This window comes from Pseudoleptotrichia goodfellowii, from assembly GCF_007990505.1.
GTDB classification, from domain to species: Bacteria; Fusobacteriota; Fusobacteriia; order Fusobacteriales; family Leptotrichiaceae; genus Pseudoleptotrichia; species Pseudoleptotrichia goodfellowii.
The window spans coordinates 634386-692056 of record NZ_AP019822.1 but is presented as its reverse complement, the minus strand read 5'-3'; the positions used below and the strand labels follow the sequence as shown (position 1 = coordinate 692056).

62 protein-coding genes (2 of these 62 cut by a window edge) are annotated in these 57671 nt (G+C 32.7%); 6 read left to right on the top strand and 56 right to left on the bottom strand.

Annotation, left to right across the window (positions count from 1 at the left end; all coding sequences use genetic code 11):
• Together FVE72_RS03520 and mnmA are read right to left on the bottom strand one after the other, a co-directional pair.
• Positions 1–290, bottom strand: partial view of a DUF6176 family protein gene (locus FVE72_RS03520; RefSeq protein ID WP_026737278.1) — the 5' portion only. Its footprint begins 55 nt before the window's first position; 290 of the gene's 345 nt are visible here — the first part of the coding sequence; the start codon lies at positions 288–290; the stop codon falls past the left edge of the window.
• Between the two features lie 15 nt (positions 291–305).
• Complete coding sequence (gene mnmA / locus FVE72_RS03515; protein WP_373920386.1) at positions 306–1439, bottom strand: tRNA 2-thiouridine(34) synthase MnmA; 1134 nt, start codon at positions 1437–1439, stop codon at positions 306–308.
• 89 nt (positions 1440–1528) lie between these two features.
• On the opposite strand from mnmA, the gene FVE72_RS03510 reads away from it, so the two are divergent.
• Entirely contained in the window at positions 1529–2110 is a 582-nt protein-coding gene (locus FVE72_RS03510; RefSeq protein ID WP_006807978.1) for a TetR/AcrR family transcriptional regulator, read from the top strand.
• 85 nt (positions 2111–2195) lie between these two features.
• Here the strand turns inward: FVE72_RS03510 and FVE72_RS03505 are convergent, their stop codons facing one another.
• From FVE72_RS03505 to FVE72_RS03450, 12 genes are all read right to left on the bottom strand, one after another.
• Positions 2196–2504, bottom strand: a complete 309-nt coding sequence (locus tag FVE72_RS03505) for a hypothetical protein (protein ID WP_036056335.1) — start codon at positions 2502–2504, stop codon at positions 2196–2198.
• 5 nt (positions 2505–2509) lie between these two features.
• The gene (locus FVE72_RS03500; protein WP_006807995.1) at positions 2510–2722 is read right to left on the bottom strand and encodes a hypothetical protein; all 213 of its coding nucleotides are present in this window, start codon (positions 2720–2722) and stop codon (positions 2510–2512) included.
• A gap of 79 nt (positions 2723–2801) precedes the next feature.
• Positions 2802–3818 (bottom strand): DHH family phosphoesterase, encoded by a 1017-nt coding sequence (locus FVE72_RS03495; RefSeq protein WP_026737275.1) that lies wholly within the window; start codon positions 3816–3818, stop codon positions 2802–2804.
• A gap of 2 nt (positions 3819–3820) precedes the next feature.
• Positions 3821–4561, bottom strand: a complete 741-nt coding sequence (locus FVE72_RS03490; RefSeq protein WP_026737274.1) for an SPOR domain-containing protein — start codon at positions 4559–4561, stop codon at positions 3821–3823.
• A 45-nt stretch (positions 4562–4606) separates the two neighbouring features.
• Positions 4607–5284, bottom strand: a complete 678-nt coding sequence (locus FVE72_RS03485; RefSeq protein ID WP_006808017.1) for a 5'-methylthioadenosine/adenosylhomocysteine nucleosidase — start codon at positions 5282–5284, stop codon at positions 4607–4609.
• 24 nt (positions 5285–5308) lie between these two features.
• Entirely contained in the window at positions 5309–5764 is a 456-nt protein-coding gene (locus FVE72_RS03480) for an FxLYD domain-containing protein (protein WP_026737273.1), read from the bottom strand.
• 219 nt (positions 5765–5983) lie between these two features.
• The gene (locus FVE72_RS03475) at positions 5984–6235 is read right to left on the bottom strand and encodes a hypothetical protein (RefSeq protein WP_026737272.1); all 252 of its coding nucleotides are present in this window, start codon (positions 6233–6235) and stop codon (positions 5984–5986) included.
• A gap of 62 nt (positions 6236–6297) precedes the next feature.
• Positions 6298–6933, bottom strand: a complete 636-nt coding sequence (locus FVE72_RS03470; protein ID WP_026737271.1) for a DUF3267 domain-containing protein — start codon at positions 6931–6933, stop codon at positions 6298–6300.
• Between the two features lie 38 nt (positions 6934–6971).
• The gene (glmS, locus tag FVE72_RS03465; protein WP_026737270.1) at positions 6972–8801 is read right to left on the bottom strand and encodes a glutamine--fructose-6-phosphate transaminase (isomerizing); all 1830 of its coding nucleotides are present in this window, start codon (positions 8799–8801) and stop codon (positions 6972–6974) included.
• A 468-nt stretch (positions 8802–9269) separates the two neighbouring features.
• On the bottom strand, positions 9270–9779 hold the full coding sequence (locus FVE72_RS03460; RefSeq protein ID WP_006807977.1) for a DUF4865 family protein: 510 nt from the start codon (positions 9777–9779) through the stop codon (positions 9270–9272).
• A 71-nt stretch (positions 9780–9850) separates the two neighbouring features.
• Entirely contained in the window at positions 9851–11491 is a 1641-nt protein-coding gene (locus FVE72_RS03455) for a malolactic enzyme (protein ID WP_006808003.1), read from the bottom strand.
• Positions 11492–11589: 98 nt separating this feature from the next.
• Positions 11590–12540 carry an AEC family transporter gene (locus tag FVE72_RS03450; RefSeq protein WP_006807992.1) on the bottom strand — a complete coding sequence of 317 codons (951 nt, stop codon included), beginning with the start codon at positions 12538–12540 and terminating at the stop codon, positions 11590–11592.
• Between the two features lie 167 nt (positions 12541–12707).
• On the opposite strand from FVE72_RS03450, the gene FVE72_RS03445 reads away from it, so the two are divergent.
• Positions 12708–13199, top strand: a complete 492-nt coding sequence (locus FVE72_RS03445; RefSeq protein ID WP_006808016.1) for a TlpA family protein disulfide reductase — start codon at positions 12708–12710, stop codon at positions 13197–13199.
• 83 nt (positions 13200–13282) lie between these two features.
• Here the strand turns inward: FVE72_RS03445 and ilvC are convergent, their stop codons facing one another.
• From ilvC to FVE72_RS11205, 16 genes are all read right to left on the bottom strand, one after another.
• A complete protein-coding gene (gene ilvC, locus FVE72_RS03440; RefSeq protein WP_006807973.1) occupies positions 13283–14293 on the bottom strand; it encodes a ketol-acid reductoisomerase in 1011 nt (336 codons plus the stop codon).
• A 50-nt stretch (positions 14294–14343) separates the two neighbouring features.
• Complete coding sequence (locus tag FVE72_RS03435; RefSeq protein ID WP_006808026.1) at positions 14344–15147, bottom strand: ABC transporter ATP-binding protein; 804 nt, start codon at positions 15145–15147, stop codon at positions 14344–14346.
• A 19-nt stretch (positions 15148–15166) separates the two neighbouring features.
• The gene (gene leuB / locus FVE72_RS03430) at positions 15167–16225 is read right to left on the bottom strand and encodes a 3-isopropylmalate dehydrogenase (RefSeq protein ID WP_006808005.1); all 1059 of its coding nucleotides are present in this window, start codon (positions 16223–16225) and stop codon (positions 15167–15169) included.
• Between the two features lie 45 nt (positions 16226–16270).
• Positions 16271–17104 carry a class I SAM-dependent methyltransferase gene (locus tag FVE72_RS03425; RefSeq protein WP_006807996.1) on the bottom strand — a complete coding sequence of 278 codons (834 nt, stop codon included), beginning with the start codon at positions 17102–17104 and terminating at the stop codon, positions 16271–16273.
• Positions 17105–17542, bottom strand: coding sequence for a hypothetical protein (locus FVE72_RS03420; protein ID WP_006807981.1), 438 nt, complete (start codon positions 17540–17542; stop codon positions 17105–17107). It abuts the gene before it with no gap.
• Positions 17543–17556: 14 nt separating this feature from the next.
• Positions 17557–17988, bottom strand: a complete 432-nt coding sequence (locus FVE72_RS03415; protein WP_026737268.1) for a hypothetical protein — start codon at positions 17986–17988, stop codon at positions 17557–17559.
• Positions 17989–18016: 28 nt separating this feature from the next.
• Complete coding sequence (gene leuD, locus FVE72_RS03410) at positions 18017–18592, bottom strand: 3-isopropylmalate dehydratase small subunit (protein WP_026737267.1); 576 nt, start codon at positions 18590–18592, stop codon at positions 18017–18019.
• Positions 18592–19992 (bottom strand): 3-isopropylmalate dehydratase large subunit, encoded by a 1401-nt coding sequence (leuC, locus tag FVE72_RS03405; RefSeq protein ID WP_026737266.1) that lies wholly within the window; start codon positions 19990–19992, stop codon positions 18592–18594. The genes leuD and leuC overlap by 1 nt, the downstream gene beginning before the upstream one ends.
• A gap of 69 nt (positions 19993–20061) precedes the next feature.
• Positions 20062–20889 (bottom strand): metallophosphoesterase, encoded by an 828-nt coding sequence (locus FVE72_RS03400; protein WP_036056331.1) that lies wholly within the window; start codon positions 20887–20889, stop codon positions 20062–20064.
• Positions 20890–20927: 38 nt separating this feature from the next.
• A complete protein-coding gene (locus FVE72_RS03395) occupies positions 20928–21767 on the bottom strand; it encodes a metallophosphoesterase (protein WP_026737264.1) in 840 nt (279 codons plus the stop codon).
• A 27-nt stretch (positions 21768–21794) separates the two neighbouring features.
• Entirely contained in the window at positions 21795–23330 is a 1536-nt protein-coding gene (locus tag FVE72_RS03390) for a 2-isopropylmalate synthase (RefSeq protein ID WP_258454739.1), read from the bottom strand.
• Positions 23331–23379: 49 nt separating this feature from the next.
• Positions 23380–23868, bottom strand: a complete 489-nt coding sequence (ilvN, locus tag FVE72_RS03385; protein WP_006808015.1) for an acetolactate synthase small subunit — start codon at positions 23866–23868, stop codon at positions 23380–23382.
• The gene (gene ilvB / locus FVE72_RS03380) at positions 23861–25579 is read right to left on the bottom strand and encodes a biosynthetic-type acetolactate synthase large subunit (RefSeq protein WP_026737263.1); all 1719 of its coding nucleotides are present in this window, start codon (positions 25577–25579) and stop codon (positions 23861–23863) included. Before ilvB ends, ilvN begins: the two co-directional genes overlap by 8 nt.
• Before the next feature lie 116 nt (positions 25580–25695).
• A complete protein-coding gene (gene ilvA, locus FVE72_RS03375; protein WP_026737262.1) occupies positions 25696–26919 on the bottom strand; it encodes a threonine ammonia-lyase in 1224 nt (407 codons plus the stop codon).
• 166 nt (positions 26920–27085) lie between these two features.
• Positions 27086–28750 (bottom strand): dihydroxy-acid dehydratase, encoded by a 1665-nt coding sequence (ilvD, locus tag FVE72_RS03370; protein ID WP_026737261.1) that lies wholly within the window; start codon positions 28748–28750, stop codon positions 27086–27088.
• Between the two features lie 193 nt (positions 28751–28943).
• Positions 28944–29096 carry a hypothetical protein gene (locus FVE72_RS11205; RefSeq protein WP_154669369.1) on the bottom strand — a complete coding sequence of 51 codons (153 nt, stop codon included), beginning with the start codon at positions 29094–29096 and terminating at the stop codon, positions 28944–28946.
• Positions 29097–29301: 205 nt separating this feature from the next.
• Here FVE72_RS11205 and FVE72_RS03365 point away from each other — a divergent pair, with 205 nt between their 5' ends.
• The gene (locus tag FVE72_RS03365) at positions 29302–29571 is read left to right on the top strand and encodes a DUF1294 domain-containing protein (protein ID WP_026737260.1); all 270 of its coding nucleotides are present in this window, start codon (positions 29302–29304) and stop codon (positions 29569–29571) included.
• A 134-nt stretch (positions 29572–29705) separates the two neighbouring features.
• On the opposite strand, the gene FVE72_RS03360 is transcribed toward FVE72_RS03365, so the two are convergent.
• Positions 29706–30347 (bottom strand): OmpA family protein, encoded by a 642-nt coding sequence (locus tag FVE72_RS03360; RefSeq protein WP_026737259.1) that lies wholly within the window; start codon positions 30345–30347, stop codon positions 29706–29708.
• A gap of 147 nt (positions 30348–30494) precedes the next feature.
• Between FVE72_RS03360 and FVE72_RS03355 the strand changes: the two genes are divergently transcribed.
• The gene (locus FVE72_RS03355; protein WP_026737258.1) at positions 30495–31430 is read left to right on the top strand and encodes a tRNA dihydrouridine synthase; all 936 of its coding nucleotides are present in this window, start codon (positions 30495–30497) and stop codon (positions 31428–31430) included.
• A gap of 82 nt (positions 31431–31512) precedes the next feature.
• Here the strand turns inward: FVE72_RS03355 and FVE72_RS03350 are convergent, their stop codons facing one another.
• From FVE72_RS03350 to guaB, 6 genes are all read right to left on the bottom strand, one after another.
• Positions 31513–32478, bottom strand: a complete 966-nt coding sequence (locus FVE72_RS03350) for a HipA domain-containing protein (RefSeq protein WP_026737257.1) — start codon at positions 32476–32478, stop codon at positions 31513–31515.
• Between the two features lie 19 nt (positions 32479–32497).
• On the bottom strand, positions 32498–32746 hold the full coding sequence (locus FVE72_RS03345) for a hypothetical protein (protein ID WP_006807808.1): 249 nt from the start codon (positions 32744–32746) through the stop codon (positions 32498–32500).
• Between the two features lie 188 nt (positions 32747–32934).
• Positions 32935–33981 (bottom strand): 2,3-butanediol dehydrogenase, encoded by a 1047-nt coding sequence (locus FVE72_RS03340; RefSeq protein WP_006807811.1) that lies wholly within the window; start codon positions 33979–33981, stop codon positions 32935–32937.
• A gap of 224 nt (positions 33982–34205) precedes the next feature.
• Complete coding sequence (locus FVE72_RS03335) at positions 34206–34916, bottom strand: B3/B4 domain-containing protein (protein WP_026737255.1); 711 nt, start codon at positions 34914–34916, stop codon at positions 34206–34208.
• Between the two features lie 18 nt (positions 34917–34934).
• Positions 34935–35528, bottom strand: coding sequence for a hypothetical protein (locus FVE72_RS03330; RefSeq protein WP_036056329.1), 594 nt, complete (start codon positions 35526–35528; stop codon positions 34935–34937).
• A gap of 25 nt (positions 35529–35553) precedes the next feature.
• Positions 35554–37023 (bottom strand): IMP dehydrogenase, encoded by a 1470-nt coding sequence (gene guaB / locus FVE72_RS03325; protein WP_026737253.1) that lies wholly within the window; start codon positions 37021–37023, stop codon positions 35554–35556.
• Between the two features lie 259 nt (positions 37024–37282).
• Here guaB and FVE72_RS03320 point away from each other — a divergent pair, with 259 nt between their 5' ends.
• Complete coding sequence (locus tag FVE72_RS03320) at positions 37283–38137, top strand: YitT family protein (protein WP_026737252.1); 855 nt, start codon at positions 37283–37285, stop codon at positions 38135–38137.
• A 21-nt stretch (positions 38138–38158) separates the two neighbouring features.
• On the opposite strand, the gene FVE72_RS03315 is transcribed toward FVE72_RS03320, so the two are convergent.
• The 11 genes from FVE72_RS03315 to FVE72_RS03265 form a co-directional block, all read right to left on the bottom strand.
• Positions 38159–39265 carry a family 20 glycosylhydrolase gene (locus FVE72_RS03315; RefSeq protein ID WP_036056056.1) on the bottom strand — a complete coding sequence of 369 codons (1107 nt, stop codon included), beginning with the start codon at positions 39263–39265 and terminating at the stop codon, positions 38159–38161.
• Between the two features lie 93 nt (positions 39266–39358).
• Complete coding sequence (pepT, locus tag FVE72_RS03310; protein ID WP_026737250.1) at positions 39359–40582, bottom strand: peptidase T; 1224 nt, start codon at positions 40580–40582, stop codon at positions 39359–39361.
• Between the two features lie 17 nt (positions 40583–40599).
• On the bottom strand, positions 40600–42000 hold the full coding sequence (locus FVE72_RS03305; RefSeq protein WP_026737249.1) for a murein hydrolase activator EnvC family protein: 1401 nt from the start codon (positions 41998–42000) through the stop codon (positions 40600–40602).
• Between the two features lie 9 nt (positions 42001–42009).
• Positions 42010–42921: a cell division protein FtsX gene (locus tag FVE72_RS03300; RefSeq protein WP_026737248.1), complete on the bottom strand. Its 912-nt coding sequence runs from the start codon at positions 42919–42921 to the stop codon at positions 42010–42012.
• Between the two features lie 48 nt (positions 42922–42969).
• A complete protein-coding gene (locus FVE72_RS03295; RefSeq protein ID WP_026737247.1) occupies positions 42970–43896 on the bottom strand; it encodes a transketolase family protein in 927 nt (308 codons plus the stop codon).
• A gap of 12 nt (positions 43897–43908) precedes the next feature.
• A complete protein-coding gene (locus FVE72_RS03290) occupies positions 43909–44718 on the bottom strand; it encodes a transketolase (protein WP_026737246.1) in 810 nt (269 codons plus the stop codon).
• 16 nt (positions 44719–44734) lie between these two features.
• Positions 44735–46048 (bottom strand): MFS transporter, encoded by a 1314-nt coding sequence (locus FVE72_RS03285; RefSeq protein ID WP_026737245.1) that lies wholly within the window; start codon positions 46046–46048, stop codon positions 44735–44737.
• 28 nt (positions 46049–46076) lie between these two features.
• Positions 46077–47156, bottom strand: coding sequence for an alpha/beta hydrolase (locus FVE72_RS03280; protein ID WP_026737244.1), 1080 nt, complete (start codon positions 47154–47156; stop codon positions 46077–46079).
• Positions 47157–47179: 23 nt separating this feature from the next.
• Entirely contained in the window at positions 47180–48379 is a 1200-nt protein-coding gene (locus FVE72_RS03275; protein ID WP_026737243.1) for a tRNA(Met) cytidine acetate ligase, read from the bottom strand.
• Between the two features lie 144 nt (positions 48380–48523).
• Entirely contained in the window at positions 48524–48805 is a 282-nt protein-coding gene (locus FVE72_RS03270) for a cupin domain-containing protein (protein ID WP_026737242.1), read from the bottom strand.
• A gap of 114 nt (positions 48806–48919) precedes the next feature.
• On the bottom strand, positions 48920–49666 hold the full coding sequence (locus tag FVE72_RS03265) for a Cof-type HAD-IIB family hydrolase (protein WP_232049470.1): 747 nt from the start codon (positions 49664–49666) through the stop codon (positions 48920–48922).
• A gap of 275 nt (positions 49667–49941) precedes the next feature.
• Between FVE72_RS03265 and FVE72_RS03260 the strand changes: the two genes are divergently transcribed.
• A complete protein-coding gene (locus FVE72_RS03260) occupies positions 49942–50472 on the top strand; it encodes an outer membrane beta-barrel protein (protein WP_026737241.1) in 531 nt (176 codons plus the stop codon).
• 118 nt (positions 50473–50590) lie between these two features.
• Here FVE72_RS03260 and FVE72_RS03255 read toward each other — a convergent pair whose 3' ends face one another.
• The 8 genes from FVE72_RS03255 to FVE72_RS03220 form a co-directional block, all read right to left on the bottom strand.
• On the bottom strand, positions 50591–52516 hold the full coding sequence (locus FVE72_RS03255) for a DUF2207 domain-containing protein (protein ID WP_026737240.1): 1926 nt from the start codon (positions 52514–52516) through the stop codon (positions 50591–50593).
• A 17-nt stretch (positions 52517–52533) separates the two neighbouring features.
• Positions 52534–53703: a DUF2207 family protein gene (locus tag FVE72_RS03250; protein WP_026737239.1), complete on the bottom strand. Its 1170-nt coding sequence runs from the start codon at positions 53701–53703 to the stop codon at positions 52534–52536.
• Between the two features lie 38 nt (positions 53704–53741).
• Complete coding sequence (locus FVE72_RS03245; RefSeq protein ID WP_026737238.1) at positions 53742–54308, bottom strand: LemA family protein; 567 nt, start codon at positions 54306–54308, stop codon at positions 53742–53744.
• A gap of 21 nt (positions 54309–54329) precedes the next feature.
• Positions 54330–54926, bottom strand: coding sequence for a ribosome biogenesis GTP-binding protein YihA/YsxC (gene yihA / locus FVE72_RS03240; protein WP_026737237.1), 597 nt, complete (start codon positions 54924–54926; stop codon positions 54330–54332).
• A 14-nt stretch (positions 54927–54940) separates the two neighbouring features.
• Positions 54941–55735, bottom strand: coding sequence for an LCP family protein (locus FVE72_RS03235; protein ID WP_006808294.1), 795 nt, complete (start codon positions 55733–55735; stop codon positions 54941–54943).
• Between the two features lie 24 nt (positions 55736–55759).
• Complete coding sequence (gene coaE / locus FVE72_RS03230) at positions 55760–56383, bottom strand: dephospho-CoA kinase (protein ID WP_026737236.1); 624 nt, start codon at positions 56381–56383, stop codon at positions 55760–55762.
• Between the two features lie 36 nt (positions 56384–56419).
• On the bottom strand, positions 56420–57199 hold the full coding sequence (locus FVE72_RS03225; RefSeq protein WP_026737235.1) for a tetratricopeptide repeat protein: 780 nt from the start codon (positions 57197–57199) through the stop codon (positions 56420–56422).
• A 63-nt stretch (positions 57200–57262) separates the two neighbouring features.
• On the bottom strand, positions 57263–57671 hold the final stretch of the coding sequence (locus tag FVE72_RS03220; RefSeq protein WP_036056048.1) for a tetratricopeptide repeat protein. 1073 nt of this gene lie beyond the right edge of the window; 409 of the gene's 1482 nt are visible here — the last part of the coding sequence; its start codon lies beyond the right edge, outside the window; its stop codon occupies positions 57263–57265.

Below are 57671 nucleotides of genomic sequence, written 5' to 3'. Positions count from 1 at the left end.
TATACCGGTCTGAACGTCTTATCAATACACTCTTTCCAATATTTCAAATGTTTTTTATCAATCCAGCTTTCAGAATCCTCAACTTCTATTCCACCTTCGCCTTGAATCGAATACCAGTATAAATATTCTTCTCCGTTAAGCACTTCTCTTAATATAGTTTCCACGTACATTTTTTCTCCGTCAAGAGTCAAAAGCACTTCTTTCATATTATCATTTAAAAACTTCATCCACTCGTCTACAGTTTCGCTTTTACCTTCCAACACTTTAACTCTTACCAATTCTACTTTCATAAAATTTTCCTCTCTCTATTTTATTACTTTATCAATTACTCCTCCACCCAGACACTCTTCTCCTTTATAGGCTACAGCAATTTGTCCTAAAGTAATTGCCTTTTGAGGCTCATCAAATATTATCTCGTATTCATCATCGTTCAGTTTATTAATAACAGCTTCGGCATCTTTTTGTCTGTATCTGAATTTTACAGTACATTCCAACGGAAATTGGAGTTTGTCTTTATTTATAAAATTAAAGTCGGTCGCTATAAGCCCTTTGGAATATAACACCGAATTATCTCCCTGAGTAACAATAAGTTCGTTTGCATCCAGATTTTTATCTACTACAAACCATGGCTCTCCTGTTCCTTCTTTAGTGTTTCCTATTCCTATTCCTTTTCTCTGACCTATTGTATAATACATAAGTCCGTTATGTTTTCCTAAAACATTTCCTTTTGTATCAACTATATTTCCTTCTTTTGCAGGAAGATATTTACTCAAAAACTCGTTAAAATCCCGTTCTCCTATAAAACAGATTCCCGTACTGTCTTTTTTCTTAGCTGTTTTCAAATTATACTTTTCCGCAATCTCTCTAATTTGGGGCTTTGTATATTCTCCTATAGGAAACAGCACTTTTTCGAGCTGTTTCTGATTTAACTGACACAAAAAATAAGTCTGATCTTTGTTATCGTCTATACCTCTGAGCATTACGGACTTTATTTCTCCGTCTTTTTCTTCGTGAATTATTCTCGCATAATGCCCTGTCGCAACATAGTCAGCCCCTATTTTCATTGCGTAATCCAAAAACGCTTTAAATTTTATTTCTTTATTACACATTACATCGGGATTCGGTGTTCTGCCTTTTTTATATTCGTCCAGAAAGTAAGTAAATACTTTATCCCAGTATTCTTTCACAAAATTTACCGAATAATAGGGAATCTCAAGCTGTTCAGCTACGGCAATAACATCTTTGTAATCTTCTTCGGACATACATACTCCGTTATCGTCTTTTTCTTCCCAATTTTTCATAAATACTCCGATTACATCGTACCCCTGTTCTTTGAGCAAAATTGCCGCAACAGAAGAATCCACACCTCCCGACATACCGAGTACCACTTTTTTATTTCTCATTTTTTCTCCTTTTTCACATAAACAATTACTAAAAATTACACAAAATTAATTTTCTTATAAAAAGATTGACAACACAATCATTAAATTATAAAATTACTTATCATACAAAATTCAAGAGGACGATAATGAATAAAATAACCGTTAAAAAAAACAATGTCATTGAAAAAAGTGCAAAACTTTTTTATTATAGAGGATATAAAAATACCGGGCTTTCCGATATTTTGACTGAATGTAAAATCCCCAAAGGATCTTTTTATTATTATTTCAAAAATAAAGAAGATCTTCTTATTTATGTTATTAAATATCATACCGACAAACTTATAAAATTTTTTTCCAAAGTCGTTGATGATTTGTCTATTTTTAAATTAAAAACTTTTTTTTATCAATATTTCACTAATATAGAACATAACAAATTTCACGGAGGAAGTCCTTTGGGAAATCTTGCCGTTGAACTTGGAGATATAAACGAAAATGTGAGGAAAGAACTTTTAAGCTCTTATTATCAGATAGAACTCCGTTTTTCATTTTTTCTTTCTTCGTTGAAAAGAGATTATCCCCAGAAATATTCACATATAGAACCTGAAATATATGCAAGAATTCTGATTTCGCTCCTTGAAGGCACTATGCTCAAAATAAAAATCGAAAAAAACAGTAACGCTATTGACGACTTTCTTTCTTTTTTTGATAAAATTTTCAAGCCTTATTAAAATCACGTGCACTTTGTTCGGAGTTGACATAGTCATGCGGAACACGGGTAGCGGGAATATGAGAGTGGCAATGAGCCCTCATAAATTAATAGCTCCCCTGTTCTACCGAAACAATTTTACCGTCTTCTGTTACGAAAACAAGATAAAAATTGTTTTTCCCGTATAATATAATTTTCCAGTTATTATAGCCTCTTTTATAAACTCCGACATTTTCGGAATTTACAGTTTCTCCGAATTTTTTTTCAACTCCCTGAATCCCTATTTGAACTACACCATCTTTTGACAAAACTTCCGATTCGGGAACTGTTCTTTTACCTACTGACGAGCAGCTTATTAAAAAGGCAAAAGTAAATAAAAATACATAATTTTTTATTTTCAATAAATTATTTTTCATATCCATCAGTTATTCACTACCTCAATATCTATATCAAAATGTATCTGTTCCTTATTTTTATCCAAAAAAGTAATCTTTATTCCTTTCAAAACCGCTCTCGGATTTTCAATAAGAACTTTGTTTATATTTTCGTTCATTTCGTCTATTTTTTCAAAATATTTTGCAAAATCTGAATTGTCGAATCCTTTTAGCTGTAAGTAACTAAACATATTAAACATACTTTCTCCTTCAGAATATTATATAATTTCTTCGTTTATTATAACATTTTTAAAATTAATAAACAATCTATATAATTTGCTATTTTTCATATTCTTCAAGTTTTTCAACAATTTTTTCTATAACTTCGGGAAATGACAAATCGGTTTTAAATCCTGCAGCTTTTATATGCCCGCCTCCGTTAAATATTGAAGCTATTTCATTTACATTATACTTGTCATTACATCTCAAGCTTCCCTTTAGAAAACCGTTTTCATCATCTCTGGCAAACAACGAAATTTCCGTGTCTTCTATTTTTAAAAGCAATTCTGATATCCCGTCAGAATCGCCTTTGGACACTTCCATTTCTTTTATTTTATCCTTAGTCAAATAATAATAAATAAATTTATATTTATCGTTCATTTTGTTGTTTTTATACACATCTCCGAAAAGATTTACCTTTTTTCTGCTCAAGCCGAAAATAATATTTGCAACTTTATGATTATCAGCTCCTGCTTTCATCAGCTCGGAACACACGGCAAAAGTATTTTGGGTAACATTGTCATGTCTAAAATTTCCTGTATCGTTTATAATTCCCAAATATAAAAAATCCGCAATTTCTTTAGTGAGTTCAATATTAAATAATTCCAAAAACTGATAAATCAACTCGCATGTAGACGAAACATCTCCCACATAATTCATTTGAGCGTGTTCCGTATTACTTATATGATGATCGATATTTATTGACTTCTTGCAATTTTTCTTTATTTCAATAACATTTCCGTATCTTTCGGCATTTGCACAGTCCAGACTTATAAACAAGTCGGCTCTTTCATTTTCCAAAGAAGATGAATATCTTTCTATCAAAGGACCTTCCTCAAATTTTTCCATATATTTCGGAAGTTCGTCATCCACTATTATTCTGACTTTTTTCATATCCAATGATTTTTTTGCAAATTTTTTATTATATTCATTTATCATCAGCAAAAAAGCCGAAACAGAGCCTAAAGCATCCCCGTCCGGATTAATATGCGTTGTCAAAATTATATTTTCGGCTTTCAATATTTCATTTTTTATTTCTTCGAGAGTAACGTTCCCTCTGTTATTATTTTCCAACATTTCTATTTTCCTGCCGTTCTTACTATATATTTATATGAGCCGCCTAATTTGCTCTTCACTTGGGATTCCATAGCACTTAACGTTTGAGGATTGTCGGTACTTGCCGAAACCACTCTGTACATCGTTCTTCCCGAGCTGCCTTTTATGGCCTGCACCGTAAAATTACCGCCTAATTGAGCCGCAACTTTTTTAGCTGCCGCTTCTGTCTGCAAAGTAGCAACCTGAAGATATCTTCTTCCTGCTGTTTTTTGTGCTGCTGCTTCTTTTGCTTTTTTTTCGGCCTCTGCTTTTTCCTGTGCTTTTTTTGCCGCTTCTACTTCTTTTTTCTTTTGCTCCGACAGTTCTTTCTGTATTTTTTGAGCTTCCAACTCTTTATTTTTCTGTTCTGCAGCTTTTTTATCAGCTTCAGACTTTGCAGCTGCCTCTTTTTCAGCATCTGTTTTCTGTTCTTCAACTTTATTTTCAGTATTTTGAACCTGATTATTCTGAGCAGTATCCGTATTTATCGCCTGAATATTATTTGTCTGAGTATTCTCGGCAGCTTTTTGCTCTTCTTCGGTTTTTTTACCTTTATTTTCCGAATTATGAAAATCATTTTTTCTAATATCAAAAGTCTTTGCAACTTCATCCGTTTTTTTATTCTTTTCTTTCATAAACTTTCCTGCCATTTGAAAAGCGTATACTGCAAAGGCTACTATTACTATTAATCTTAATATCTTAAAAAAATTTAAACGAAAACGCATATTTTTTATTATGACCGTTTTTTAATAGACGGTCATTTCCTCCTTTTACTTCAATATTTCTTTTAATATCTCTTTGGAATTATTTGCAGCCAGTTCCACAAAAACGTCATATTCCATGCCCGATTCATCGGTTAAAGAATCGGAAATCGATCTTAAGATAAGAAAATCGGTATTTAATCTGTAACATACCTGTGCTACTGCTGCACTTTCCATGTCTACGCATAAAGCTTCAAATTTTTCTCCGAGCCTTTTCTTTTCATCTTTTTTGCTTATAAACTGATCTCCTGTCAAAATTCTTCCGAAAAACAGTTCAAACTTATCATTTTTTATATTTTTAGACTTTTCAAGTAATTTCGGAGCAGATTTGAATTTCCATTCATCCATTTGAGGAATCTGCCCTATTTCATAACCAAATTCCGTAGCATCGGCATCATGCTGTATCATTTCAGTCCCGATGACAACATCTCCCACTTTTACTTTTCTGTCAAGAGAACCTGCAACTCCCGAAAAAATTACTTTATCAACATTATATCTCGTTATCAGAATAGTAGCTGTCATTGCAGCATTTACTTTACCTACTCCCGACTGTACAAATACAATATCTTCATCATAGAATTTTCCTTTGAAAAATGTCAGTCCTCCTATTGTTTCCTCACTGATATTTATCATTTCTTTTTTTATAACCTGAGCTTCTTCAGGCACTGCTCCGATAATTCCTGTCATTTTACTCTCCCGATTTATTTAATATTATTCAGCATATACATACGCATCTTTTACTTTACAAGCTTTCACATCTCCGGTATTTAAAACTGCTCTGAATTCCCATTTTTTATTTTTTTCAAGATATTCAATGTTGTCTACAGCATCTCCAACTTTATCTCCTTTTTTATCAAAACACGGAATCTGTATACTTACATTTTCTTTTTTACTTCCGTTATGAGATAAAGTTCCCGTTACAACTGTTGTATTACCGTCATTTTCTACCTTTGCTTTGGAAAATTTATATTTTACTCCTTTTGCTTCTATTTCTCCGTCATTTCCTCCGATAATACCTCCGATTATCTTTCCTGTAGTCTTTATCACCGCTCCTGTAACTGTTCCCGCAGCCTTTACCGTTCCACCTACAACGCTTCCTGCAGCTCCTACTACTCCGCATGAAGATAGAATTAATGCTGTTCCTATTGTTATTATTATTTTTTTCATTTTTATCAAATCCTTTCGTTACTTAAAATTTTTTGTATTATTTTATCATTTTCAATATATACTTTTTATTTTATAATTCTTATTTTAATATTATAATAGAAATATTATTTTAAGTAAATAGGATTTTCTACGATTATACTATTAAATGTTAAAAATTTCAAGAATATACGATATACAAAAAAGAAGCCTTACTAAAAGACTTCTTTATCTTTAAATTTTCTACTTTTTAAATTTGTCTGCCACTTTATCAGCTAAATCTTTCGCCCCGTCTACAGCTTTATCGGCTAAGTCTTTTGCACCTTCCACTGTTTTATGTAAAGCATCTTCCGCTCCTTTTTTGATATTTTGAGCTATTTCATTGTCAGCAAATTCCTTTGTTTTTTCTACTGCTTTATCAGCCAAATCTTTAGCTTCTTCGGCTGTTTTATGCAGAACATCTTCTGTTCCCTTTTTCAAATCGTCAAAATTCATATTCTATCCCTCCTGTTTTTTCATATCGTATTATTATAACATTTTAAATATGAAAATGCTATTTATTTTTTAAAATTATCTTCTTTGTAAAAAGTCTCTGTTCCGTTATTTGTAATCGTTGCTCCATTTGGAACCTTAAATAAAATCAAAATTATATAAAAAATATCCATGTAAGAACCGGCAGCATTAAATACACACAAAAATACAATAAATCCGCTCATCAATCCTGCCATATTCAAAATAAAGGGTAAAACAAACGAAAGAATTACCAATGGTGCCGCAAAAATTATTATTGCCCTGCGTTTTGAAAAACTTTCTTCTGTATATGCAAAGAAATATAATGCTTTCATTCCCCAAAAAGTTTTTTTCGATTTAATAAAATCAGGCATAAATAAAATATGAATAAATTCGTGCAAAATGAAAAACATAATTGTAATTACAAAATATAATACCGATTTTAAAATATCCAACCTAATTTCTATCGCAAAACCTCTATCACTGTAATTTATAATTTCTTTAAAATTCGGAAAAAACATAAAAAAATATTTTATATTTAAAAGTGCCGACAATATACCGATTGGCAGTCCAATCAACATCGCAACCCACAATTTCGGTTCTTTTAATTTTTTCCAGCCGCTATCCAATAATTTTTGAGAATATTCTTTGTTCTCTTTCGGTAATCTTTTTATATATTTCATAATATTTCTCCATTACTTCACATAATATCAGAAATTTTCTACTCCACCGTTACCGATTTAGCAAGATTTCTCGGTTTATCCACATCATTTCCTTTAAGTTTGGACAGGTAATAAGCCAATAACTGATGAATAATTATCGATAAAAATCCTGTATAATCATCTTCCACACCAGGAATATAGAATACTTCATCCGCAACTTCTTCTACAAGCGTGTTTCCTTCTTTGGCAACGGCAATAACATAAGCACCTCTTGCAGTAACTTCTTTTATATTCGACACCGATTTTTCAAATAAATCGGACTGAGTAACATTAATCACTACAGGTGTTCCGTCTTCTATCAAAGCTATCGTTCCATGTTTAAGCTCTCCCGATGCAAAAGCCTCCGAATGAATATACGAAATTTCTTTGGACTTTAACGCTCCTTCAACTGTGATTACATAATCAAGCCCTCTTCCTAAGTAAAACATACTTGTTCTGTCTTTGATTTTATCGGCTGTCGCTTCTATCCTGTCAGAATATTCCAACATTTTTTCAATATTCTTTTTCAATCCGTACAATGATTTTATATCATGTTCATATTCTTCTCTTGATATTTTTCCGAACTTATAAGCCATATCAGTCGCAAGTAAATAAAGAATAACCATTTGTGTCGTATAGGCTTTTGTAGAAGCAACCGCTATTTCAGGCCCTGCCCATGTATAAATCACATGATCGGCTTCCCTTGCTATGGATGATCCTACAACATTTGTTATTGCAACAACTCTCGCACCGTTTCTTTTGGCTTCTTTCAGTGCTTCGAGCGTATCAAGAGTTTCTCCAGACTGACTTAACACAATTACAAGTGTCTTATCATCAATGACAGGATTTCTGTATCTGAATTCCGATGCTATATCCACATCAACTTTAACTCTCGTCTTTTTCTCAATTATATATTTTCCCACAAGTCCTGCATGATATGCAGTTCCGCAGGCGACAATATATATGCTGTTTATCCCATCCAAATATTCTTTTGTAAGTCCTGCATTATCAAAGTTTATGTTGTTATTTTCGTCCACTCTGCTGTTTAAAGTTTCTATTAAAACTTCAGGCTGTTCGTGAATTTCTTTTTCCATGAAAAACTCGTATCCGCCTTTAGACGCCGCTTCCAAATCCCACTCAATATGAGTAATATCTCTTTCTATTTCCTGTCCTTCAGCATTCATAACCTTTACAGAATCCTTTTTTACTTCGACTATTTCATTATTTTCAATCAAATACACGTCTCTCGTATATTTAAGTATTGCAGGTATATCCGAAGCAATAAAATTTTCATTTTCTCCTAAACCTACTATAAGGGGACTTTCTTTCCTTACAGCTATTATTCTGTCAGGCTCCGTAACCGACATTATTCCCAAAGCATATGCCCCTTTAATAATCTTAATCAGTTTTTTCGTAGCTTCGAGCAAATCTCCCTCATACAGTTCATCCAACAAATGAGTTACCACTTCGGTATCTGTTTCTGAATTAAACTTATACCCTTTTTCAATCAATTCTTTTTTCAATTCCAAATAATTTTCAATAATTCCGTTATGAACTACAACCAACGTTTCATCTTTGTTAAAATGTGGATGAGAATTTTCATCAGACGGTTTCCCGTGTGTTGCCCATCTCGTATGTCCTATTGCCATACTACCTTTTAAAGGTGTCTTTTCCAGTACATCGGCAAGATTTTTCAATCTTCCTACTTTTTTTACGATTGAAAATTTTTCATCTCCGGTATTCACTGCAATCCCTGCCGAATCATATCCTCTGTACTCTAATTTTTCCAATCCGTCCAATACAAAATCCTGGGCATTTTGTGTCCCGATATAACCTACTATTCCGCACATATTCTTACTCTCCTTATAATAAAAATTGTGCCGAAAAATAATCACTACGGTAATTTTATTTTTATAATCGCTTATAACTTTTGTATACCGTTAAGGTTGTGATAACCTAAAGAGCATCCGCCGATTTTTTCGATAACTCTTTTCCCTCGTCATCTTTCATTTTGAAAGATCAGGCGCTTTTTTCATTTTTATTTTTCGACTGAGTTATTATAACAAAATTATACGTATTTTTCAACTTAGGACTTTTTTATTCTGATATATGTGCTATTCTTTCTTTACTTTAATTTCTTAACTTATTTTTGTATTCAATAATTTACTATAATAACATCTAAAATTATCGATATTTTTTAAAAAAATTATATAATAAACTTGTAATAAATCTTGAAAAGTTAAGCTTTATAAATTAATAAAAACTTCAAAAAAAGACCGGTATTACCCGATCTTTTTTTACTGCAAACATCAAAAATTTTAAACGGAAATATGAAGTATATCATAAACATTACCATTATTAACATCCGGCTTCTCCTCACAAAAATAAAACTCTGTATATTTCCATTTATCAGGATTATAAATCAGAACTTTTCCTGAATTTTCATTTTTAAAACCGGAAAATTTCGGACGTGATAAATTTTTTGTCGGTTCAATATGATTTTCAAGTTCCAGTAAATACTTTGCTTTGGAAAAATTATCATTTAAAGAAATTTCCAAAGGAATACCGATATTTATATGTTGCCAACCAAAAGAATTTAAAATATTATCATAAAATCCGTCAAAAATAAATTTATTCATTCCTTTACTATCTTTCCAAATATAAAGCGGCGAATATTCTTTTTCACTTTCAGTATCTTTAATCAAATACGCTTTAAACAATAACTCTTCAAATCCGTCAGTTTTAAAACCGTTGTCATTTACTCTTTTTCTAATCACATCCATATCAAAGTTTTCAGGTAATTTTATTTTATACTGCATTGCATTCATAAATATTCTTCCTCCTAAATTTCACTAATAAATCTTAAAACATTTATACTTAACCGAATTTTGCGGCTTATCTAAAAGCTTAAATCGGCATATTCAGGCTTCCATTTCAAATTATCTATCGCCTGTTTTATATCATCAACGGGCTTTCTGTTCTGTTTTTCTTCCAATGCACATTTCCCTACTGCCAATGCCACTGTTTCAGAAAATTCCGTCAATTTGGCTACAGGAGGTAAAACTGCAGCCCCAGGCTTAGAAACATCCACTATTCCTCCTAAAGAGTGAGCCGCTGCCGAAATCATTTTATCCGTTAAAATTTTTGCTCCCGAAGCCAATACTCCCAGTCCAAGTCCCGGATAAATCAAAGCATTATTTGCCTGACCTATTTCATAAGTTGCTCCGTTATATTTTATCGGATCATAAGGTATTCCTGTGGCTATAAGAGCCTTTCCGTCTGTCCATTTGAGCAGATCCTGTGCAGTAGCTTCTGCAAGTTTAGTCGGATTACTTAAAGGAAAAATCATAGGTCTTTCAATGTAAGATGCCATTTCCTCAACAATTTCTTTTGTAAATGTTCCCGGAACTGTAGAAGTTCCTACTAAAATTGTAGGTTTTACTGCTTTTACAGCTGCAGTCAGGTTTGTCAATTCTTTTGAATTGGGAAATTCAGTACGTTTACGTGCAAAAGGTCGCTGTTCAGGAGTTAAATCTTCCATGTCATCAAATAAAAGTCCCTGTCTGTCTACAAGATAAAATCTTTTATATGCTTCTTCTTCTGAAAGTCCGTTTTCTATCATTTCTTCATACACACGTTTTGCAATCCCTGCTCCTGCCGTCCCCGCTCCGAAACACATATATTTCTGATCTGTCAGCTTTTCTCCTGTTATATTTAATGCTCCTAAAATTGCCGCCAATGTAATAATACCTGTTCCCTGAATATCATCATTGAAAGTAGCTATTTTATCTTTATATTTATTCAAAATATTTGCAGCGTTTGAACGACCGAAATCTTCCCAGTGAAGATACAAGTCGGGAAACAGTTTTTCGGCAATCTGAACAAATTTATCTATAAAATCATAATACCTGTCTCCTCTAATTCTTTCATGACGATTTCCAAGATAAAAAGGATCTTTTAATAAAGTTTCACGATTTGTCCCTACATCAAGCACTACAGGAAGAACACTTTCAGGATTTATTCCTGCCGCTGCAGTATAAACCATAAGTTTTCCTATAGAAATATCTACACCGTTTGTTCCCCAGTCTCCTATTCCCAGTATACCTTCAGCATCCGTAACAACTATTAATCTTATATTTCTTCCGTCTGCAGCATTTTTTAAAGTTTCTTCAACATTTTCAGGTTCATTTATAGAAAGAAATGCCGCATTTTGAGGATTTACAAATAATTCACTATACTGTTCGATGCTTTCAGCAATTACCGGATCATATACAATCGGCATAAATTCTACTACATGTTCACTGAAAAGATAGTAAAATAAAGTTCTGTTCGTATTAAAAATTTCCATTAAAAAATGGCGTTTTTCAAGTAACGAACTCTTTTTCTCAAATTGTACATATATCTGTTTCGCCTGTTCATCAATAGTCTGTATATACGGAGGCAGTAATCCGTTTAATCCGAATTTTGCTCTTTCCTCTTTGGAAAAAGCAGTTCCTTTGTTCAAAAAAGGATCATTTAAAATTTCATAAGACTTTTTCATAGCTTTTCTCCTTATAATCATATTGTGTTTCAGTACATAGTACAATATTCTACATTAGAATCAGATATATCTTATCTTATAAATAACTGTTTTTCGGACTATTTCAGGAACATCATCAAAATCGGTATAACCAGTGCAAATAAAATCGTACTTGTAGTTACTACATTTGTAGCATATTTTACATCTCCGTCAGCTTCGTTTGCAAGTATCGGCAATACTGCAAATACCGGTGCAGCCGACTGGATTACATAAGTTTTTGTATCAAGAGGAGTCAAATTTCCTCCCAGACTCATTCCTATCATAAGCAATACAACCATTACAACAGGAGAAAGTACAAATCTTCCCACAAGTGCAAGTATTGTATCCTTATCAAATCTTATATTTCTAAGTCTTGCATCTGCAAGGACTATCCCTATATACATTAATGACAAAGGAGTAACTATATTTCCTATATACTGCATTGTCGAGTTAATCATTTTAGGCATTTTTATATTAAAAGCCAAAAGTAATAATGCTACTATAAATCCTATCAAAGGAGGAGAAAAGATTTTTTTCCAGTTTACACCTTTCTTTTTATTATCTATATCCAGAGTATCATTGGAAACAAAAAATGCTCCGAGAGTCCATATAGAAACGGTATTTGTTATATAATACATCAGATAATAAGGTAAACTCTGCTCTCCAAATAATTCTATATTTAAAGGCATACCGATAAATATAGTGTTGGCATTTACAAAAGCATTTATAAATATTCCTCTTCTTCCGGGTCTTATTTTAAAGATTTTCACCATAAAAACAGCTATTATATAGCCGATAATAAACGATGCAAAAGTATAAATCAGTCTGTCTGACATTGACACAAGTGTTTCCAACGTTAAGTTACGGGAAACTGCTACGTATATAGATGCAGGTAAGGCAATATTTGTTATTACTTTTGAAACATTTTCACTGAAACTGTCGTGAAACCAGTCTTTTTTTCTGAGTATATATCCTATTGCAATCATAAAAATTATAGGAAATATACTTTCCAACGACTTAAAAAAAATCATTTTACTTTTCTCCTTTTACTTTTCTTTTTAAATTTAATAATTTAGTTATTATAGCACTTTTTTCTTTATTTTTTAAGAGAAGAAAAATATTTAAAATTTATAACAATAATTAAAGAAAAATATGCTATACTTATATAAATACAAAAATTATAAAAGGAGCGATTTCAATGAAAAGATTATTAGTTATTTTCTCAATGTTTATGGTATTTTTCTCAGGTTATGCTAAAGAAATCAATATAAATCCCGAGGTAGGAGCTAAGATACCTAATCTCAAATTGGAAAACTTGGACGAAAGAAAAGTAAACAGCAGAAGAATATTTAACAACGGAAAAGAAACTCTGATTGTAATGGCTGCCGAATGGTGCCCGCATTGCCATCAGGAACTGCCGGAAATTCAGAAATTTTACGAAGAAAATAAAGATAAAATAAATGTCATAGTTATATTTACAAATAGAAAAACATCGTTGGAAAACACAAAGCAATATGTAAAAGACAGTAAATTTACTTTTCCTGCATTTTTTGACAGCGATGATTCAATTTTTAAGAGTTTTAAAATAAAAAATGTTCCGACTAACTTTAAAGTTAAAAATTCCGAAATTGAAGAAATTGTTCAAGATATTATGAAATATGATGATTTGAGTGAAATGTTTGAGAGATAATAGAAAAGAGGGTTCAAATTATATTTGAAAATACCCTCTTTTTCAGTTAATATATTACTTTATTTAACCTTCTTTTTAAAAACCTATTTCTTTATCCAACTCATTAAATTTCTCAATTCAGCTCCTACTTTTTCTACTTCATGTTTTGCAAATTCTTCTCTTTTAGCTTTTAGGAACGGTTGCCCTGCTTTAGAGTCAGCAAGGAAGTCATCGGCAAACTTGCCTGACTGAATATCCGCCAAAATACCCTGCATAGCTTTTTTAGTTTCAGGAGTAATAATTTTAGGACCTGTTATGTAATCTCCGTATTCTGCCGTATTTGAAATGGAATTTCTCATTGTAGCAAGACCTCCTTCATAAATCAAGTCTACAATAAGTTTCATTTCGTGCAGACATTCAAAATAAGCATTTACAGGATCATATCCCGCTTCTGTCAACACTTCAAATCCTGTTTTCATTAATTCTACAACTCCTCCGCATAAAACTGCCTGTTCTCCGAACAAATCTGTTTCCGTTTCCTGTTTATAAGTAGTTTCAAGTATTCCTGATCTTCCTCCTCCGATACCCGATGCCCATGCAAGAGCTACTTCTTTAGTATCTCCGCTCGGATCTTTTTCTACGGCTATAAGACAAGGTACTCCGCTTCCTTCCTGGAATGTTCTTCTTACAAGATGTCCCGGTCCTTTAGGAGCAACCATGAATACATTTATATCCTCTCTAGGTTTTATTTTCCCGAAATGTATATTGAATCCGTGTCCGAATCCCAAATAAACTCCCTCTTTCAAGTTAGGTGCCACATCTTTTGCATAAACATCCGCCTGCAATTCATCAGGAATCAGAATCATAACTATATCAGCATTTTTCACAGCTTCAGAAGTTTCTTTCACTGTAAATCCTGCTTCTTCAGCCCGTTCCCATGATTTTGAACCTTTTACAACCCCTACTGTTACATCCATACCACTTTCTTTCAAGTTCAAAGCATGAGCATGTCCTTGAGATCCGTACCCCAAAATTGTTATTTTCTTTCCTGCCAATTTATTCAAATTACAATCCGCATCGTAATAAACTGTTGTTCCTAAAATGTTTCCTGCCATTTTAAATCCTCCTAATTTTTTTATATATTATATTTTTTACTAACAAATTATTATTTTACAATAAGCCACGGTCTTTCATTTTCCCATTCCACTCTCACATTTATTTCAAATATTTGAGACAGCAGCTCATCATTTAAAATATCCTTTTTCTTGCCTTTCGCCTTTATTTTCCCCTCACTTAAAAGTGCCACATGAGTTATTGAAGGTATAATTTCTTCTATTTGATGAGTTACATATATAAACGGTGTACTGTTTTTCATTTCGGCATTTTCCTGAAGTACTTTCAGAAAATATTCTCTCGATTTTACATCGAATCCCGAACAGGGCTCATCAAGTATCAGTAAATCAGGCTCATTCATAAATGCCCTTGCCAAAAGTATTCTTCTCTGCTCTCCTTGAGATAATGTCGAAAAATAGCTGTCTTTAATATAGGAGAGTTTAAAGTTTTCAATTATTTTTCGGGCCTTTTCTCTGTCTTTCTCGGTTATTTCTCTATATATTCCTATAGAACTGAATTTTCCCGATATTACTACATCTTCAGCTTTCTCCCAATTAAGTGTACTTAAAAAACTGTTTAATGAGGAACTTACAAATCCTACTCTGTTTTTTATATTCTCCCATACGTAATTACCGAATTTATGCCCGAAAACTCTCACTTCTCCCCGAGTCGGAAAAATATATGCGGGTATCATTCCCAAAATCGTCGATTTTCCTGAACCGTTTAATCCGAGCAAGACCCAGTTTTCTCCTGAATCAATATGCCAATTTACATTATCAAGAATGATTTTACCGTCACGTTTAAAAGTTACATTTTCATAATGGAGTATTTCCTTTTCTTTTATATTTCGATTCACAAAGATTTCTCCTTATTTCTTATATTCTTTCGGCAATCCTGTCGCCCATTTCTTTTGTACCGACTTTTTTCGTTCCTTCTGTATAAATATCAGCTGTTCTGTATCCGTCCTGTAAAGCCTTATCCACAGCTTTTTCAATCGTATCGGCTTCTTCCGGCAATCCGAATGAATATCTTAACATCATTGCTGCCGATAATACTGTAGCAATAGGATTGGCAATATTTTGTCCCGCTATATCAGGTGCAGATCCATGACTCGGTTCATAAAGCCCGATTTTCCCTTCTCCCAAACTTGCCGATGGCAGCATTCCGAGTGAACCTGTGAGCATTGAAGCCTCGTCTGACAAAATATCCCCGAACATATTTTCTGTCAATATCACATCAAACTGTCCCGGATTTGCAATTAGCTGTATTGCAGCGTTATCTACATACATATGAGAAACTTCCACTTCAGGATAGTCTTTTGAAATTTCATTTACAATTTTTCTCCAAAGTTTTGACGTATCCAAAACATTGCGTTTATCAACACTTGTAAGCTTTTTATTTCTCAGTTTCGCTATTTCAAATGCTTTTTTTGCAATTCTTTCGATTTCCGCTCTTGTGTAAGACAATGTATCGTGTGCTTTTTCTTCGGAATATTCTCTTTGTCCGAAATAAAGTCCTCCTGTCAGTTCCCTCACAATCATTATATCCAGTCCGTTACCGATTATCTCTGACTTTAGAGGGCTTGCATCTTTCAACACATTGAATAAAATTGCAGGTCTTAAGTTTGTATAAACTCCCAATTCTTTTCTTATGGCAAGAAGCCCCTTTTCGGGCCTTTTTTCAGGTTCGATATTATCCCATTCAGGACCTCCCACAGCACCCAATAATACAGAATCACTGCTCTTACATATTTCTGTTGTTTCTTTTGATAAAGGAACTCCGTATCTGTCTATGGATTCTCCACCAAGATATCCTTGAGTGTATTCAAACTTATGCCCGTATTTCTGTCCGATTTTGTCTAATACTTTGACTGCTTCATCTACGATTTCAGGTCCTATGCCGTCCCCTTTCAGCAGTGCAATTTTATAGTCCATTTTCATCTTCCTCTCTACATTTAATTTACTTCTCAATATAATTTTTTACTCTTTATAAGCAATAAATCTTAATCTTACATAATCGGCAATATATTTATCATTTTTATATTCCAGTCTGCTTTCAAGCTTTTTTGCTATTTTTTCAATTATTTCTCCATGCAATTCTTCAGGAACATTTCCTAATAATGGAACTGTAATTGTCCAAAGCCATTCTTTTATTCCCGTAGGCAAAGATGTAGGTCGCTTGAAAAAACTCATTTTATTTACTTTTAGACCGTATTTTTCTAATAATTTTCTTTCTTCGGATTCTGTAGGAAGAAACCAGCATTTTTTTATTTTATAACCATATTCGGATACAGTTTCTGTAATTACCTTCTGGATTTTCTCCAGATTTCCTGCACCACCCATTTCTACAACAAAGCGTCCTCCTTTTTTCAATCCTTTCGACACTCCCGAAATCACTTTTTCTTGGTCGGTCATCCAATGTAATGCTGCATTTGAAAATATTGCATCAAATTCTTCCTCAAAATTCAGATTTTCTCCGTCTCCCTGAACCGCATTTACTCCTATTTTTTTAGCAGCATTTACAAATTCAAGACTTCCGTCTACTCCTAACACTTTACAACCAAATTCAATAATTTTTTTAGTTAATACACCGTCTCCGCATCCTAAATCAAGGATATATTCATGAGGTTTAGGATCAAGCCAACTGATTACGTCTATTCCATAATCCGATACAAAACGTGCATTTTTTTCATATTTTTCAGTATTCCAATGTTTTCCTTTTTTTATTACATCTTCAGTTACTTGAACCTTTTTCTTTCTATTTTCCATATTTTCCATACTTTCTCTTATTTTATTTTTGATAAAATTTTCCATTTATATCATTTTAGAACTCCACTCGGAATTTCTCAAATACTCTAAATTTTCTTTAGTCCATTTTCTGTTTCCTACAATCACTTTAAAATCGTATGTTTTTATTTTTTCTTCTGAACTTTTCGTAAAAATTTTCAACTTTCCCAAAAAATTATTATTTGTCAGTTTAATTTCTGCTATTTCAGATTTTTTTATAATTAATTCAGGATTCGGATGAAATTTAAACGATTTAAAACCATAAAATTTTATTTCGTCTTTTTCAAATAAAACTATATAATGCAAAGGCATAAATCTAAAAGTAATCGCTCTTATAAAATAATCCATCGGCTCTACCTTAACAAATCCCATTACAAATAAATAGTTTTTCTCATATATTATATTATTTTCTTCAAAAAATTTTATTATACTTTCATCCTGTTCATTATTTCTGTCACTGTTCATTTCCAATCTCTCCCCTATTTTAGCAACTCTTTTATATATTCGACATTTTCATCAATCCAGTTTTTTCCGAATATTTTTCCTTCTACAAAAAAAACTTCAACACTGTCTTTTGTTTCTATTCTTATTTTATAAGCTATTAATATTTTTTTTATTTCAAAAGACAAAATCTCGTTTTTATTCAATTTAAATCTTTTTTCGCCTATTTTCATAGTCATTGACGAGAAACCATTCATTTTAATAGGACAGAAAAAAAACTCTACTTCATCTTTTTTGACTAAAACGACACAAGCCTTTGAAAGTTCTTCCTCAATTTGAGAATAAACATCCCAAATATTCCAAAACAATTTTCTTCTTGCCAAAAGTAAATAATTTCTATCATAACTTATACCGTTCTCTCTAAAATATTTTTCAATATTTCCCTTTATATCCAGTTTTTTAAACGCCATATGGTTTTCCTCCTTTTTTCATTTCAGATTACTTTCTTTTTTCTTCAAAAGCCCTGATTTCATTCTCATACTCTAATGTCAACCCTATAGAATCCAGTCCCTTCAATAATCTCTGTTTCCACGTTTCTTCCAGTTCAAATGTATATTCTTTCCCGTTTGCAGACAGTTTGTTATTTTCCAAATCCACAATTACTTTCTCATCTCCGCGAAGTGCCGCCAATTCCAGTCTTTCCTTTTCCGATAAAGTAATCGGCAAATGTCCGTTATTCAGCCAGTTCATATAAAATATTCCCGAATAGCCCCCGGCTACTATCACGTGAAATCCGTAGTCCTGTAATGCCCATGCCGCATGTTCTCTTGACGAACCGCAACCGAAGTTATCTCCTGTTATAAGTATCGTTCCTTTTTTATATTCAGGTTTATTCAGGTTAAAGTTCATGTTATCCGTTCCGTCCTCATTATAACGCCATTCATCAAAAACATAATCTCCAAATCCTGTTTTTTCAATGCTTTTTAAATACTGTTTGGGAATCAACTGATCCGTATCAATATTATCGTTCATAATAGGAACAATAGTTCCTTCATATTTCGTAAAAGGTTTCATTATACTCCCTCCTCAAATCTGACATCTATAAAATGTCCGTGTATTGCAGCCGCAGCCGCCATTGCAGGACTGACAAGATGTGTTCTTGCACCCTTTCCCTGTCTTCCTTCAAAATTTCTGTTTGAAGTGGAGGCACAATGCTCTCCACCTGGTATCTGATCGGGATTCATTCCCAAACATGTGGAACATCCTGCTTCTCTCCATTGAAATCCTGCATCTTTCAGTATTTTGTCTATTCCTTTTTCCTCAGCCAGTCTTTTTACTGTTTGAGAGCCGGGAACTACAACAGCTTTAATATTAGAGTGTACCTTCTTTCCTTTTACTATATTTGCAACAATTTCCAAGTCACTCAATCTCCCGTTTGTGCACGAACCTATAAATACATGTTTCAATTTAATATCTTTCGGTGAATTTCCCGGCTCAAGTCCCATATATTCATAGGCTTTTTCATCATTATGATCTTTTATATCAGGAAATACTTCGGTTATATCCATTCCCATTTCAGGATTTGTACCCCATGTAACCTGAGGTACCAAATTTGAAACATCGATTTTAATATATTTATCAAACGCTTCTACGGAGTCTGTGTATAATTCTCTCCATTCAGCAATTTTTCTTTCCATTTCTTCTCCCTGAGGAGCATATTTTCTACCTCTGACATATTCAAAAGTTGTTTCATCGGGAGCTATTATCCCCGATTTTCCTCCTCCTTCGATAGCCATATTGCATATTGTCATTCTTTCTTCCATCGAAAGTGCTCTTATCGTATCTCCGAAAAATTCAAAGGCGTACCCGTTTCCAAGCCCTATTCCATAGGTTTTTATAATGTAAAGTATAATATCTTTGGCATAAACACCTTTCTGGAGTTTTCCCGTTATTTCGATTCCCATTGTTTTAGGCTTTTTCTGCCATATTGTCTGTGTCGCGAGAACGTGTTCCACCTCACTCGTTCCTATCCCGAAAGCCAATGCTCCGAAAGCTCCGTGTGTTGCAGTATGACTGTCACCGCATACAATAGTTTTTCCCGGTTGTGTAAGTCCCAATTCAGGTCCGACCATATGAACTATTCCGTTTTTATCATTGAACATATCCAAAAGTTCTATTCCGAATTCTTCACAGTTTGCTTTCAAAGCATCCAACTGTGCTTTGGATATTTTATCCAGTATATTCATTCTCTGTTCAGGTATGGTAGGCGTATTATGATCCATTGTTCCGAATGTCAAATCCGGTCTTCTGACTTTTCTTCCTGCCAGTCTTAATCCCGAAAAAGCCTGCGGAGAAGTTACTTCATGTATCAAATGCAAATCAATGTAAAGTAATTGTGCTTCTCCCGGATTTCCCGTTATCACATGTTTTTCCCAAACCTTATCAAATAAAGTTTTAGATTTATTTTTCCCCATTTTTCCTCCGATTTTTATGATTTTCTCTCTAATGTTTTATTTCAAATATTTCCAATTTTCATACTTGCATTAATTGATTTTTTTCAACTTCAACACAACTATTTCAGGCTGTGCAAAAAATCTGATAAACAGTTCAAAAGCACTGCCTCCCACACCTGATGTAGTGTATATTTTATGTCCGTCATATTCTTTGAGTCCGTATCCGTATTTCCAAGGGTGCTTTATCTCAGCTAAAAGTATCAGTCCGAAAAGTGTTATCTGCCCTCCGTGAGTGTGCCCTGCCAAAGTTATATCCGAACGGTTTTTCTGCTCCTCGGTCATATCTTCAAAATAATCGGGATTATGAGTAATATATATGTTAAAATCCTCTTTTTTTATCCCTTCGAGAGCTTTTTCGGCATCAGGTTTCCCTTTCAGCAAATCATCGACTGCCGAAATATAAATACTCTGTTTATTTATCATAATTTTATCGTTCTCATTTACAAGAACTTTATAACCGAGTCTTTTCAGATTTTCGACATTTTTCGGAGCAGAATTATAATCGTGATTTCCCAAAACTGCATATATTCCGTATTCGGGTTTTTTCAGTTTTTCCATTTCCTTATAAAATCGGGGAATTTTGCCTGTCCAGTTTGTATAATCTCCTCCTAAAATTATAAGGTCTTTTTCCTGTTCATTTATAAGATTTATTATTCTGTCCGACTGTTTTTTATTAAATCTCGCATAAGTATCCAACTGAAAGTCTGCCGCAAAAATTATTGTCTTTCCGTCAAATTCTTCGGGAATATCCTTTGAAGCAATTTCCAAAGTTTTTATTTTAATTTGTGTATATTCATAATGGGCATATATGAGTGCGATAATTCCTAATACAAATAAAGTTAAAAATATATATTTCATTTTTTTCAAAGTTTCCTTTTTGAATATCCCCATTTCTATCAGACTCTTTTCAATTCAAATATTACTATTTCAGGCGGAGCAAAAAATCTGATAAACATTTCAAGAAAACTTCCTCCCACTCCCGATGTGGTATAAATCTTGTGTCCGTCATATTCTTTCATTCCGTATCCGTATTTATCTTTATGTTTTATAGGAGCGAAAACTATTTTACCGAAAAATGTTACCTGTCCTCCATGAGTATGTGCTGCCAAAGTCATATCAGCCCGTTTTTTTTGACTTTCCGTCATTTCCTCAAAATATTCGGGATTGTGTGTCATAAATATCGCAAAATCTTCTTTTTTTACACCGTTAAGAGCTTTTTCAGCATCGGGTTTTCCGTGCCACAGATCTTCCACTCCCGCAATATATATACTTTGATTATTTATTGTTATTTTTTTATTTTCGTTTATAAGAAGATTATATCCCAATTTTTTTAGACTCTCATTACTCCCTTCAATATTCGGATATTCATGATTTCCGTATATTGCATATACTCCGTATTGAGGAATCTTAAGATTTTCGGCTTCTTTATAAAAGTGCGGTCTGTATTTTTCCCAAGTAGAATAATCTCCTCCTAAAAGTATTATATCCTTTTTCTGCTCATTTATAAGATCTATCGCTTTTTTCAGCTGCTTTTTATTGAATCTCATCATTGTATCATACTGAAAATCGGCAACATAAAGTATTTTCTTCCCGTTAAATTCTTCGGGAACATCCTTTGAAGCTATTTCTATGGTTCTTATTTTTATATGTCTGTATTCATAATGAGCATATATTAAAAACACAACTATTACACAAAATAATAATATTACTGAGTTTTTTATTATTTTTCGGTTCATTTCAGTTTCCTTTTCCAAATTTCAAAATTAATTTTTATAAAGTCTGTTTATTCCATTTATATAAGCATTTATACTTGCTTCGACAATGTCCGTACTTTGTCCTCTTCCCATAAACCTTTTTCCTTCTTTTTCCAGTATAACGACAACCTGTGCCTGTGCATCGGTATCTCCCGTTATAGAATCAAGTTTATATTCTTCAAGAACAAATGAATCATTCAAAATCTTATTTACAGCATTGTAAGCCGCATCAACAGGCCCGTCTCCGAAAGCCTCTCCCGATTTTTTCTCTTTATTTATACTAATTGTTATCTCAGCTTTAGGTTTTTTATCCTTTCTCGTTATTTCAAAATGCTCAAGTGATAATTTACCTTCAATTTTCGCAGCATCTCCTGTAACAAGAGAAATTATATCTTCATCAAGTACGTATTTTTTCTTATCTGCAAGTTTTTTAAACTCACTGAACAGTTCTTCAACTTTATCATCTGCCATATCTTCAAAACCTAATGCACTCAACTTTTGAACAAAAGCGTGTTTTCCTGATAATTTTCCCAAAACCAGGCTGTCAGTATTTCTTCCCACAGTTTCAGGCTTCATTATTTCATATGTTTCGGGATTCGCCAAAACCCCGTGTTGATGTATTCCCGATTCGTGTGCGAAAGCATTGGCTCCGACTATAGCTTTATTAGGCTGTGCAGTGACCCCTGTCAAAAGACTTACGAGTTTACTCACAGGATAAAGCTGTTTTGTATCAATAGCCGTTTCATATTCATCAAATATATCTTTTCTTGTTTTCACTATCATCACAACTTCTTCAAGAGAAGTATTTCCGGCTCTTTCCCCGAGTCCGTTTATTGTACACTCTATTTGTGTTGCTCCCGCTTTTATTGCCGCAATGGAATTTGCCACCGACAGCCCTAAATCGTCATGACAATGCACTGATATATCTACATTTTCAATGCCTTTTACATTTTCTTTCAAATATTTTATGAGTTCGTACATTTCATCGGGAGTTCTGTATCCTACGGTATCCGGAACATTCAATGTAGTCGCTCCCGCTTTTATTGCTGTTTCATATACCTCTACCAAATACTCTTTTTCAGTCCTTGTCGCATCTTCCGCCGAAAATTCCACATCATCTACAAAAGACTTTGCATAAGTTACCATTTCCGTAACTTTTTTCAAAATTTCTTCTTTTGTCATTTTAAGTTTGTATTCCCTATGTATGGGCGATGTCGCTATAAAAGTATGTATTCTCGGCTTTTTAGCTTTTTTTAGTGCTCCTGCCGCAACTTCTATATCTTTTTTTACAGCTCTTGCCAAACTTGTAACAGTGGATTTTTCAACATTTTCTGCAATCATCTTTACCGCCTCAAAATCCCCCAGCGATGCCACTGCAAATCCGGCTTCTATTATATCTACTCCCATAGCTTCGAGCTGCTTTGCTATCCTCAACTTTTCTTCAGCATTAAGATTTACTCTCGGTGTCTGCTCCCCGTCCCTTAATGTCGTATCGAATATTTTTATTTTTTTCATACTCGGCTCCTCTGATTTTTTAAACTTGATATTTCCGTTATCTGCAAATCATATAAACTACCGTTATAATAAGAAAATTCTACAATTTCTCTCCTCTACTCATTGCCGTAACTCCTGTTTTAGCCATTTCAAGTATTCCGTAATCTCTCATTATTTCCACGAATCCTCTTAATTTTTGGACATCCCCTGTAAGTTCTATTATAAGAGAAGTAGGCGACACATCCAGCACTTTTCCTCTATAAATATCAGCTATCTGAACTATTTGCGATCTTGTGTCACTGTCCGATTTAACTTTAATAAGCATAAGTTCCCTTCTTATAACTCCGTTCGCAGGAAATACTTTTACTTTTACTACGTCAACTATTTTATACACCTGTTTCTGTATCTGGTCAAGAGACTTTTCATCTCCCGCTACAGTCAGTGTCAATCTCGCATAACCTGTTTTATTGGTCACCCCTGCAGTCATTTTATTTACAAAATATCCCCTTCTGTTAAATAATGACATTATTCTGGCAACTATTCCGTTAGTATTTTTTGCTATTATTAGAATTTCATGCTCTTTATTCATCTTCCAACACCCCTCTCTTACCTACCATTTGTGCCACACTTGTTCCTGCAGGTATCATAGGATACACATTTTCTTCTTTTTCAACAATACAGTTTATTACTATACCTTCATCAGATTTTATAAGTTCTTCCATTTTATTTTTTAATTCTTCTTTATTTTCAATTTTTACTGTTTTTATCCCGTAGGCTTCACCTATTTTCATAAAGTCGGGATTATAAGTCAGATCTACAAAAGAATATCTTTTATCATTAAATATTTCCTGCCACTGTCTTACCATTCCAAGGAAGGAATTATTTATAATCAACACTTTCACAGGAAGTTTATACTGTCTTATGAGCATAAGTTCCTGAAAAGTCATTTGAAAACCTCCGTCTCCTACTATCAACACAACCTTTTTATCAGGCATAGCCACTTGAGCTCCTATTGCGGCAGGTAATCCGAATCCCATAGTTCCTGCTCCTCCCGATGTAACAATAGAGTCAGGATTCTGATAAGTCATAAACTGTGCTGTCCACATTTGATGCTGTCCTACATCGGTTACTATGATTGCATCCCCTTTCAGAATATTATTCAACTCTTCCAGTACTTCCTGAGGTATAAGTTTATCTTCGGATACTTTTCTGTAAACAAGCGGATACTCATTCTTCCAGCCTTTCACTTTTTCGATCCATTCACTGTGACTTAATTTACCGATTTCCTTATTAATTTCTGTCAACACATTTTTCAAATCTCCGACAATCGGCACATCTATATCCTTATTTTTGCCTATTTCCGCCGGGTCAATATCTATATGTATAATTTTTGCTTTAGGACAGAATGTGTCGGGATTCCCCGTAATTCTGTCATCAAATCTTATCCCTGCTGCAATTACGAGATCAGCTTCATCTGTGGCATAATTGGCATAAACTGTTCCGTGCATTCCAAGCATTCCCAAAGATAGCTCATGATCGCCGGGAAAAGTTCCCAATCCGAGTAAAGTCATAGCTACAGGCGTTTGCGTCTTATCGGCAAACTCTCTTAATTCTTCTGAAGCCTTTGCTTTTAGAACGCCCGCTCCTGCTATTATTAAAGGTTTCTTTGCTTCTTTTATCAGTTTTAACGCTCTTTTTATCTGTCCCTGATGCCCCTTATATGTAGGATCGTAGCCTTCCAGTTTAAAATCTTTTTCGTATAATTTGTTAAATTCTTCATATGTTATTTCCTGTAATTGAATGTCTTTAGGAATATCTATGAGTACAGGTCCCGGTCTTCCTGTTGTTGCTATATAATATGCTTCTTTTATTATTCTCGGCAAGTTTTTTATATCCTGCACCAGATAATTCATTTTTGTTATAGGCACCGTTATCCCTACTATATCACTTTCCTGAAATGCGTCTTTTCCTAATAGCGAACTGCTTACTTGCCCTGTGATTGCAAGCATTGGAATAGAATCCATATGTGCTGTCATTATTCCCGTAACAAGATTTGTCGCTCCGGGTCCCGACGTGGCAAGACATACTCCAATTTTCCCTGAAACTCTGGCATATCCGTCAGCCTCATGTGCTGCTCCCTGCTCATGTCTGGCAAAATAATGATTTATTCCGTCATACTTATAAATCTCATCATAAATAGGAATTACCGCACCTCCCGGGTATCCGAAAATATCCGTTACTCCGATTCTGTGAAGGCATTCCAACAATATTCTCGCTCCGTTAATTATTTCAATACTCATCTTTTCCAACCGCCTTTCAATTAATTTTTTAATTCTCCCTTATTTACAAACTATGTCTCTCCAGTCTGATTTATTTAAATTTCCCGTATTTTCATTTCCGGTGTATCATAAAATCTCTATTCTTCCATTGTTTCACGAGAATTAAGTCTTTTTACTACGTATCCCTCTTTTTTAAAGCTTTCTATAATTTTTTTAATATGTTCTTCCCCGTTTGTTTCTACCGTTACCTGTAATTCCACTTCGTGAAATCTATCAAGATTTTTAAACTGATTATGATCAAGCCTTATTACATTGGCATTTTCTTTTGCCAAAATTTGCGATACTGCCACCAGTTGTCCCGGCTTATCAGGTAAATCAACAGAAAATTTGAATATTCTTCCCCTTACTACCAATCCTTTATTTATCATTGACGAAATTGTCAAAACATCAATATTTCCGCCACTTAATATAGATATAACCTTTTTGTTTTTGTCTTTCAGCTTTTTCAATCCTGCTATTGATAAAATCCCGGCATTTTCAGCTACAATTTTATGTTTCTCTACCAATAACAGAAATGCTTCCATCAATTCATAATCGGACACCGTTATAATCTCGTCGACATATTTTTTTATATAATCAAAATCAATATTTCCGATTTTTTTCACCGCTGCTCCGTCTGCAATCGTACTGGCTTCTTTAAGTTCGACTACTTCATCTTTATCAATAGAAGCTTTGGCACTTGCCGCCCCTTCAGGCTCTACTCCTATTATTTTTATTTGAGGATTTTTCAGTTTCGCCGCTGCAGCAACTCCCGAAATAAGTCCTCCTCCACCTAAAGGTACCATTACTATATCCGCATCAGGCAACTCTTCCAATACTTCAAGAGCTATCGTTCCCTGTCCTTCTATTACATCTTCGTCATTAAAAGGATGAATAAAAACATATCCTTCTTTCTCCTGAAGCTCTAAAGCCTTCTGATATGCTTCATCATATACTTCTCCCGAGAGAATAACTTCTGCTCCGTATTTTTTTGTCGCTTCCACTTTTATAAGAGGAGTATGCTTAGGCATTACTATAACTGCTTTTATCCCCAGTTTTTGAGCTGCAAGAGCCACACCCTGAGCATGATTTCCCGCCGAAGAAGCTATGATACCTTTTTTCTTTTCTTCTTCTGTCAATTTGGACATTTTGTTGTAAGCCCCTCTAACTTTAAACGATCCTGTCACCTGAAGATTTTCCGGCTTTATATATACATCATTTCCGGCTTCTTCAGAAAAAACATTACTGTGAATAAGTTTAGTCTTTACAATGACCGTCCCCACTCTTTCTCTTGCTTCCATAAAATCATATAATTTGTGCATTTTTCCACCTTCTATTATAATTTTTAAAACTTTATTTATCCTGTGTATAAAAATTCTTGATTAAGCTTTTTATCAGCTATTTCCGATTACATTTACGAAGGTACAATTACACCTTATTGACTTGTACCGTAGTTCAGTGAAAAAATATATTTGATATTTATAATATTTAATCAAGAATTTCTATAGCACCCTCCGCAGCTGATGATACATGCATCGCATACTTCTTCAAATAACCTTTCACTTCTATTTTAAATGGCTCCATTTGAGCTTTTCTTTCAGCTATTTCCTCATCAGATAATTTTACGTTCAATTTTCTTTGAGGAATATCTATTTCTATTATATCACCGTCTTTTACTACACCGATTGTTCCGCCTGATGCAGCTTCGGGAGAAACATGTCCTATTGAAGCTCCTCTCGTAGCTCCCGAAAATCTTCCGTCAGTTATAAGTGCGACATCTTTATCAAGTCCCATTCCTGCTATCATAGCAGTAGGAGCAAGCATTTCTCTCATCCCCGGTCCTCCCTTAGGTCCTTCATATCTTATAACTACCACATCTCCTGCGACTATTTTTCCTCCTCTGATAGCTTCAACAGCGTCTTCTTCATTGTTAAATACTTTTGCAGGTCCCGAATGGACAAGCATTTCTCTGTCAACGGCCCCTTCTTTTACAACCGAGCCGTCAGGAGCCAGATTCCCTTTGAGTACAGCTATTCCTCCTGTTTCATAAGTAGGTTTATTCCAAGGTTTGATTACATCTTCATCATTTATATAAGCACCTTTTACAAGTTCTGCCTGTGTTTCCAATGCTACCGTTTTGGCATCTCCGTGCAGCCTTCCGTTTTCATACATTCTTTTCATTACTCCTGTAACTCCGCCCGCTCTGTATAAGTCCTCTATAAAATATTCTCCCGACGGTGAAAGTTTACATAATTGAGGTGTTTTCTTGGCAATTTCGTTAAAATCGTCCAGTGTCAATTTCACTCCCGCTTCATGTGCTATCGCCGGCAAATGCAATGCCGTATTTGACGATCCTCCCAATGCCATATCCACAGCCACGGCATTTTCAAAGGCCTCTCTTGTCATAATATCTTTCGGTCTCAAATCTTTTTTCAACACTTCCACAATTTGCATTCCGGCTTTTTTAGCCAGTCTTATTCTCTCGGAAAATACTGCCGGCACTGTTCCGTTCCCGGGAAGTCCCATTCCCAATGCTTCTGTAAGGCAGTTCATTGTATTTGCAGTATACATTCCCGAACATGAGCCGCATGTAGGACAAGCCATATCTTCTACCATATTCAGTTCTTTTCTTGTTATAAGTCCCGCTTCATACTCTCCCACAGCTTCAAAAACGTTACTTAATCCGACTTTTTTCCCTTTGTACACACCCGCAAGCATAGCTCCTCCGCTTATAAACAATGAAGGTATATTCAGTCTTGCCGCTGCGATAAGCATTCCCGGAACGACTTTATCACAATTCGGTATAAATACTAACGCATCAAAGGGCGTAGCCATTGCCGTTGCCTCTATGGAATCGGCTATTATATTTCTCGTTACAAGAGAATATTTCATTCCTATATGATTCATTGCAAGCCCGTCACAAATACCTATAGTATTAAATTCCATAGGCACTCCGCCTGCATTTCTTATACCGTCTTTTACAGCCTGCACCAGTGTTTTCAAATGAACATGCCCCGGTATTATTTCGTTAAAGGAATTTGCAATTCCTATCAGAGGTTTGTTCATTTCATCGCTTGTAAATCCCAGTCCTTTCAACAGTGACCTGTGCGGAGCTCTTGCCGCTCCTTTTGTTAAATTGTTACTTCTTGCCATTGATTTCACTCTCCTGATTTATATTTATTTCTTAATTTTTTCACGAATTAAATTTCTTATTGAAAAAGGCGACTCACGCTGATTTGAATCGCCTTAAAAGTCTATAATAAGAATTTTATATTTCCCAATTTTTTACTAAAATCAAATTTAGTGTTTATGATTTTAATTTCGGATTTTAATAATGTGAGAATCCTTAATATCGGTCATTTTTCTTTATTACCGATTTTATATCAAAATCATTCTTGGAAGCTTTTAACGGCGACAGTTGCGAAATTTTCACGACTATAATTCCCAGAATTTGTATAATAATCAGTAATAATATGACTAAAATAGATATTAAGAACATCATTTCCTCCTAATTTTCAGATTTATTTTTCATGGATTTATTTTATCAAAAATAAGCATTAATGTAAAATATAGGTTTTTTATATTATTAATCTATTTCATGAATGTTATATATTAGAGCAGTTTTATTTTAAAATCAGCCAAATTGCATTCTTTTTTATTATCTGATACAATGAAAAAAATACTTAATTACGTGAGGATAAATCATGCAAAAAACTTTTATAATAATATCTCTGATATTAATAAATATTATAACTTTTCTATTATTTGTAATTGACAAACGCAAAGCAGAACGACATCAATGGCGTATTCCCGAAACTACGTTATTGGGATTTTCATTAATCGGAGGAGCATTAGGCGGAATAATCGGAATGATGCTTTATCATCATAAAGTGAGAAAGCCGCATTTTTACATAGGTTTGCCGATGATACTGATTATACAGATTTCTTTATATCTAAATTTCTTTCAAATATAAACTTTTCTGTTGAAATCCGTTTGTTTGATATTCTAAAAATAAAACAGGGTCGTTATTTTAAAACGATCCCCATTTTATTCAGCCATACCGAATATTACTAAAGCTGTCTTTATTACTCTTCAAATTTATTTTCTTTATTTAGCTACTATTTTTATTTCAACTCTTCTGTTTTGAGCTCTTCCGTTTGCAGTAGAATTACTTGCGATAGGCTCTTTACTTCCATATCCTACCGAAGTTATTCTTGAACTTGGAACTCCTGCTCCTACCAGGTATGATTTAACCGATGCCGCTCTGTTTACTGATAAAGGATTATTAATGGAGTCATTTCCTGTACTGTCAGTATGTCCGGAAACTATTATATTTGAGTCGGGATATTTTTTCAATACATCTGCAACAGAATTTAGAGAGCCTGTAAATCTTGATTTAATTACACTGCTGTTTGTATCAAATGTAATATTCTCAGGTGCTGTAAGTTTGATTTCTCCTTCTCCCGTTCTTTCTACTTTTACTCCCGATCCGTCCAATCTGTTTTTAAGCTCTTTTTCCTGTCTGTCGAATATATTTCCTATCACTGCTCCGACAGCCGCTCCTCCTGCAGTTCCGATCAGTGTTCCTTTAGTATCTTTTCCTATTGCCTGTCCCAATACAGCCCCTGCAGCTGCTCCTATTCCTGCTCCGACACCTGTTTTGCTCACTTTTTTCGTGCCGTCAGGTGCTGTTGTACATGAAACTGCCACTAATAAAACTATCATTAATAATGCAAATATTCTTTTCATTGTTTTTCCTCCTGTATATTGGTTTGAAATTTTACCTTTTATCTGAAACAAGTATATATTATGAACAGGATTATTCCTATTTGATTTGACTTTGAAAACAATTTGTGGTATAAAATGAAGCATCCTATTAAAGAGAGGCAATCTAAAATGAAAATATATATTTCTCCTATGGCAGGATATACAGACTACTCATACAGAAAAATACTGAAAAAATTTAATCCCGATTTACTTTTTACCGAAATGGTAAGTGCTCATTTATTAAACGAAAATGATGAAGCTACTGAAAAAGAGCTTTTAAAATGTGACGATAAAGAAAATGAAGGCGTTCAGGTATTCGGTAATGATAAAAACGAACTTATAAAAGCTTTTCTGAAACTTGAAAATAAAGGCTTTAAAAATCTTAATCTGAATATGGGATGCCCTCAGACAAAAATCATAAAAAACGGTGCAGGATCGGCATTATTGCCTCAAACAGATTTTGTTGACAGTTTATTATCCGAACTGAAAAGTAAATTAAGTGATAAAACAAAACTTTCCATAAAAATACGTATTGGCTATCGAGATTTTTCTTCTCCTGAATTATACATTGACTTGGCAAATAAATATAATCTTGATTTTATCTGTATTCACGGGAGAACTCGGGAACAGTTATATAACGGAAAAGCTGATTGGGATATTGTTTCAGAACTTAGCAATCGTCCCCGAAAAATTGATTTCATAGGAAATGGAGATTTATTTGAGGCAAAAGACATCGTTTCTCTTATAAAAAAATCAAATCTTGACGGAATAATGCTTTCACGTGGAATTATCGGAAATCCATGGCTTATTTCTCAAATAAGAGAATTGTTAAATTTGGGAGAAATAACAACTTTTCCTGATTTTGATACTGTTAAAAATGCTGTTCTTGAGCATATTTCCTATTTGGAAGAAAATAAAGGTAAAATAGTTGCCGCTCTTGAAATTAATAAATATTTACAACCTTATTTTAAAAGGTTTGAAACGGAAGATTTAAAAAACAACTTGAAAGAAATTATTATTGAAAGGGACATTGATAAAAAAATTAAAGATATTGAAAAACTTTAAAGATTTTTTGTCTTTTTTCAAAAAAAGAAGTTAATCTTGTAAAAGGCTGACTTCTTTTTTATTATTTAAACAATGCGAAAACTTATTTTTTACTATTTACTATTCTTTCGTAACTTGGTAATAATATTTTCTCATATCTTTCTTTTAAAAATTTTTTATAAAAAACTTTTTCTAAATCCGACATAACTTTTATTCCTTTTTCCTTTTCAGGAATCTCATCTATCAATTTAAATATTCTATTTAATTCAATTTTAGGAACGTTTCTTAAAACAGCTTTTTTTAAATCCATATTTTCTGCTATGTTTTCTCCCTTTTCAAAAGATAATTTTTTTATAACTGTTGAAGAATCTATCTTTTTTCCGTCATAAATATACGGCGTTCTCCCATTTTCTACTATCTGATTAAATCTCTCTTCATCAGATAAAATTTTCTTAATTTTATTTGTATCATGTTTTAAAAAGAAACCGGCTCCGTTATCATATACAGGTGCTAATTTCATTCCCGATTCATTTGAAAGAATACCCCAATTTCCATTATGTCTATCATTATTATTTATAAAATTATCTATTACAAACATATCCCAAAACCTTTCTTTTATTCCGGGAATTTTAGTTAATTTCTCATAATTATCTAAAACAAATAGCAATTCTTCCAAATTTACCTCATCTCTACTTGTTTTACTTTTTCTCATTATATACTCTCTTTTAGCTTCATTTTTTCCTAAATAACTATTTTTCACTTCGTGCAATTCAAAAAAGTCATAATCTTTTGTTGTAAAATCTTTACAGGCAACAACTAATTTACTGTCGTATATTCCCAACTTAGTTTCATGAACATCATGTCCTAAAATTTCATATATTTTGCTACCTATATATTCTGATAAAGGTGCTGAAGTATATGACATATCAACATTTTCTAAATTATATGTACTCTTAGGAAACTTTAGCAACCATTTTACTCCATTTTCTATTATGCTTATTTTATGACCTGCATTTCCTCCATAAAATTTATTTCCCTCTTTAAAGCCTGTGTAATCTTTTATTTCCATAACAACCATCTTTCTCCGTTTAAAATCTGTATTTCGCCATTAATAAATCTACCTGTTCCCAAGTTATATAACCTGCTCTTGCTCCCATTTTAGCATCAATTTCCAAATCATCACATAATATCAAAAATTTTCCGTCAAGTTTACTGTACTCTTTACTTTCCTCATCATAATGTTGTGCTACCCAAAATACTCTTTCCAATTTTTCTATAGTTCTTTTTAACTTATTTGTCAGCTCAAAATCTATCTTTATTTCATTATGTATTTCCATATAAATTCACCTCTTTATTTATATTAATAGTATCATTTTTTTATTAAAAACTCTACTTGATTTTTTAAACAACTTATTTTATATATATCAAATATGAAATAACTGATTTTAAATAAAAACTCCCGATTATTGTATCCGTAAGATTACGAATAACGGGAGTTCAAGAATTTCAATTTCTATTCCTTTTTTTATTTAGGAGATACTAAAATTTTAACCTGACTTTTTTCTTTAACGAGAGCCTCAAATCCCTCAGTTACAATGTCATCAATTTTAATATGTTTTGTTACAAGCAGATCTTTAGAGAAATATCCTTTTTTCATCAAATCCAATGTACTAGGGAATACATCACGATAAGCGATAACACCTTTCATTGCTCTTTCCTGTATTACGATTTCATTTGGATGAATAGGAGCTGAACTTTCCCATATACTTACAACCATTAATTCTCCGTCTTTTTCAGCAGATTCCAAAGCCTGTTCCAATACTTTAGGTACACCTGTAACTTCGTAAGAAACGTTTACTCCGCCGTTTGTTCTTTCTTTAATTTCTTTTACCGCATCAACTTTTGACGGATCAATAATTATCGCTCCCAATTTTGCAGCTTTTTCCTGCCTTTCATGAGAAAGTTCCACAGCGTAAATTTCTGTTGCTCCTCCTGCTCTCAAAGCGTCTATTATCAATAATCCTATAGGTCCGCATCCGAATACTGCAACTTTATCTCCTGTTCTGAATTTACTTTGACGAACAGCATACAAAGCAACTGCTGCAGGTTCAGTCAATGCTCCCTGTTCATAATCTATTTCATCAGGTAATTTATGAGCCTGATCTTCATTAACTACTACAAATTCGGAGAATCCTCCTCCTCCGCCTCCCAATCCTATAAATGTCAAGTTAGGATCAAGATTGTATTTTCCTTTCAATCCGTCTTTTGCAAATATAGGTTCTACAGTAACACGGTCTCCCACTTTGAATTTTTTGATTCCCGAACCTACTTCAACAACTTCACCGCTGAACTCATGTCCCATAGTTATAGGTGCTTTTTCATTTGTATAAGGGTGTGGAGCTTCTACAGGAATAAATATAGGACCTCCTAAATATTCGTGTAAATCACTTCCGCAAATTCCGCAATATTTCACAGCGATCTTTATTTGGTTTTCACCCATTTGAGGTATTTCAATTTCTTCAACACGTACATCTCTCTGTTTGTACCATCTTGCAGCTTTCATTTTTGCCATTTTGCTTTTCCTCCATTCATATTGATTTATTTAATATATTATACCCTTGTTTTTTCTAACTTTCAATACTGAAAATAAAATTTTTTATTTCACATGCAGAAATTATAAATTAGGAAAAATATCACTTAATTTTCTTCAAATTATAAATATTTTTGCTTCCAATAAAATTAGTATTTCTAAAAAAACAGGAACATTATTCATGCTCCTGTCTGAAATCAATTTTATTAAATTAAATTTATTCTGTCTTCATTTTTATTCAATATTTTCAAGGAAACTTTTTTGGCTCCCAACTCTTTTTCAGTATACTCCGCTATCATTTCGAGTGCCTTCTCAATATCTTCGTTTTTCTCTCCGTTTACATATTCTATTACTACAAAAGCTTTTCGGGTTTTTTCTGTAATCATGGTTCTTTGACCGTCTCTCCAGTTAAAACAACGGCAAACTGCACCTTTATCATCTTTATAGCAAATTTCTCCTTCAAGAGTCGGCGAATTTTCCTCATCTCCCAAAGCATAAAACTCGTCATTTCCTTCGGTTACTCCAAGAACAAGATCTCCTTCAAAAGTTTCTATATCTTCGGCACCCACAGGAAGTCCGTATTTCAAAGAAGCAACATTATAAATATCCACCAGAGGATTAATTGTTGAAACTCCCGATCCTTTTTCCACTCTTTTTAACAATGCCTCTATACTGCAACGAACACCTTTTTTTGTTTTAAATTTTTGATAAGCTTCTCTCCATATGGCAATAACAGGATTTTTGCTCAGCTGATCTTCTGTAAGGTGCTTTTTTGCTTCTTTGTTACTTTCCTCCAAAAGTTTTACAATATTTTCAGAAGATTCTTTTGAATTATCAATATTTTCAAGTAATAACACTCCTATATTAGCTTCAGGAAAAATATTCCAAAAAGACTCATTTACTATAAATTTACTCATAATCGTGGCTCCTTTTTATTAAAATTTATAACTGTCAACGACTTTTATCTGTTCTTCATTTAACAATGCTCTTATTTTTTCATTTCTTACTTTTTTCAGACTTTCATATTCAGAAGCAAAATTTTCTTCAGATAAACGCTCTTCTTTCAATCTTCCGACGGTTCTTTTAAAATCCCTGTCCAACTTTAATATTTCAGCTTTCTGTTCATTTTCAAGGTTAAGATCGTCCATTAAACTTTTGATTTTGTCATTTTTTTCTTCAAATTCAAGTTTTTTCTGATTGGTATATTTATTAAACTCTTTTAATTGCTCAAAAGACAAAACTTCAGCTATTTTAAAATATCTGTCTTTTTCTATTTTACCAATCTGACTTTTTTTATCTTCAAAAGATTTCAACTGTTTTTCAATCTTCTCGGCTTTTTTCTGATATTCATCAAAAATTTTCGACAATTTTTTCTGCTGATTCTGATTTGCATTTACAGCTTTATATATTTCTTTTTTTGAAATTTTCACAATATAAACTTTCTTATAGTAGTCTTCAAAAGAAAAAGAAAGACTTCCTATACTTAATACTAATATCGCTAAAAATACTGTTTTTCTTAAACTTTTCATTTTTTCCGTTATTCCTCTCTTAAAATTAATTTGAAGCATTGTAATTAGGAGCTTCTTTTGTAATTATAACATCATGAGGATGACTTTCTTTAAGTCCTGCATTTGTTATTTTCACAAATTTCCCGTCAGATTTCAATTTTTCTATTGTCGGTGTACCGCAATATCCCATTCCCGATCTGAGTCCTCCGCACAACTGATAAATCGTATCTTTCAATGCTCCTTTAAAAGGCACCATCGACTCGATTCCTTCGGGAACCAGTTTTTCCGTTGCAGATTCCAACTGAAAATATCTGTCGCTGCTTCCTCTTTTCATTGCAGCCAGCGAGCCCATTCCCGCATACGTTTTGAATTTTCTTCCGTTGTATATGATTTCTTCTCCCGGTGCTTCGTTTGTTCCTGCAAGAAGTCCTCCCAACATTACACAGTCTGCTCCTGCAGCTATGGCTTTTACTATATCTCCCGATAATTTTATTCCTCCGTCGGCTATAAGTCCTATCGATTTTTTCTCACAAACTTCTGCTATTTCAAGAATTGCAGTAATTTGAGGTACTCCTACTCCTGAAACTACTCTTGTAGTACATATAGATCCCGGTCCTACTCCCACTTTTACAGCATTTACTCCGGCTTTTATAAGATCAAGAGCCGCTTCTTTAGTTACAATATTTCCCCCGATCAAATTCAAATCGGGAAATGCTTTTCTTATTTCTTTTATCTTTTTAATAACCCCTTTGGAATGTCCATGTGCCGAATCTACAGTGATTATATCTACTCCGGCTTCTACAAGAGCCTCCACTCTTTTCAAAGTATCATTTCCTATCCCGACAGCAGCTCCTACTCTCAACCTTCCGTGAGCATCTTTACACGCATTGGGATAATTAATTTTATTGTCGATATCTTTTATTGTTATCAGACCTTTGAGCTTTTTTCCCTGAACAATCGGTAATTTTTCTATTCTGTGTTCAAGTAAAATAGATTTCGCTTCATCAAGTGTAGTTCCTACAGGTGCAGTGATAAGATTTTTTTTTGTCATTACTTCTTCTACTTTTATTGTCAAATCTTCTCTATATTTTAAATCTCTGTTAGTAATAATCCCTTTCAAATTCCCCTTCTTGTCTATAACCGGCAATCCCGATATTTTATAACTTTTCATTAAATCATTTGCTTCCTGTAATATCGAATGTTCCTCTAAAGTAATCGGGTTTGTTATCATTCCGCTTTCATATCTTTTTACTTTTTCCACTTCATCGGCTTGTCTTTCTATTGTCATATTCTTATGAATAAAGCCGATTCCTCCTTCTCTTGCAATAGCAATGGCAAGTTGCGATTCCGTAACCGTATCCATCGCCGCACTCATAACGGGAATGTTTAATTCCAGCTTTTTTGTAACTTTTGTTTTTAAAGAAACTTCATGAGGTAATACTTCCGATGCCTGCGGAATAAGCAAAACATCATCAAAAGTTAATCCGTCCATTATTACTTTAGATTTCTGACTCATTTCGATTTATCCTCCTTATTGATTTTATTTATATTATATTTTTAAATAAACACTTCTTTAAAACCCTGTTTCATTGGTTATATTTCCCGTAATATTACTATAAATTATAATATTATAGCACAAATATCTCTAAAAATACAAAGAAATATTTTCGTAATTTCAGCCGTCAAATTAAAAAATTTTACCTTGACATTACACACTTAAAACACTATAATAGCTTGTTACTATATTTAATAAATAACAGGAGATAATAATTTTTATGAAAAATAAATTTGCTAAAATTTTAAAAGAATATTTTTTTATAAGTATCGGAGTTACTTTACTTGCTTTCGGGCTTCATTTTTTTCTTTTCCCGAATAAAATTGCAAGTGGTGGAATTACAGGATTTGCTTTGATTATAAATCATATTTTCGGAATATCCAACAGTATTATTATAGCTATAGGCAATGTCATACTGTTTTCATTGGGATTTATACTTATCGGAGGAAGTTTCGGAATCAAAAGTATTTACGCATCAACTTATTTATCGGTTATACTTTTAATTTTTGAAAATTTTTTCCCTCATTACTCCCTGACACAGAATTTAACTTTGGCTACAATATTCGGGAGTGTTTTCTGTGCATTGGGCTCAACTGTTGTATTTACTTATGAAGCATCTACAGGCGGTACGTCAATTATAGGAAAAATTATAAATAAATATTTCGGGATAAGACTGGGAATGGCAAACTTTATTGCCGACGCAACTGTTACTGTTATGGCTATGTTTGCTTTCGGAGTGGAACTTGCTCTTTTCGGGCTTTTAAGCGTGTATATTTCAGGATATATGGTTGATAAATTTATAGACGGATTTAATTCAAGAAAACAGATTTTTATAATTACCGAAAATAAAGAAATCATCATAGAATATATTTTAAGAGACTTCCACAGAGGATGTACTGTATTCAATGGAAAAGGGGGATATTCAGGTGTTTCAAGAGATGTATTAATGACCATTCTCGACCGAAGACAGTTCATCAATTTGAGAAAATTCTTGAAGATAAATGATCCTACGGCTTTTGTAACTGTTACTGAAACTACGAAAGTATTCGGATTAGGATTCGATCAGCTGCATTAGTAGTCTAAAACAGTCATAACATTAATTCTTTTTGTAATCTTTAGTTTTTAAAATAAATGCTCTTATAAAAGGTTCCGAATATTTTTGAATTTCAGAATCTGTTAATTTATAAGAGCCCTCTCCCCATATTGATAAAGCTGCTCCTATAATGTTTCTTTCATTTTTTACGGCATTTTCAACATTTTCTCCATCCCAAACTCTTAAATCCCAATTTTTATTTATATCATTTACAGAATATTCAGTATCTTTTTTTAAATTTGAGCTTTCTTTCGGAACATAATATAAATAATATGAATTATAATTTAGTACTTTAAATCCTTTTTTTAACAATTCCTGGACAGACACTCGTGTTTTTCTTCTTTTTTCTTTTTCTTCGTCATTTTCAGCATCTCCGTCATAGCTCCAATAGGTAATTTCTATTTCTTTATTGATTTTATCAATACCAACTTTGGTAATACCGTCATTCCATAATCTCGGTTTTATTCTTTTTGATATTAAATAATCTGACAAATCATTAATATATTTTACAAATTCAGAATTTTTAACTTCACTGTATTCAAATTCGTCACCTCCTATGTGAAAGTGACGTAACTTCATTCCGAACACTTCTGTAACCTCTTCTATTAATTGTTTCATAAAATTTATACTTTGGGGATTTCCCATATTGATTTCATTTTCTGTATCTGACTTTATATTTTTCACATAAGAATTTCCTTTTTTTATTTTCAGCAATTCAAAAATAGCCTTCATATGGCTCGGACTGTCTATTTCAGGGATTAATTCAACATTTTTCATTTCTGCATAGGATATTATTTCCTTGATTTGGGCATAACTCAGAAACTTTTTTCCTGTTTTTTTATTAGTATATATTCCCTTCTGAAATTTTGCTTCTGCTATTGTCTGTCCCAATATTTCACTTTCAATCCCGTAATTTTCGTCATCTGATATATGAAGATGCAAAAAATTTCCTCCTGAACCGCTTATATTATCAATAAACTTTTTTATTACCTGAACAGAATAATACTGTCTGGCTATATCCAGATTTACTCCGATTTCTTTTGTAACTCCTAAAGAAATCATTGACATTCCTAACATCATAACTGTTATTTTTAAAACCCTGTTTATCATTCCGTTACCTCTTTTAAAATATTATAAAAATACTCCTGTTAATTGTCGTTTTCTTTTTTAAGTCAACCGCAATACAGAAGTATTTTATTTTTATTATTTTGCGTTTAATTTTACTATTTCTATTATAGTATCCGTAGCTTTTTCCATGCTTTCCAATGTTACAAATTCATATTTTCCGTGGAAATTTTCTCCTCCGGCAAATATATTCGGTGTAGGAAGACCCATAAAAGATATTTTTGAACCGTCAGTTCCTCCTCTTATAGGTTTTATAATAGGTTTTATTCCCAAGTTTTCCATTGCTTCTCTTGCAATGTCTACAACATACATATGGTCTTTTATAATATCTCCCATATTATAATACTGGTCCTTCACAAATACTTCAACGGTATTTTTACCGTATTTCTCATTTAATTTTTCAGCTATATTTTTTGCAAATTCCTTTTTCTGTTCAAATTTCTTTCTGTCGTGATCTCTTAAAATGTATTCCACACGGGCATCTTCACAGTTGGAAGTCATTCCGTCCAAAAGATAAAATCCTTCATATCCTTCGGTTTTTTCAGGAACTTCATCTGCCGGAAACATTGTTGCTAAGTCTACAGCAATCAAACTTGCATTTTTCATTTTTCCCTTTGCTGTTCCGGGATGTACACTTTTTCCTTTTATTTTATAAATAACCTGTGCAGCATTAAAACTCTCATATTCAAGTTCTCCCACAGGACCGCCGTCCATTGTATAGGCAAAATCCGCTCCGAATTCTTCGACATTGAAATTATCCGCTCCTCTTCCTATTTCTTCATCAGGACCGAAAGCCACTTTTACAGTTCCATGTTTTATTTCAGGATGAGCAATAAAATATTTCATCGCTTCTATTATTTCCACAATTCCCGATTTATCATCGGAACCTAATAAAGTAGTACCGTCTGTAGTAATAACCGTTTGAGAAACATATTTTTTCAAATCGGGAAATTCCTCAACAGACATTGTTATTCCTAATTCTTTATTCAAAACAATATCTTTACCGTCATAGTTTTCAATAATTTGAGGATTTACATTTACCGCATTGAAATCGGCAGTATCCATATGAGCTATAAAGCCTATTACAGGTACTTTTTTATCAATATTACCGGGTAATGTTCCGTTTACGAAACACGCATCATTTATAAAAATATTTTCCAACCCTATTTCTTCCAGTTCTTTTTTAAGCATTTTTGCAAACTCGGTCTGGGAAGGAGTAGACGGTATTGTTTCGCTATTTTCATCTGATCTTGTTTCAAATTTTACATATCTTAAAAATCTCTCTTTTAAAGTATCGTACATGCTATTCCCTTCTTTCCTTATAAATAACTCATCGGATTTACTATATTTACACCTCTACGTGTTTCAAAATAAAGGTTAGGCTGGTGGGTAGTCTGATCTCTTCCTAAAGTACCTACAGTTTGTCCTTTGTTTACTTTTGAACCTTTAGATACTGACACTCCTGCCAGATTTCCGTAAACAGTAACAAGTCCTCCATGATCTATTATTACAACGCCTCCGAGATTATTTAATGATCCCGCATATATTACGATACCGCTGTCAGCAGCTTTTACAGCCTGTCCTGCAGAACCTCTTATTTCAATACCGTTACTTTTCAGTCCTGCAACTTTTTCCTGACCGTAACCTACAACTATCGATCCGTTAATAGGCATCATCAAGTTGCCTGTTCCTTTAGGTACCTGTACTGCCGGAGTTTTTGTTGTCGTTGTTGTTCTGGTAGTTGTTTTGTTTGATGCAGTAGTTGTATTTTTTGAAGGAGTCGATTTTTGTCCTACCAAGTCGTTATTTTGTCTTTCAGCATTGGCTTTTCTTTGAGCTTCGGCATCTCTTCTGATTCTTTCAGCTTCTTCCTGCTTTCTTTTCTCCTCGGCTGCTCTTTGCATAGCGAGTTCTCTCTCTCTGATTGCCCTTTGAATAATAGCCTGTATTTGAGCATTCAGTCTTCTTTTTTCGGAAATTAGCTGACTGTTGTTGCTTTCAATTTTTTTATTTTCAGTATTCAGAACTTTCTGTTTTCCTCTAAGCTGAGCTATAAGTACATTTTTTTCTTTTTTGGCAGCATTAAGCTGTCTGTTTTTACTTTCAAGCTCTGCTCTTGCAGCTTTTACTTTTGAAGCCTCTTCCTGATTTCTCGCTCTTACACTTTCTTCTCTCTGTTTTTTACTTTCCACACCTTTTTTAGAGTCTTCTACTCCCTGAATATAATCAGTCTGTTTATTCAGAAGTATTTTTAAATCATGAGTCATTTTTACTTTTTCGGCAGAGTTGGAAGTTCCTACTATAGCTGCCATATCTCTGTTTCTTCTTATTTTATCCCATGTTTTTATTTTTTTATAAAGGTCTTCTTTATTTACATTTATTATTTCCGTATCTCTATTTATTTCGGATATATTTTTTCTTATGTTTTCGTTATTTACTCCTATTTGTTTCAATATTTCGGTATATTTTCTTTCGGCTTCATTATACTCGGCTTGTAATCTCGCTATATCCTTATCGAGTTTTTTTACTTGAGCTGAAATTATATTTTCCGTATTTTTGGCTTTTGAAATTTCAGTTTTGTTTTTATTGATTTTTTGATTATTCTGGTTAACCTGACTATCAATCTGTTGTATCCTTTTTTTGTTCTCTTCTATTTGATCCGCAAAAATCAGAAATATTGTACAAATAAATAATGAAATTTTCAGTATGTTTTTTTTCATTTTTACTCCTTATTTTTTCTCATTCTCGGTATTTTTATTATTTGAAACAGGTTTAACTTTTTTGTCTTTTACTCTGTAATATCCGTGAAGTCCTATAAAGTTAGAGAAAAATGTTATTATAACTCCTACTAATAAAGAAATAAGATATATTCCCAATAACTCTTTATCTGTAGAATTTCCTATAATTCCCGAACGTAAGAGATTAATTCCTTCAACTATGAATTTCTGTAATTTCCAGAATATTCCGAATCCTATAATTGAAGAAAACAGAACTAAAATCAGTCCTTCAAGAAAATAAGTAATTTTTATAGCCATTCCTGAAACTCCAGTTGCCACCAAATCTCTTATTTCTCTTCTTCTCAATCTTACTCCGAAACTTGTAATATTCATTATTAATATTGCAGCTATGATTATAGAACCTACACCGCCGAACAATACAAGTTTATCCAGATTTTTGCTGAATTGATTTGTTCTTTCTATAGTCTGAGTTCTCATATCCAGTTCTGTTACTTCAGGATTTTTTAACAACTCTTCTTTTAAGGCATTTACATTGGAATTTTTATCAATATATACATAAAAACTGTCCTGTAAAGGATTTTCTTCATCCGACAAATCTACTTTCAATTCTTTTTCAAGTAACTGTAAAGCACTTTCTTTTGAAACATATTTTATCGTCTGAATTCCGTTTACTTTTAAAAGTTTTCCCTGAAATGCCGAAATTTCATCTTCAGTCATTGTTTTTACATATACTATTGCCTGATTGGAATTTTCCATCTTTGCTTTAAAATCGTTCAAATTGAATACACCGAAAATAAATGTATCCAATAATACGAATATTGTTATTAAAGAAATTAATGATGAAAAAAACAATCCTTTCTCCTTACTTATATTTCTAAAAGTTTCTTGAATAGGACTAAACATCTGTTACTACCTCCATTATTTATTTAATACAACTATCTGTTTTTTAATTTATTTATTATTTAATACTACTTCAGCTATATCTTTTGCTCTTAATTTATAGTTATTCAACATTGTTTCTCCGTCAGCACTTTGTCCAAACACATCATATATACCGTGTTTTATAACTTTAGTCGGATGCACTTCGGATAAATATTCGGAAACTGCACTTCCAAGTCCTCCGACTACTGAATGTTCTTCACTTGTTACGATAAATTTACATTCTTTAGCAGCTTTTAAAACCGTATCTTTATCCAGAGGTTTTATTGTGGACATATTTATAACTCTTGCTTTTATTCCTTCTTTTTCAAGCAATTTTGCAGCTTCTACAGCTTCATATACCATTAATCCTGTAGCAATAATAGCCACATCATTTCCTTCGCTTAATGTTACAGCTTTTCCTATTTCAAAATTATAACTGTCATCAAACAACACAGGTATATTAAGTCTTCCCAGTCTTATATAAACAGGTCCTTCATATTTTGCCGCAGCCATAACCGCCTTTTCAGTCTCAACAGCATCCGCAGGGGAAAGTACTACCATTCCCGGCAAGGATCTCATAAGAGCCATATCTTCTATCGACTGATGTGATCCTCCGTCTTCTCCTAAAGATATTCCGGCATGTGTAGGACATATTTTTACATTAAGTTTAGGATAAACTATACTGTTTCTTATCTGGTCAAACGCTCTTCCTGCTGCAAAGTGTGCAAATGTTGATGCAAAAGGTATTTTGCCTGTTGTAGCTATCCCTGCCGCAGTTCCCATAAGATCCGCTTCAGCTATCCCTACATTTATATGTCTTTCAGGAAATTCTTTTTTGAAAAATACTGTCATTGTAGATTTTGACAAATCCGCTTCCAATACTACTACATCTTTATTTTCTTTTCCTAATTTTACTAATGCCTCTCCATAGGCTTGTCTTGTCGATTTTTTTTCCATTTTCATAACCTCCTATTGTAATTCTTCCATTGCTTTTTTGTACTCCTCGTCATTAGGAGCCGCTCCGTGGAATCCGGCATTGTTTTCCATGAATGAAACACCTTTTCCTTTTACAGTTTTTGCAACTATAACTGTAGGTTGTCCTTTTACTTCTCTCGCTTTTTCAAATGCTTTTATTATCTCTTCGTAATTATGCCCGTCTATTTCAATAACATTCCAGTTAAACGCTTTAAATTTGTCAGCTACAGGATAAACATCCATTACATCCGATACTTTTCCGTCTATTTGCAAGTTGTTATAATCCACTATCGCTACAAGATTATCAAGTTTATAGTGAGCTGCAGTCATAGCCGCTTCCCATATTTGACCTTCCTGTAATTCTCCGTCACCTAATATAGTGTAAACTCTGTAATCATTATTGTATATTTTTGAACTTAAAGCCATTCCGTTTGCTACTGACAATCCTTGACCTAAAGATCCCGTAGACATTTCCACTCCTGAAAGTTTTTTCATGTCAGGATGTCCTTGCAAAGGCGACCCCCATCTTCTAAGAGTAGGTATCAAGTCTTTACTTACATATCCTTTTTCTATTAATGTTGCATAAAGTGCCGGTGCAGCATGTCCTTTACTCAATACAAATCTGTCTCTTTTTTCGTCTTTAGGATTTTGAGGATCTACCCTCATTTCACTCCAATACAATACAGCCATAATATCGGCAATCGAAAGAGAACCTCCCGGATGACCCGATTTTGCTCTGTAAATCATCTCAACGATGTCTTTTCTAATCTCCTTCGCTTTTTCTTTCAATTCTTTAATTTCCATAAAAACCTCCATATTTTTAATCTTCTTTTTTTAATTTATAAAAAACTAATGATATTCCGAATAATACTAATGCCACTACGAGTGTACTTCTTACACCCAATCCTGTGGCACTTTTACGTCCCTGAGCATCAGGTATACTTCCTGCTATTATTACAAGGGAAACTACCGACTGCTGCACAAGAAATGCCAATTTCAGAAACAGTCCCTGTATTCCGAACATAAAGCCTTCCAGACTTACTTTTTCCGTTTCAGAAATTTTGGCAGATATTTCACTCAGCATAGCCTGAGGGAAAATAAACGCCGAGCCGCTAAGCCCTGTTCCGCAAATAACAAGCATAATATATGCCAACCAGCTTATACTGCTGTTTACAAAAAGTAATCCTACTGTTCCTGCTATTAAAAGCATAATATCCAATACCAATATTTTTTTGTAACTGAATTTTTTCCCCAGCATATTTGTAATCGGAAAACATATTCCTGCCATACCGAACAATATCGCAGATATAACAGTCATTTGTTTTATAGGAAGTTCCATTATTATAGTCAGATAATAAGTAAGAACTCCTCTTAATATATTAAATCCGCTAAAAAAAAAGAAAAATCCCGCAAAATAAAGTAATATTTCTTTTCTCATCAGATATTTTAACGACGACTTAAATCCTATAGATTCGTGCTTTTCATTATCTTTAACGAGTTCTTTTTCTTTCAGAAAAAAAACACATATATAAATCCCTATTATTGCAAATACTGTAAGTATTATAACTGTTTTTCTTATTCCCCATTCTGTATTTCCTTTGCCGAGCATACTTATCATATATCCCGGCAGCACTAATGCTATCCCTGTAAATATCAACCTGAAGGTAGACTGTACAGTGGACAGATTAAGCCTTTCCTCTTTTGTTCTTGCCAAATCGGGAATCAATGCATTATAAGGCCCTCCGACCAAGGTATACGCGGTAAAAAAGAGACCTCCGATTATGGACAGATAAAACAATGTATGTATTTGAGAATCTTTAGGAGGGAAAAAATACATAACCATTAATATTCCCAATGGCAGTCCGCCTATCATCATAAAAAAGGATCTTCTTCCGAACTTCGATTTTGAATTATCCGACCAATAACCCACAAGCGGATCCGATATTGCATCTATAAGCCTTGCAAACAGATATGCCAGCACCAGATACGACGGCTTTAATAACGGCTTTAAACTGTGTTCTGTTCCCGGCGGCAGATAATAATAAGACAGCCACTGATTATAAAGCTGATCCAGTATAAAATACGAAACTCCCATTCCGTATATTAAATAAGTCTTTTTTGTCAACTTTGACATATATTTCTCTCACCGTCTCCCTTTTTATTTAATTTTCTTCATCATAGTCAAAATCCGAAAAATTTTCATAATATCCAGTTTCTTTTTCTTCGTTCGGACTTTTTATTTCTTTATTGTTTTCGGGATTTTCATCATTCTTAACAACATTTCCGTTTTCAGAAAGTTCTCCTTTGAGAAAACGTCCTACAGTATCTGTATATTCTTCTTTGTAATCAGGGTAAATTCTCGTATGAGACCCTCTTTCAAATACTTTCAGATATATATTTTTATATTGAGCAATATCGTTATATTCTTCCATTAACATACCGTAAGTAGTAGCTTTATCGCTTTTCGTCTGAATTATAAGAGTCGGTATTCTTCTAAGCAAATAGGAAAATCTTAATTTATCCAGTTTATTCCCCACTCTTAAATTAAACACTCTCGTTACTACACTCACTATAAATTTCGGCACTTTCCTTTTAGCCGCATCCTGCTTTACTCTTTTTCTCACGTTGGAAATAGAACTGTCAAGTATAAGTTTTTCGACTTTTATCCCTTTTTTTCTAAGTTCGTTACTGTAAAGTTTTGCTGCTATTGCGGATCCCATACCTCCCTGAGAAAAGCCGTAAAGAATAAAACTGTTTTTACCATACTTTTCATGAAGCATCTCCATTGTATGAAAAATATCCTGACCGAAGCAATACCCCATTTTAGTTTTAGCTTCATCGGATTTACCCGAATTTCTCAAATCAGGTATAAAAAAACTGTATTCGTTCTCAAGACCCGTCTCTTTAAATATTTGTAAATACTGCAATACAGCCAGTCTGTTTACTCCTCTTCCGTGAGAAATCACAACGATTTTATCGTTTTTCTTATTATCTATTAGCCATCCGTATAATTGGACTTTTCCCGACTTATACGCCACTTCTTTATAAGCAAATCCGTAATCCATAGGATTGACTTTTTCTTCAACATTATATTTCTGTCTTAACTTTTTATTATTATATACTTCATCAAGTGTTATTCTCGGATATTTTTCTATCTGATTTAAAAAATATCTTATTGATATGTACGCTATCACAAAGAAAAATATCATAAATAATATGTTAAATATTATAAGTATTCCCACTTTTCCTCCTTTTACTTCAAAACTTATTCAATAATAACAGGATTAAGCCTTTCTTTTTCTTCAAACAGCAATTCTTTTACCAAAAATCCGTTTTTTTCAATATTTATTTTTTCCCTGTTAATTTCTTCATCTTTTTCTATATCTTTCCAGTTCACAAAAATTTTTTTCCCGTTTCCGAATTTATCTTTTATTTTTTTCAAATATTCCCTTCCTTTACGGTTAAAGCCTAAAATCCGTACATAGTCGACTCTAAAATCAGAATTTTTAAGGGTAACATTCAAAAATGTATTCATTATAATTCTTTCAATTCTTTTAGTTGAAAAATTTCTCGATTTGATGTTTTTTACAAACTCATTATAACTTGAAGATTCTTTTAATCCATTGTATATTCTAACATAAATTTCCTCTGTCGTATCATATATTTTTATTATTTCTTTCTTTGAATACGTTAAAAATTTATATTTTACCATTTTAAAAATCTCATTTTTTAAAATGATATCATCTATCCCTTTTTCTTTTCTTTTTTTTATCTTCTCTTTCAGCATTTCATAAGTATTTTCGGGAACAAATCTTTTTATTTTCTCAAAGTTATTTTCCTCAATCTCTTTTCTTATAAACGAAGCACTTGCCATATCGAACCTGTCTTTTTCTACTTTATCTTCATTATATTCGGAAATTTCACGTTTAATAACATAAGGTTTTATTTCCAGCTTTTTTTTTCTTATTGCCCGAATATATTCCAATCCCAATATATTATTGGATTTCACTATATCTTCGTAGCCGTACTCATTTAAAACAAGTTTCTGGGATGTACTGTAGCTGTTCCCTGCTTTTATAAAATCCATTAACTTTTTTTTGTAACTTTGTTTTGATTGAAGTTTTATCACTTCTTCAAGTTTTTCAATATTCTCTTCTTCAGCCCCGAAAATCTGTATATCGACTCCCAGATAATCAAGAATCTCCGTAGCTGTTCCGGAAAAAATTTCGGCATTCTGAATCGAATAATACAAAGGCAGTTCCGCTACCAGATCAACTCCGTTTTCAAGAGCAATTTTCGTTTTCTCCCATTTATTTAAAAACGAAAGTTCCCCTCTTTGAACGAAATCTCCGCTTATTATTATAACAAGGAAGATATCTTTTCCGAAAATTTCTTTTATTTTATTAATTTGATATAAATGACCGTTATGAAACGGATTATACTCGGCTACAATTCCAATTCTCATTCTCAAATCTCCGAATTAAAAAGAGGTTTTACAAAACGAGAACATCATCACTCCCGTATTTCCTTAATCATTGATATTTATCAATAACGGAAATTATTGAAAAGATTTTATTTTTCTGTTTTGAAACAACCTCTTTTTTTAAATTTATTTCTTCACTAAAGTTACATTTATTTCGGAATCTTCCAATGCTGTACCTTGTATAAAGTTTACACCGTCAAAATTCAATATATCTCCCGGCACAAGAACATGTTTTTCAGTATCATTCAAAAACATTTCCATTTTTCCTTTTAAAACGGAAAAAACTATTTCTTCTTCCTCATGATTATGAGAAGGAATCAATTCTCCCGTTTTTAAAATTTTTTTAACTACTTTAAAGTTATTTCCGCTGAAAAGCATTCCTGCTTCATTTTTTACTGTTCCGTACATTTATATCACCTCTACCTTATTTTTTTAATTCCCCCTCAAACCGCAATCGACGCAGAAGCAAAGATCACAGACAGTGGGAGTATGAGGACAGCAACGGATCCTCATGAAATATTCTTATATATTATACAATTCTATCAGTTTTTTTGCAACACCGTTTTTTGAATTACTAGACACAATTTCCAAATGCGGAAGTGCTTCTTTCAGGGAATAATGGGCATTTTTCATAATAAATCCTTTTTTTGCCTCTTTCAGCATTTCATAATCATTAAATCCGTCACCGAAAGCCACTACATCCTCAAAAGTAAATCCATCTATCAGTCCTAATCTTTTTATTGCATTTGCTTTTGTGGCATTTATATCAAATATTTCAAGACATTCAGGATGGGTAAATTTCACATTTACTTCTCCGTTAGTTCTGTCAAATATTACCTTTTCCAATTTGAGCAAATCATTATGTTTTCCTATATAAAATATTTTTGTAATATCTTTTTTTCTTACTTCTTCAGGAGTTACGACTTCATACATATATTCGGGTTCTTCTTCAAAAGGATTTATTTTTCTTTCCTTATCCGTTAAAAACCATCTGTTGTCACTGTAAACATTTATATGAATACTGTCGGATATTCCCAGATAATCTATGTCCAGCATTATATTTTTATATTTTTCATCCAAATTGTTTCTGTATATTTCTTTTCCGTCAGCATCGTTTATAACTGCTCCGTTTGCTGAAATCAGAGGTATTTTTATCCCTATAGATTCCATTATATTTTTGGCATCAGGATACGCCCTTCCTGTAGCTATATAAAATTTTTTGCCCTTTTCTATTAACTTTTTTATAACTTTTTTTGAAATTTCCGACACTTCCTGATCGGAATTAATGTACCGTCCAAATCACTCACTACAATATTACACATAAATAACATGTCTCCTTCTTTTAATTATTTAATACAAATTTATTATAGCACAATATGTCATATTTTTTTATACTGAAATAAAAAGAAGATGTATATTTTATTCTAACTGACTTATAAGTCATTCAGTGTAAACTTGGTGTAGATAAAAAACAGGAAATAAGTCTGTTTTTATCTGTATAAATTAATTAAGATTTGTTTGTTAAACAAAGAAAGGCGGATAAAATGAAAAAATCACTATTAGGATTATTTTTAGTAATCGGAGCTGCTTCTTTTGCAGCAAGTAAAGTTGAAATTAAAGGTGCTTGGGATACAGGAGGAAAATATTATTTCAAAAATTCTTCCACTAAAGCAAAAGGAAATGCCGGAGAAGTAGGAGCGGAATACAGATACGAAGTTATTCCTGGACTTGAATTAGGAGGAGGTACATCTTATCAGTTCCACAGCAAACTGAAAAAAGACAGAGGAACTCTTTATAATTCAGTTCCTGTGTATGCTACTGCAAAATACAATTTTGACACAGGAACAACTGTAAAACCTTATGTGAAAGGAGATTTAGGATACTCTATCAATACCAATAAAGCTAAAGACGGATTGTACTACGGAGTAGGAGGAGGTATTAACTTTAATAACCTTAATGTAGACGTTATGTATAAAGAAAACAAAGGAAAATACACTGTAGGACAAAAAGACCATAAAGCCGACTACAGAAGAGTTTCTCTAGGTGTCGGTTATGACTTTAATTTAGGTTATTAATAACAAAGTAAACTATACTTTCCAAAATACAATTGAATATTTATAATTTAAAAGGGATTTTCTTGAATATAGACTTATTCGGAAAATCCCTTTATTTATATTTAATTCGGCAGAAGCATTACCAGCTTCCGCCTCCGCCTCCGCCGGAACCTCCTCCGGAGAACCCACCACCACTGGAAAATCCTCCTCCACCGAAGCCTCCCGATGAACCTCCTCTTGAAGAACTGAATTTTTCTTTATATACTTTTTCCTGTGCAGTATTATATTCTCTTGACAAAGAGCTTCTCAATGCGTAATCATTATAAACCCAAAGATCCAAGGTTTGATTTCTGTTGAAGTCACTTTCATTAAAATGATTCATTTTTATAGCTTTTCTCATTAATTTAATCGCTTCATTTTTTACTCCGAGAGCCACTGCAAAAGGCAATATTCCTTTAAAATAACTTACCATTTCATCTACATCGTTAAATTTCTTTATCTGATTTTCTTCTGCAGTTTTTATATACATTTTCATTCCTTGAAGATATTCTTTTTTTCTTATACCTTCATTTGTATATTTCCCTATAAGTTTCATATATCCGAAAAATAACACAAGAAAACATATAGCCATTACAAAAATCGGTATTCCCATGCTTAGAGATACAAGCATAACTATTATTGTCACTCCAACTAAAATAAAAATTTTATTGATTTCTCTAAATATGGAATGCAGTATTGATCCGAATACTCCCAATATATAAAAGAATATTAAAAAATAAGATCCGCTTTCCATTCCTATTTTACTGTTTCCTCCACCTAATGAAAAAATAACCAAAACAGGAATCGCAAGTATAAACGGAACTAAAAATCCGTAATTATGCCTATAAATAATTTTATTGTACTTATCGCCTAAATTTTTTAAAATGCTTATTCCTGTACTGTAAAGAGCATCTCCATCTTTGAAAATATTATTTTTACTCGAAGACAAAGCATTATAAAGCTTTATTTCTTCACTGTATAGTTCCTTTTTCTCATTATTTGTTTTTTCTGTATTTTTATTATATTTTACATTTTTCCCGTCACCATCTTTATCTTCGGCAGTTATATATCCTTTGGAAAGTAAGGATAAAACTCCGACATTCATAATTTCCTTAGGATCCCTTGCTCCGTCCATATAAGCTGCAAACATTGCCGACATATCTTTCGGTAAATTAAACTCAGGTATTATCGCTTTCCGTGCAGGATCTCTTCCGAATAAAATCCATGTTATGAAAGCATATATCGCCAGAATAACCAATATAACAGGTCCCAATATAATTATTGGATTTGTATAATAAATCAGCTTCAGTTTATCTAAAAAAGTCGGATTTATTTTGTCTGTTTTCAAATTTAACATAAATGTAAGTCCGCTGTCAGGGCTAAGCTCATTTTTTGTACTGATTTTTATTTCCCCGCTCTTTTCATCAATATTGTAATTATCGGATTTTTCTCCGTAACTTCCTGTATAAACTTCCAGTTTCTCTATTTCTTTCGGTTCAATTTGACTGCCGTAAGGAGAAAATTTCACAGTTACTGTCGCTTTCTCTATAGGCACTTCCCAAAATTGTCCTATTGCATTGTAATATATTTGATAAATTCCGTCTTTTTCAAACACTGCATTATAAATAGTATAATTAAATTCATATGTATTCAGTCCCTGATTCACATATGTATTGGCAGAACCTACTCTATATCTTATTCCTTCATCAAAACTTTTCGAAGAATAATGTTCAGGCTCTCCGTTTCTTTTAACCGAATTCATTCTCACATAAGACCTGTAAATGTCAAATCCTTCTTTTCGGGATCTCAAAGGAATATCTCTGTAAATACCGTGTTTCATCACATCAAATTCATAATCTATTACTTCATTTACAGTCAAAGTAGCATCTTTATTTATCTGGATTGTAACGTTGTAATTTTTTATCGTTTCGGCTTTCAACGCCTTTGAATTAATCAGAAAAAAAGAAAAAAACGTAAATAATATTACTAAAATTTTCTTTTGTTTTCTGCAACTCTTATATTCCATTCGTCCTCTCCTTTCCTTTATCTGTATATTTTTGGGAAAATATATTTTATATATTCTTTTTCGTATTCTTTTCTGTTTTCATAATAATTTATACATAATTTTTCTCTTATATAATCTCTTCTTTCCTTGAAAATCGATATTTCAATATCTTTTTCTATCAATTCAAGAGTTTCTTTTTCCACATTCATTGCAGCAGTATAAGAAAGCAGTGTTCTGAAATGATTTATCAAGTCTTCCTCTTTGTTAAATATCATTTTTCTCTGGCTTTTAATATATTTTCTTATACCTTCGATTATTTTCAACTGTTCTATTCCTTCAGGTGTATATTTTCCTAATACTTTTATATAAATAATAAAAAGTGCGGTAATCAATATCGGAATTAATGAAGGTAACCCTACTGAAAATATAATTTCTAATGCTAAAAGAAAAGTCTGGCAAGTAAAAAACAGAAAAATTATTCCGCATATTATTTTAACCGGTATAGAAAGTAAACTGCTAAAAATAACAGAAATATCCAATAAAGAAAAAATTATAACCCAAAAAAGAATAGGAAAAATAATCAACAACAGTATTCCATCCTCTTTCCCGTATACACAGGCAAAGACTCCGAAAGCTGTTACGGCTAATACAAACGGTATTAAAAACATTTTATTCCCTTTATAAAGCCTTTTTTTATTATATCTGCTTTTATATTTGTATTTAAAGTTTTTCTTTATTTCATTAAAAAGTTCATTCAATTTACCATAAAAAATATTTCCCTTATCCGAAAGAGCATCTAAAAGCATTTCCTCTTCTTCAAACAAAACTTTTCTTCTATAGTGCGTGTCACTTATCAATTCTTTATTTAAAGTACAGTTTATTACTTCCATATTTTCTTTGTCAGGCGGAAAAAAATAAAGAAAAATACTGCTATTTTTCTTTTCATCAAAAATCGCAGTATCTTCTACTGTTAAAAATCCTTTTTCTATTAATGACAACACTCCTATATAAAATAACTCAAAGGACAAAATTTTATTTTTCTTTAAAATATACGATACAAACATGGAAGACAATTCTTTCGGTGCCTCATAAATAGAAATAACATCTTTTTTATAATCGTCTTCTTTTCCGAATAACAGCCATGTGATAAAACTGTATATTAAAAGTATTGTTAATGTTATTATTCCCATTTTTATAACCGCATCCATCAAACTTCTCCCTATTATTTAATTAACTCCGCTCTCTCTTAAAACTTAACTTCAGGTGCTTTTTCTGCTCCTTCAGCAGCATTAAAGAACTCAGCTTTTTTAAATCCTAAAAAGCCTCCTATTATATTATTAGGAAATGTTTCTACAAAAGTATTTCTGTCCCTTGCAGTTCCGTTATAATATTTTCTTGAATTTTGTATTTCGGACTCTATTTGAGATAATTGAGCCTGTAAACTCATAAAATTCTCATTAGCCTTTAAATCAGGATAGTTTTCCTGTAACATCATTATCGATCTCAATGTTTTTGTCATTTCATTTTCCAATTTCTGAATTTTTTCAATATTATCTATATCCTTTGTGTCTATGGACATCATCTGGCTTCTAAGTCTTACTACATTTTCCAAAGTTTCTTTTTCATGTGTAGCATAACCTTTTACAGTATTTACAAGGTTAGGAATCAAATCAAGTCTTTTTTGCAAATAAACTTCTATTCCGCTCCATCCTTCTTCGTTCAAATTTTTCAATCTGATATATTTATTGTATGCACCTACTCCTATTAAAATCAAAACTGCAACAATCGCCAAAATTATCATCAATATCGGCATTAAAATCACTCCTTTTTTGTATTATTTATTTTTATAATAATTTTTTACCTTTTCATATATAAAATCCAATAATTCTTCTTTCCCTGTATTTTTCAATGCAGAACTGAAAAACACATCTTCATTGTTAAATTCCAGTTTCTTTTTTATTTCCTTTAACTGTTTTGCTTTTTCATTATTGGATAACTTGTCCGACTTCGTAAAAATTATATAATATTCGATATTATAATGTTCAAGCCATCTGAGCATTTCCATATCTTCCCCCGAAGGGATTCTTCGCAAATCCAGAAGCAAAAACACTACTTTGTCTCTTTCGGATTTTAAATAAGTTTCTATTGTATTTCCCCAGTTTCTTTTTACCGCTTCGGGTACTTTTGCAAAACCGTATCCCGGCAAATCTACAAAATATATTTCACTGTCTATCAGAAAATAATTTATAAGTTGTGTTCTTCCCGGAGTTTTACTTGTTCTCGCCAAATTTCTTCTATTAGTAAGGGAATTTATAAGAGAAGACTTTCCCACGTTGGATCTACCTATAAAAGAAAATTCTATCCCTTTTTTTTCAGGATAATCTTTCTCATAGACAGCCGACTTTACAAATTCCGATTTTTTTATTTCCAAAATAATCTCCTTTTTTAAAAATATATTTTAAAGTCCTTTTTTGCTTCATCCAAAGAACTTTGTTCAGGAATAAAGTACCATACTCCTTTTATCATTTTTCCGTCACCTTTTATCTCGTGCTGCTCAAAATTCGTTTTGTTTATAAGTATAGCCGGTAAAGTAGATATTATTCTTAAAGGATTAAATGAAACTTCCATTTTTTCCTGCATATAATTACGCACTCCCGGAATATACTGCCATCCTGCAGGTGAAACAAGTTTTTTTGCAATACTCTGAATAACCTGTCTTTGTCTTTCATCTCTTTTAAAAGCACTGTCGGTTTTTCTGTGTCTTGTGTAAGCTAAGGCTCTTTCTCCCTTTATATTATAAGCCTGTCCCTGTACAAACGACTGATTATCCTGTGTAAACGTATGATTTGAAACTATATCCACGCCTCCGATTATATCTGTCAGAGCTATTACATCATCAAATCTGAATAAAACACTGTAATTTATTTTTGTATCGAGCAGTTCTTCCACTGCTTTTATCGTACATTCTCTCCCGCCGAAAGCATACGAATGATTTATTTTATCCACTTTTCCGCCTTTTTCACAGGGAACATCCGTATAAGTATCCCTCGGAATTGATATCATCTGAATTTTAGCAAGAAGAGGAGTAACCTTAAGAACTATTATTCCGTCACTTCTTGACCCTTTCAGAGGTTGATTCGGCCTTGCATCGCTTCCTAAAACAAGAACATTAAAAGGAATGCTTAACCACCCTAAACATAGTATAACTGCTAATAAAACTAATCTTCTGAACACTTTCATTTTTTACACCTCTTTTGACTTCTTTTACATATTTTTGAGACTTTTCAAAAATTTTTCAGTTTTTTCGGTTAATTTTTCAAAATCTCCGTTATTGTAAATAATATAGTTACTTTTTTTCTTTTTTTCCTCGATATCCATTTGAGAATTTATAATATCCTCAGCCTGTTCCAATGTTCTCTTGTCTCTTTTCATAATTCTTTTTATCTGTGTTTCTTTATCCGCATAAACCAGTACTGTAATATCAAATTCTTTTTCAAGATGAATTTCAAAAAGTAACGGTACATCCGCAACTATTATTTTATTATCTTTTTTGAGCTTTTCTGTCTGCTCTTTCATTACTTTTATAATTAAAGGATGCATTATAGAGTTTAATATACCCACCTTTTTTTCATCTTTGAATACTATTTGTCCCAATTTATTTCTGGAAATTTTCTTCTTTTTAAATTTATTTTGCCCCTTTTCCTGCTCTGTTTCCTCTTCCAGTATTTCCGAGCCAAAATTTTCAACTATCATATTCACTACTTCAGGATAATCAATAACTTCTCTTGCAATAATATCAGCATCTACAACAGGAATTCCTTTTTGCCTGAATATATTACTCACCGTACTTTTTCCTGTCCCGATTCCGCCTGTCAGCCCTATTATCATACTTTTCCTACCTTATTTATTTTAATTAATTGTTTTCTATCTTTTTATTTTTTTCAATTTTTCTTCATATATTTTCTTATTTTTAGATTCTAATTTTGTATTAATAACCTCTGTTGCTACGTTCAATAATTTAGGAAAACTGTCAAAATTGTTCTTTTTCATGTTCGGACCGACAATAAAAAAGTAATTTAATGCTTCTTCGTATTTTTCCTGTTCAAAAAAACTTACTAAAATTAAAAACTGTGCATCCATTATATACTTTTCTTTCATATCCAAATTATATGACGGACTCTCATATAATTTGAGAGCTTTTTGAGCATCATTCAACATATTTGAAAATTTTCCCAATTTGAAATTTAAAGATGCTGCAGCGTAATAACTTTCAGGAGAATTAGGGACTATCTTTTTAAGTTTTTCATATTCTTTAAAAGCCATTTCATAATTTCCCTCTTCTTCATATATATATCCCATATTCAAATATATTTCAAAATTTTTAGGATTAATTTTCAATGACTTTTTATAATATTCTATACTCTTATTTTTATCTCTGTCATGTATTAAAGCTTCTGTTCCTAAATATTGATAGGCCATATAATTTCTCTTATCCAACTCTATAGCTTTAAAAAATAAAGCTTCTATCTCATTAATCGGTGCCATCTCTTCAAGTGCCTTTTTTCCTTGAAAAAAAGTATCTATTGAATTTTTTCTGACACCAAAATCTGTAAGTTCTTTTCTCAAATATTCATCATAATTAATAGAAAATGAACAAACAGATAAGATTAAGAATAAAATTATTTTTAATGTATTTCCTTTCATAATTACAAATCTCCTTTAATTTTAATCTTTTAAATTTTCAAAATTATATAAAATTTTTGGCTTTTACTCCATTCCGTCGAGCATCAGCTGAGCATCTTTATCTCCGTTGCCTGCAGCCTGTTTCAAATATTTTTTTGCAGTATTTTTGTCTCCCAAATCATAATAGGAAACACCGAGATTATACAGAGCATTTTTATTTCCCGCTTTATTCAATGCTATTTCAAAATACTTTATCGCTTCCTTCGGCTGTTTCAGCTGAGAGTAAATTAATCCTGTATTATAAGCATTTTCAGTTTTACCGTAATCATCTACTAAAATTTTATAATATTTCAAAGATTCCTGAAGTTTTTTCTGCTCATAATAAAGTATAGCAAGGTTATTCATAGCTATGGTAAGTTTCCCTTTTTCTATTGCTTTCAAATAATATTTTTCGGCTTCGACTTTATTATTGGCAGTGTCATAGGAAAGGGCA

What these genes read in the sequence shown, in the direction of transcription:
- FVE72_RS03340 (WP_006807811.1), bottom strand. Translation starts at nt 33,981, where the DNA reads ATGGCAAAAATGAAAGCTGCAAGATGGTACAAACAGAGAGATGTACGT.
- FVE72_RS03395 (WP_026737264.1), bottom strand. Translation starts at nt 21,767, where the DNA reads ATGAACCGAAAAATAATAAAAAACTCAGTAATATTATTATTTTGTGTA.
- FVE72_RS03455 (WP_006808003.1), bottom strand. Translation starts at nt 11,491, where the DNA reads ATGAAAAAGTCTTATGAAATTTTAAATGATCCTTTTTTGAACAAAGGA.
- FVE72_RS03290 (WP_026737246.1), bottom strand. Translation starts at nt 44,718, where the DNA reads ATGGAAATTAAAGAATTGAAAGAAAAAGCGAAGGAGATTAGAAAAGAC.
- guaB (WP_026737253.1), bottom strand. Translation starts at nt 37,023, where the DNA reads ATGAGTCAGAAATCTAAAGTAATAATGGACGGATTAACTTTTGATGAT.
- FVE72_RS03505 (WP_036056335.1), bottom strand. Translation starts at nt 2,504, where the DNA reads ATGAAAAATAATTTATTGAAAATAAAAAATTATGTATTTTTATTTACT.
- ilvN (WP_006808015.1), bottom strand. Translation starts at nt 23,868, where the DNA reads ATGAATAAAGAGCATGAAATTCTAATAATAGCAAAAAATACTAACGGA.
- FVE72_RS03225 (WP_026737235.1), bottom strand. Translation starts at nt 57,199, where the DNA reads ATGAAAGGAAATACATTAAAAATAATTTTATTCTTAATCTTATCTGTT.
- FVE72_RS03350 (WP_026737257.1), bottom strand. Translation starts at nt 32,478, where the DNA reads ATGGAAATAAAAGATTACACAGGCTTTAAAGAGGGAAATAAATTTTAT.
- FVE72_RS03360 (WP_026737259.1), bottom strand. Translation starts at nt 30,347, where the DNA reads ATGAAAAGAATATTTGCATTATTAATGATAGTTTTATTAGTGGCAGTT.
- FVE72_RS03305 (WP_026737249.1), bottom strand. Translation starts at nt 42,000, where the DNA reads ATGAAAAAAAACATACTGAAAATTTCATTATTTATTTGTACAATATTT.
- FVE72_RS03285 (WP_026737245.1), bottom strand. Translation starts at nt 46,048, where the DNA reads ATGTCAAAGTTGACAAAAAAGACTTATTTAATATACGGAATGGGAGTT.
- FVE72_RS03260 (WP_026737241.1), top strand. Translation starts at nt 49,942, where the DNA reads ATGAAAAAATCACTATTAGGATTATTTTTAGTAATCGGAGCTGCTTCT.
- FVE72_RS03330 (WP_036056329.1), bottom strand. Translation starts at nt 35,528, where the DNA reads ATGAAAAGTTTAAGAAAAACAGTATTTTTAGCGATATTAGTATTAAGT.
- FVE72_RS03415 (WP_026737268.1), bottom strand. Translation starts at nt 17,988, where the DNA reads ATGGCGTTTAAAAAACTGGATATAAAGGGAAATATTGAAAAATATTTT.
- FVE72_RS03420 (WP_006807981.1), bottom strand. Translation starts at nt 17,542, where the DNA reads ATGAACAGTGACAGAAATAATGAACAGGATGAAAGTATAATAAAATTT.
- FVE72_RS03460 (WP_006807977.1), bottom strand. Translation starts at nt 9,779, where the DNA reads ATGAATGCAATGCAGTATAAAATAAAATTACCTGAAAACTTTGATATG.
- pepT (WP_026737250.1), bottom strand. Translation starts at nt 40,582, where the DNA reads ATGTACGATACTTTAAAAGAGAGATTTTTAAGATATGTAAAATTTGAA.
- FVE72_RS03245 (WP_026737238.1), bottom strand. Translation starts at nt 54,308, where the DNA reads ATGCCGATATTGATGATAATTTTGGCGATTGTTGCAGTTTTGATTTTA.
- FVE72_RS03485 (WP_006808017.1), bottom strand. Translation starts at nt 5,284, where the DNA reads ATGACAGGAATTATCGGAGCAGTGCCTGAAGAAGCTCAGGTTATAAAA.
- ilvB (WP_026737263.1), bottom strand. Translation starts at nt 25,579, where the DNA reads ATGAGTATTGAAATAATTAACGGAGCGAGAATATTGTTGGAATGCCTT.
- leuD (WP_026737267.1), bottom strand. Translation starts at nt 18,592, where the DNA reads ATGAAACCTTTTACGAAATATGAAGGAACTATTGTTCCTATTATGAAC.
- FVE72_RS03490 (WP_026737274.1), bottom strand. Translation starts at nt 4,561, where the DNA reads ATGCGTTTTCGTTTAAATTTTTTTAAGATATTAAGATTAATAGTAATA.
- ilvC (WP_006807973.1), bottom strand. Translation starts at nt 14,293, where the DNA reads ATGGCAGGAAACATTTTAGGAACAACAGTTTATTACGATGCGGATTGT.
- FVE72_RS11205 (WP_154669369.1), bottom strand. Translation starts at nt 29,096, where the DNA reads ATGTTCTTAATATCTATTTTAGTCATATTATTACTGATTATTATACAA.
- FVE72_RS03320 (WP_026737252.1), top strand. Translation starts at nt 37,283, where the DNA reads ATGAAAAATAAATTTGCTAAAATTTTAAAAGAATATTTTTTTATAAGT.
- FVE72_RS03475 (WP_026737272.1), bottom strand. Translation starts at nt 6,235, where the DNA reads ATGAATTTTGACGATTTGAAAAAGGGAACAGAAGATGTTCTGCATAAA.
- FVE72_RS03495 (WP_026737275.1), bottom strand. Translation starts at nt 3,818, where the DNA reads ATGTTGGAAAATAATAACAGAGGGAACGTTACTCTCGAAGAAATAAAA.
- FVE72_RS03300 (WP_026737248.1), bottom strand. Translation starts at nt 42,921, where the DNA reads ATGTTTAGTCCTATTCAAGAAACTTTTAGAAATATAAGTAAGGAGAAA.
- FVE72_RS03270 (WP_026737242.1), bottom strand. Translation starts at nt 48,805, where the DNA reads ATGTACGGAACAGTAAAAAATGAAGCAGGAATGCTTTTCAGCGGAAAT.
- FVE72_RS03315 (WP_036056056.1), bottom strand. Translation starts at nt 39,265, where the DNA reads ATGATAAACAGGGTTTTAAAAATAACAGTTATGATGTTAGGAATGTCA.
- FVE72_RS03335 (WP_026737255.1), bottom strand. Translation starts at nt 34,916, where the DNA reads ATGAGTAAATTTATAGTAAATGAGTCTTTTTGGAATATTTTTCCTGAA.
- FVE72_RS03345 (WP_006807808.1), bottom strand. Translation starts at nt 32,746, where the DNA reads ATGGAAATACATAATGAAATAAAGATAGATTTTGAGCTGACAAATAAG.
- FVE72_RS03255 (WP_026737240.1), bottom strand. Translation starts at nt 52,516, where the DNA reads ATGGAATATAAGAGTTGCAGAAAACAAAAGAAAATTTTAGTAATATTA.
- ilvA (WP_026737262.1), bottom strand. Translation starts at nt 26,919, where the DNA reads ATGCACAAATTATATGATTTTATGGAAGCAAGAGAAAGAGTGGGGACG.
- FVE72_RS03235 (WP_006808294.1), bottom strand. Translation starts at nt 55,735, where the DNA reads ATGAAAGTGTTCAGAAGATTAGTTTTATTAGCAGTTATACTATGTTTA.
- leuB (WP_006808005.1), bottom strand. Translation starts at nt 16,225, where the DNA reads ATGGACTATAAAATTGCACTGCTGAAAGGGGACGGCATAGGACCTGAA.
- glmS (WP_026737270.1), bottom strand. Translation starts at nt 8,801, where the DNA reads ATGTGCGGAATAGTAGGTTATATCGGGACACAAAATGCCCAGGATTTT.
- FVE72_RS03425 (WP_006807996.1), bottom strand. Translation starts at nt 17,104, where the DNA reads ATGGAAAATTTTATCAAAAATAAAATAAGAGAAAGTATGGAAAATATG.
- ilvD (WP_026737261.1), bottom strand. Translation starts at nt 28,750, where the DNA reads ATGGCAAGAAGTAACAATTTAACAAAAGGAGCGGCAAGAGCTCCGCAC.
- FVE72_RS03400 (WP_036056331.1), bottom strand. Translation starts at nt 20,889, where the DNA reads ATGAAATATATATTTTTAACTTTATTTGTATTAGGAATTATCGCACTC.
- FVE72_RS03275 (WP_026737243.1), bottom strand. Translation starts at nt 48,379, where the DNA reads ATGAGAATTGGAATTGTAGCCGAGTATAATCCGTTTCATAACGGTCAT.
- FVE72_RS03510 (WP_006807978.1), top strand. Translation starts at nt 1,529, where the DNA reads ATGAATAAAATAACCGTTAAAAAAAACAATGTCATTGAAAAAAGTGCA.
- FVE72_RS03250 (WP_026737239.1), bottom strand. Translation starts at nt 53,703, where the DNA reads ATGGATGCGGTTATAAAAATGGGAATAATAACATTAACAATACTTTTA.
- FVE72_RS03450 (WP_006807992.1), bottom strand. Translation starts at nt 12,540, where the DNA reads ATGATTTTTTTTAAGTCGTTGGAAAGTATATTTCCTATAATTTTTATG.
- FVE72_RS03295 (WP_026737247.1), bottom strand. Translation starts at nt 43,896, where the DNA reads ATGGAAAAAAAATCGACAAGACAAGCCTATGGAGAGGCATTAGTAAAA.
- coaE (WP_026737236.1), bottom strand. Translation starts at nt 56,383, where the DNA reads ATGATAATAGGGCTGACAGGCGGAATCGGGACAGGAAAAAGTACGGTG.
- FVE72_RS03470 (WP_026737271.1), bottom strand. Translation starts at nt 6,933, where the DNA reads ATGAAATATATAAAAAGATTACCGAAAGAGAACAAAGAATATTCTCAA.
- FVE72_RS03365 (WP_026737260.1), top strand. Translation starts at nt 29,302, where the DNA reads ATGCAAAAAACTTTTATAATAATATCTCTGATATTAATAAATATTATA.
- leuC (WP_026737266.1), bottom strand. Translation starts at nt 19,992, where the DNA reads ATGGGGAAAAATAAATCTAAAACTTTATTTGATAAGGTTTGGGAAAAA.
- FVE72_RS03445 (WP_006808016.1), top strand. Translation starts at nt 12,708, where the DNA reads ATGAAAAGATTATTAGTTATTTTCTCAATGTTTATGGTATTTTTCTCA.
- FVE72_RS03480 (WP_026737273.1), bottom strand. Translation starts at nt 5,764, where the DNA reads ATGAAAAAAATAATAATAACAATAGGAACAGCATTAATTCTATCTTCA.
- FVE72_RS03500 (WP_006807995.1), bottom strand. Translation starts at nt 2,722, where the DNA reads ATGTTTAATATGTTTAGTTACTTACAGCTAAAAGGATTCGACAATTCA.
- FVE72_RS03355 (WP_026737258.1), top strand. Translation starts at nt 30,495, where the DNA reads ATGAAAATATATATTTCTCCTATGGCAGGATATACAGACTACTCATAC.